50 protein-coding genes, 1 other RNA gene and 1 pseudogene (1 of these 52 running past the window's edge) are annotated in these 56,641 nt (G+C 63.9%); 32 read left to right on the top strand and 20 right to left on the bottom strand.

Annotated elements, in window-relative coordinates; all coding sequences use genetic code 11:
- Nucleotides 1-66: 66 nt before the first annotated feature.
- From JQ629_RS03610 to JQ629_RS03590, 5 genes are all read right to left on the bottom strand, one after another.
- Nucleotides 67-1,635, bottom strand: a complete 1,569-nt coding sequence (locus JQ629_RS03610; protein ID WP_212411241.1) for a DUF4403 family protein — start codon at nt 1,633-1,635, stop codon at nt 67-69.
- 574 nt (nt 1,636-2,209) lie between these two features.
- Nucleotides 2,210-2,575: a GYD domain-containing protein gene (locus JQ629_RS03605; protein ID WP_249134799.1), complete on the bottom strand. Its 366-nt coding sequence runs from the start codon at nt 2,573-2,575 to the stop codon at nt 2,210-2,212.
- A gap of 333 nt (nt 2,576-2,908) precedes the next feature.
- Nucleotides 2,909-3,886, bottom strand: coding sequence for a Bug family tripartite tricarboxylate transporter substrate binding protein (locus JQ629_RS03600; protein WP_212411239.1), 978 nt, complete (start codon nt 3,884-3,886; stop codon nt 2,909-2,911).
- A 246-nt stretch (nt 3,887-4,132) separates the two neighbouring features.
- Complete coding sequence (locus tag JQ629_RS03595) at nt 4,133-4,816, bottom strand: L,D-transpeptidase (protein WP_212266724.1); 684 nt, start codon at nt 4,814-4,816, stop codon at nt 4,133-4,135.
- Nucleotides 4,817-5,042: 226 nt separating this feature from the next.
- Entirely contained in the window at nt 5,043-6,443 is a 1,401-nt protein-coding gene (locus JQ629_RS03590) for a TAXI family TRAP transporter solute-binding subunit (RefSeq protein WP_212411237.1), read from the bottom strand.
- Between the two features lie 135 nt (nt 6,444-6,578).
- Between JQ629_RS03590 and JQ629_RS03585 the strand changes: the two genes are divergently transcribed.
- The 3 genes from JQ629_RS03585 (at nt 6,579) to JQ629_RS03575 (ending at nt 9,098) form a co-directional block, all read left to right on the top strand.
- Nucleotides 6,579-7,634, top strand: a complete 1,056-nt coding sequence (locus JQ629_RS03585; protein WP_212411235.1) for a glycosyltransferase family 4 protein — start codon at nt 6,579-6,581, stop codon at nt 7,632-7,634.
- A 38-nt stretch (nt 7,635-7,672) separates the two neighbouring features.
- Nucleotides 7,673-8,362, top strand: coding sequence for a class I SAM-dependent methyltransferase (locus JQ629_RS03580; protein ID WP_212411233.1), 690 nt, complete (start codon nt 7,673-7,675; stop codon nt 8,360-8,362).
- A 118-nt stretch (nt 8,363-8,480) separates the two neighbouring features.
- The gene (locus tag JQ629_RS03575) at nt 8,481-9,098 is read left to right on the top strand and encodes a hypothetical protein (RefSeq protein WP_212411231.1); all 618 of its coding nucleotides are present in this window, start codon (nt 8,481-8,483) and stop codon (nt 9,096-9,098) included.
- Between the two features lie 220 nt (nt 9,099-9,318).
- Here the strand turns inward: JQ629_RS03575 and JQ629_RS03570 are convergent, their stop codons facing one another.
- A complete protein-coding gene (locus JQ629_RS03570) occupies nt 9,319-10,983 on the bottom strand; it encodes an aminotransferase class III-fold pyridoxal phosphate-dependent enzyme (protein ID WP_212411229.1) in 1,665 nt (554 codons plus the stop codon).
- A gap of 34 nt (nt 10,984-11,017) precedes the next feature.
- Between JQ629_RS03570 and asd the strand changes: the two genes are divergently transcribed.
- Nucleotides 11,018-11,887, top strand: coding sequence for an archaetidylserine decarboxylase (asd, locus tag JQ629_RS03565; protein ID WP_212411228.1), 870 nt, complete (start codon nt 11,018-11,020; stop codon nt 11,885-11,887).
- A 117-nt stretch (nt 11,888-12,004) separates the two neighbouring features.
- Nucleotides 12,005-12,175, top strand: coding sequence for a hypothetical protein (locus JQ629_RS03560; RefSeq protein WP_212411227.1), 171 nt, complete (start codon nt 12,005-12,007; stop codon nt 12,173-12,175).
- Nucleotides 12,176-12,270: 95 nt separating this feature from the next.
- Here JQ629_RS03560 and JQ629_RS03555 read toward each other — a convergent pair whose 3' ends face one another.
- Nucleotides 12,271-12,702 (bottom strand): NUDIX hydrolase, encoded by a 432-nt coding sequence (locus tag JQ629_RS03555; RefSeq protein WP_212411226.1) that lies wholly within the window; start codon nt 12,700-12,702, stop codon nt 12,271-12,273.
- 94 nt (nt 12,703-12,796) lie between these two features.
- Between JQ629_RS03555 and JQ629_RS03550 the strand changes: the two genes are divergently transcribed.
- Nucleotides 12,797-13,333, top strand: a complete 537-nt coding sequence (locus JQ629_RS03550; protein ID WP_212411225.1) for an NUDIX hydrolase — start codon at nt 12,797-12,799, stop codon at nt 13,331-13,333.
- Nucleotides 13,334-13,496: 163 nt separating this feature from the next.
- Here the strand turns inward: JQ629_RS03550 and JQ629_RS03545 are convergent, their stop codons facing one another.
- Nucleotides 13,497-13,817, bottom strand: coding sequence for a hypothetical protein (locus JQ629_RS03545; protein WP_249134797.1), 321 nt, complete (start codon nt 13,815-13,817; stop codon nt 13,497-13,499).
- A gap of 268 nt (nt 13,818-14,085) precedes the next feature.
- Nucleotides 14,086-14,907, bottom strand: coding sequence for a DUF2147 domain-containing protein (locus JQ629_RS03540; RefSeq protein WP_212411224.1), 822 nt, complete (start codon nt 14,905-14,907; stop codon nt 14,086-14,088).
- A 168-nt stretch (nt 14,908-15,075) separates the two neighbouring features.
- Between JQ629_RS03540 and JQ629_RS03535 the strand changes: the two genes are divergently transcribed.
- The gene (locus JQ629_RS03535) at nt 15,076-15,951 is read left to right on the top strand and encodes a DUF2147 domain-containing protein (protein WP_212411222.1); all 876 of its coding nucleotides are present in this window, start codon (nt 15,076-15,078) and stop codon (nt 15,949-15,951) included.
- Between the two features lie 356 nt (nt 15,952-16,307).
- Entirely contained in the window at nt 16,308-17,525 is a 1,218-nt protein-coding gene (locus JQ629_RS03530; protein WP_212411220.1) for an extensin-like domain-containing protein, read from the top strand.
- 105 nt (nt 17,526-17,630) lie between these two features.
- Here the strand turns inward: JQ629_RS03530 and JQ629_RS03525 are convergent, their stop codons facing one another.
- The 6 genes from JQ629_RS03525 to JQ629_RS03500 form a co-directional block, all read right to left on the bottom strand.
- Nucleotides 17,631-18,539, bottom strand: coding sequence for an FAD binding domain-containing protein (locus tag JQ629_RS03525; protein WP_212411218.1), 909 nt, complete (start codon nt 18,537-18,539; stop codon nt 17,631-17,633).
- Nucleotides 18,536-21,226, bottom strand: a complete 2,691-nt coding sequence (locus JQ629_RS03520; protein ID WP_212411216.1) for a molybdopterin-dependent oxidoreductase — start codon at nt 21,224-21,226, stop codon at nt 18,536-18,538. The genes JQ629_RS03525 and JQ629_RS03520 overlap by 4 nt, the downstream gene beginning before the upstream one ends.
- On the bottom strand, nt 21,223-21,888 hold the full coding sequence (locus tag JQ629_RS03515) for a TetR/AcrR family transcriptional regulator (RefSeq protein ID WP_212411214.1): 666 nt from the start codon (nt 21,886-21,888) through the stop codon (nt 21,223-21,225). The genes JQ629_RS03520 and JQ629_RS03515 overlap by 4 nt, the downstream gene beginning before the upstream one ends.
- Nucleotides 21,889-22,006: 118 nt before the next feature.
- On the bottom strand, nt 22,007-22,495 hold the full coding sequence (locus JQ629_RS03510) for a peptidoglycan-binding domain-containing protein (RefSeq protein WP_212411212.1): 489 nt from the start codon (nt 22,493-22,495) through the stop codon (nt 22,007-22,009).
- A gap of 307 nt (nt 22,496-22,802) precedes the next feature.
- Entirely contained in the window at nt 22,803-23,057 is a 255-nt protein-coding gene (locus JQ629_RS03505) for a PilZ domain-containing protein (protein WP_212411210.1), read from the bottom strand.
- A gap of 285 nt (nt 23,058-23,342) precedes the next feature.
- Complete coding sequence (locus JQ629_RS03500; RefSeq protein WP_212411208.1) at nt 23,343-23,978, bottom strand: TetR/AcrR family transcriptional regulator; 636 nt, start codon at nt 23,976-23,978, stop codon at nt 23,343-23,345.
- A 188-nt stretch (nt 23,979-24,166) separates the two neighbouring features.
- Here JQ629_RS03500 and JQ629_RS03495 point away from each other — a divergent pair, with 188 nt between their 5' ends.
- From JQ629_RS03495 to JQ629_RS03475, 5 genes are all read left to right on the top strand, one after another.
- On the top strand, nt 24,167-25,501 hold the full coding sequence (locus JQ629_RS03495; protein WP_212411206.1) for an HlyD family secretion protein: 1,335 nt from the start codon (nt 24,167-24,169) through the stop codon (nt 25,499-25,501).
- Between the two features lie 44 nt (nt 25,502-25,545).
- Entirely contained in the window at nt 25,546-27,135 is a 1,590-nt protein-coding gene (locus tag JQ629_RS03490) for a DHA2 family efflux MFS transporter permease subunit (protein WP_212411205.1), read from the top strand.
- A gap of 97 nt (nt 27,136-27,232) precedes the next feature.
- Entirely contained in the window at nt 27,233-27,790 is a 558-nt protein-coding gene (locus tag JQ629_RS03485; protein WP_212411204.1) for an REP-associated tyrosine transposase, read from the top strand.
- 394 nt (nt 27,791-28,184) lie between these two features.
- Nucleotides 28,185-29,987 carry an ABC transporter ATP-binding protein gene (locus tag JQ629_RS03480; protein ID WP_212411203.1) on the top strand — a complete coding sequence of 601 codons (1,803 nt, stop codon included), beginning with the start codon at nt 28,185-28,187 and terminating at the stop codon, nt 29,985-29,987.
- Nucleotides 29,988-30,054: 67 nt separating this feature from the next.
- Entirely contained in the window at nt 30,055-31,416 is a 1,362-nt protein-coding gene (locus tag JQ629_RS03475; protein WP_212411202.1) for an MATE family efflux transporter, read from the top strand.
- A gap of 9 nt (nt 31,417-31,425) precedes the next feature.
- Here the strand turns inward: JQ629_RS03475 and JQ629_RS03470 are convergent, their stop codons facing one another.
- Both JQ629_RS03470 and JQ629_RS03465 read right to left on the bottom strand, forming a co-directional pair.
- Entirely contained in the window at nt 31,426-32,400 is a 975-nt protein-coding gene (locus JQ629_RS03470; RefSeq protein ID WP_212411201.1) for a DMT family transporter, read from the bottom strand.
- Between the two features lie 72 nt (nt 32,401-32,472).
- Entirely contained in the window at nt 32,473-33,216 is a 744-nt protein-coding gene (locus tag JQ629_RS03465; protein WP_212411200.1) for a sulfite exporter TauE/SafE family protein, read from the bottom strand.
- 169 nt (nt 33,217-33,385) lie between these two features.
- Between JQ629_RS03465 and JQ629_RS03460 the strand changes: the two genes are divergently transcribed.
- The 3 genes from JQ629_RS03460 (at nt 33,386) to JQ629_RS03450 (ending at nt 35,943) form a co-directional block, all read left to right on the top strand.
- Nucleotides 33,386-34,117: an alpha/beta fold hydrolase gene (locus tag JQ629_RS03460; RefSeq protein WP_212411198.1), complete on the top strand. Its 732-nt coding sequence runs from the start codon at nt 33,386-33,388 to the stop codon at nt 34,115-34,117.
- 18 nt (nt 34,118-34,135) lie between these two features.
- Complete coding sequence (locus JQ629_RS03455) at nt 34,136-35,101, top strand: helix-turn-helix transcriptional regulator (protein ID WP_212411196.1); 966 nt, start codon at nt 34,136-34,138, stop codon at nt 35,099-35,101.
- Nucleotides 35,102-35,214: 113 nt separating this feature from the next.
- A complete protein-coding gene (locus JQ629_RS03450) occupies nt 35,215-35,943 on the top strand; it encodes an alpha/beta fold hydrolase (RefSeq protein WP_212389773.1) in 729 nt (242 codons plus the stop codon).
- 78 nt (nt 35,944-36,021) lie between these two features.
- On the opposite strand, the gene rnpB is transcribed toward JQ629_RS03450, so the two are convergent.
- An RNA gene (rnpB, locus tag JQ629_RS03445) (RNase P RNA component class A) lies at nt 36,022-36,439 on the bottom strand.
- A gap of 137 nt (nt 36,440-36,576) precedes the next feature.
- Between rnpB and JQ629_RS03440 the strand changes: the two genes are divergently transcribed.
- Nucleotides 36,577-36,927, top strand: a complete 351-nt coding sequence (locus tag JQ629_RS03440; RefSeq protein ID WP_212411194.1) for a YciI family protein — start codon at nt 36,577-36,579, stop codon at nt 36,925-36,927.
- Nucleotides 36,928-37,024: 97 nt separating this feature from the next.
- Nucleotides 37,025-38,257 (top strand): RNA polymerase sigma factor, encoded by a 1,233-nt coding sequence (locus JQ629_RS03435; protein WP_212411192.1) that lies wholly within the window; start codon nt 37,025-37,027, stop codon nt 38,255-38,257.
- A gap of 110 nt (nt 38,258-38,367) precedes the next feature.
- On the opposite strand, the gene JQ629_RS03430 is transcribed toward JQ629_RS03435, so the two are convergent.
- Nucleotides 38,368-39,237: an N-acetylmuramoyl-L-alanine amidase gene (locus tag JQ629_RS03430; protein ID WP_212411191.1), complete on the bottom strand. Its 870-nt coding sequence runs from the start codon at nt 39,235-39,237 to the stop codon at nt 38,368-38,370.
- A 525-nt stretch (nt 39,238-39,762) separates the two neighbouring features.
- On the opposite strand from JQ629_RS03430, the gene rsmH reads away from it, so the two are divergent.
- The 7 genes from rsmH (at nt 39,763) to murD (ending at nt 48,570) form a co-directional block, all read left to right on the top strand.
- On the top strand, nt 39,763-40,758 hold the full coding sequence (gene rsmH, locus JQ629_RS03425) for a 16S rRNA (cytosine(1402)-N(4))-methyltransferase RsmH (RefSeq protein WP_212411190.1): 996 nt from the start codon (nt 39,763-39,765) through the stop codon (nt 40,756-40,758).
- Between the two features lie 2 nt (nt 40,759-40,760).
- Nucleotides 40,761-41,153: a cell division protein FtsL gene (ftsL, locus tag JQ629_RS03420; RefSeq protein WP_212411189.1), complete on the top strand. Its 393-nt coding sequence runs from the start codon at nt 40,761-40,763 to the stop codon at nt 41,151-41,153.
- Entirely contained in the window at nt 41,150-42,907 is a 1,758-nt protein-coding gene (locus tag JQ629_RS03415; protein ID WP_212411188.1) for a peptidoglycan D,D-transpeptidase FtsI family protein, read from the top strand. Before ftsL ends, JQ629_RS03415 begins: the two co-directional genes overlap by 4 nt.
- A gap of 47 nt (nt 42,908-42,954) precedes the next feature.
- Nucleotides 42,955-44,409 carry a UDP-N-acetylmuramoyl-L-alanyl-D-glutamate--2,6-diaminopimelate ligase gene (locus JQ629_RS03410; RefSeq protein ID WP_212411187.1) on the top strand — a complete coding sequence of 485 codons (1,455 nt, stop codon included), beginning with the start codon at nt 42,955-42,957 and terminating at the stop codon, nt 44,407-44,409.
- Nucleotides 44,406-45,788, top strand: coding sequence for a UDP-N-acetylmuramoyl-tripeptide--D-alanyl-D-alanine ligase (locus JQ629_RS03405; RefSeq protein WP_212411186.1), 1,383 nt, complete (start codon nt 44,406-44,408; stop codon nt 45,786-45,788). Before JQ629_RS03410 ends, JQ629_RS03405 begins: the two co-directional genes overlap by 4 nt.
- 162 nt (nt 45,789-45,950) lie before the next feature.
- On the top strand, nt 45,951-47,057 hold the full coding sequence (gene mraY / locus JQ629_RS03400; protein WP_192738075.1) for a phospho-N-acetylmuramoyl-pentapeptide-transferase: 1,107 nt from the start codon (nt 45,951-45,953) through the stop codon (nt 47,055-47,057).
- A gap of 112 nt (nt 47,058-47,169) precedes the next feature.
- Nucleotides 47,170-48,570, top strand: a complete 1,401-nt coding sequence (gene murD / locus JQ629_RS03395; RefSeq protein WP_212411185.1) for a UDP-N-acetylmuramoyl-L-alanine--D-glutamate ligase — start codon at nt 47,170-47,172, stop codon at nt 48,568-48,570.
- A gap of 130 nt (nt 48,571-48,700) precedes the next feature.
- Here murD and JQ629_RS03390 read toward each other — a convergent pair whose 3' ends face one another.
- Nucleotides 48,701-50,044, bottom strand: coding sequence for a GDSL-type esterase/lipase family protein (locus JQ629_RS03390; RefSeq protein ID WP_212411183.1), 1,344 nt, complete (start codon nt 50,042-50,044; stop codon nt 48,701-48,703).
- 140 nt (nt 50,045-50,184) lie between these two features.
- On the opposite strand from JQ629_RS03390, the gene ftsW reads away from it, so the two are divergent.
- The 7 genes and pseudogenes from ftsW to JQ629_RS03360 all read left to right on the top strand — a co-directional run.
- Entirely contained in the window at nt 50,185-51,336 is a 1,152-nt protein-coding gene (ftsW, locus tag JQ629_RS03385; protein WP_212269901.1) for a putative lipid II flippase FtsW, read from the top strand.
- Between the two features lie 126 nt (nt 51,337-51,462).
- On the top strand, nt 51,463-52,569 hold the full coding sequence (murG, locus tag JQ629_RS03380; RefSeq protein WP_212411181.1) for an undecaprenyldiphospho-muramoylpentapeptide beta-N-acetylglucosaminyltransferase: 1,107 nt from the start codon (nt 51,463-51,465) through the stop codon (nt 52,567-52,569).
- A gap of 129 nt (nt 52,570-52,698) precedes the next feature.
- Nucleotides 52,699-54,102, top strand: coding sequence for a UDP-N-acetylmuramate--L-alanine ligase (gene murC / locus JQ629_RS03375; RefSeq protein WP_212411180.1), 1,404 nt, complete (start codon nt 52,699-52,701; stop codon nt 54,100-54,102).
- A 44-nt stretch (nt 54,103-54,146) separates the two neighbouring features.
- On the top strand, nt 54,147-55,028 hold the full coding sequence (gene murB / locus JQ629_RS03370) for a UDP-N-acetylmuramate dehydrogenase (protein WP_502752337.1): 882 nt from the start codon (nt 54,147-54,149) through the stop codon (nt 55,026-55,028).
- 118 nt (nt 55,029-55,146) lie between these two features.
- Nucleotides 55,147-56,139 (top strand): D-alanine--D-alanine ligase family protein, encoded by a 993-nt coding sequence (locus JQ629_RS03365; RefSeq protein WP_212411178.1) that lies wholly within the window; start codon nt 55,147-55,149, stop codon nt 56,137-56,139.
- A gap of 77 nt (nt 56,140-56,216) precedes the next feature.
- Nucleotides 56,217-56,550 (top strand): annotated as a pseudogene (locus JQ629_RS36965) (D-alanine--D-alanine ligase); the annotation flags it as partial.
- Nucleotides 56,490-56,641, top strand: the 5' portion of a protein-coding gene (locus JQ629_RS03360) for a cell division protein FtsQ/DivIB (RefSeq protein WP_212411177.1). The gene runs 838 nt beyond the window's last position; only the first 152 of its 990 coding nucleotides appear in the window; the start codon lies at nt 56,490-56,492; its stop codon lies beyond the right edge, outside the window. The pseudogene JQ629_RS36965 and the gene JQ629_RS03360, both read left to right, overlap by 61 nt.

The raw sequence follows: 56,641 nt of genomic DNA, 5'->3' as shown, positions 1-56,641 counted from the left end.
TTGCTGGAAGTCAAGACGTGGATGCCCGGCACAAGGCCGGGCATGACGACGGATAAAGCTGTTCTCTCACAATCCCGGCAGCGTGGTCACAAACACATTGATGGCGCCTTCGGCTTCCGCGATCACGCGCAGCGTTTTCGAATCGAAGGCGATGTCGGCCAATCTCAGCTTGGTGATCTCGGCGGCGATGCGAATGCCGTCCTCGTTCTTCTGGAAGTCCGCGATCACGGCGGCGATCTTTTTCTGCGCATTGCTGGCGAACGGCTTGAGGTCGACGGTGGCCTTGTCCGCCAGCGCCTTCTGCAGATGTGGCATCGCCGCGCGCGCCGCGGCGCCGAGCAGGCCGAACGCCGCTTCCGACTCGACCGCGAGTTCGACATCGGTCAGCCGCAGGGTCTGCTGTGCCTGATCGAGCACCGGCTTGCCCCAGATATGAACGTTGGCCTCGCCGCCGAAGCCGAAGAAGCTCTTCTTCTCCTTGGCGTTCACCAACAGCGAAATCAGCAGGCGATTGCCGGATGCCGCCACCGTGGCGCGCTTCACGGTGACGTCGACTGAACCCGAACCGTCCTCGGGAAAGGTCTTTCCGGCGAACTGCGCCTCGACGATCTTGTTGATGTCGGTGAAGGGCATGTCGACGGGGACGCCGATCGCGACCCGGCCCGGTGTCGGCGGCACGATCGAGATGGTGGCGGGGAACGGGCAACTGGGTTTGGTTTCGACCGGGGTGATGCGGGTCTCCGCCTCGATGCCGAGCGTCAGTATCAGCGCCTGCGCGTCGACGCGCGGTTGGGCTGCGATCGCCCTTGTCGGCCGCAGCTCCAGCCACAGCGCCGGCAGCGATGAGCTGGCGCTGGTACCCTGCAGCGGGATCGAGCGGCAGGCCTTGGCCCATTGCACCTTCGCGTTGTTCTCAAACGCGGGATCGTTACGCATCCGCGCCTGCACCAGGTTGATCTGATCGGCGACCGTCTTGTCGATCAGCGGCTTGACCTGGGCCGGCACGTTGATGCGGGCACCGGCCATCGTAACGCTGGTGTCGCCCAGATTCACCTGCGCGGCGAGATTGGGCTCGATGCGCCAGGCGGCGGCGATCTTCGGCCGCGCGGTGATGACGACATTGCCCTTGATCTCGGCTGACGCGTTGAGGTTCTTGATGTTCACGCTGCCGATCTGTTTGGCGACGTTGCCGCCGAGCAGGCCGCCGAGCGCGTCGCCAACCGCCCCCGTTGCCTTTGCCGACAGCGAACCGGTGACGTTAAGCGTCCCGGTCAGCGGCGTCGTCAGCGTCAGCAGGTCCTGCCCGCCGGTCGCGGCGATCGGGCCGCGCGAGGCGGTCCAGCCGATATCGGCGTTCTGCAGGATCTGCGAGATGGGATTTTCCGCCTTGCCGTTGAAGGCGCGCGGCGAACCGCGATCGGCGGCGTCGCGGATCGCCGTCAGCGCCACCGCGATCGGCGCCATCACGGTGGAGCTGCGCGGGGCGGGAGCGAGCGGCGGCAATTCGACAAGCACCGGCGGCTTGACCGTGCCGCTCGGCGCCAGCCAATCCATAGCTTTGAGGCTGATCAGAAACGAGACCGCGATTACCGCGGCCCCGATCAGGATCGTTTTGGAATGCATCGGCAGACGCATCGTCCCCCCGGACCGATTGAACTACTTCTCTTACAGGGGCGGCGAGGGGGGCGCCAGAGTGGGCCGGAACTCATCACGTTAATCCGTTAATACCGGGCACGCCGTAGCGGCGTGCGGACAAGGCAACAAGGCTTGGCGAGATGGCGGATTAACGGCACGATGGCGGCAGACGCCATGCGATTTGCGGCGCTCACTAATAATTGCGATTGCTTGATCGGACCGGGCGAGGTTTGGCGGATTGCCTAGCCGAAGAAATCGAGGCGCCGAGAAAAAAGCGCCCACATGCAAATTGCGTGGGCAGCGACGGATGTGTAGATTCAATGAAGTCAGCGAGCCGACGTTGACGAAGGCCTCAGCAACGCTGAGGTTGATCCTGTCCGTGAGGCTGGATTGGGCGACGGCTCGCTGGCGTCCGGCTTCGCCAAGGCAACGCGAAGCCTCCGCGCGATCATCCTCATCAAAATCTCCGCACATCGATCTCGGACGACGATCGTTCGTCGTCGGCGCAGGATGGAGTTACGCGTGGCGCCCAACGGGCCGCGCTTTGCGCGCGCCCGTTGGGCTCTTCTGCGGACTAGCCGCCGGGCGGCGTGTATGAGCCACGAAGCTGGACCGCCTTCTGGCGAACCAGCGTGATTTCATCCTGCGTCCACAAACGAGTGAGGTGTACATTGTGGATGGCACCGGATGCCACCACCGTGCCCGAAATGGCCGGTGCTGCATTGGGGTCAGGTACATCGAAGATTACCAGAACGCCGGGACCATCTGCAGCGGTGCTATACATCGAGAGTAATTTGCCACCAGCTGCTTCGATCAGCTTCTTCGCCGCTTCATGGCGATTGGTCTTGGGATTTTCCATGATCTTGTTGAGAGCCTGAGGCGTATACTGTGCTGTCATACAAAAATGCATGATGTTCTCCTGTTGGGTGTGTTTGATCAACGAGGCGCACGCCTCCCTGCCGACTCCATTGAAAACGGATCGGCCCCCCAAAACGTGAGATGAACATTGCAAGCCCGCCGTGGGCAAAATACCGCTAGAACTCCAACGGGCCTTCGGCACTGCCCGCTTGCGGCTGCCGGTTAGCCTACATCAATCACGCGTCATGCGGAAGAGCGCTCGGCCTGAGAGCGTTCGGCTCAATCCTAAATCGAAGCCGACGATCCCTGCTCGCGTCGAAGGATCGGTCCGGCGCAGGAAGAAGCGCGCGATGAAAATCGCCAGCGCGCTGCAGCCGTATGGGCTTATGGAATCGTCGGCGAAGTGCCGACTGAGTCATTCCGCCTTGATGTTTGCGGTGCGGATCACCTTGCCCCACTTCTCGGTTTCATCGGCGATGAAGGTGCCGAAGTCGGCAGACGAGCCTGACAGCATCGTGCCGCCAAGATCGGTAAGCCGCGCCCTTGCCACAGGGCTGGCGAGGATCGCGTTGATTTCCTTGTTGAGCAGGGCAACAATTTCGGCTGGCGTGTCCTTTGGCGCGCCAACGCCGAAAAACGCACTCGCCTCAAAGCCCGGCACGCTGTCGGCTACCGTCGGGGTATCCGGCAAGCCATGCCAGCGTGTTGCGGTTGTGACCGCCAATGCCCGCAGTCTGCCAGCCCTGATGTGTTCGATCGAGTTGGAGACGTTATCGAAGGCGACCTGTATTCGGCCACTCAGCAGGTCGGTCAGCACGCCCGGCATGCCGCGATACGGCACATGAACCATGTCGACGCCGGTCATCTGCTTGAACAACTCGGCGCAGACATGGACGGAGGTTCCGATGCCGGCCGACCCGTAGCTGATGCTGCCGGGATTGGCCTTGGCATAGGCAATAAGCTCGGGAACCGTCTTGACCGGCAATGAAGGGGTCACCTCCATGACATTCGGCACACGCATGATGGCCGCGACCGGCGCGATGTCGCGGATGAAATTGAAATTGAGATTGTCGTAAAGCGCCGGGCTGATTGCGTTCCCGACGCTGATCAGGAGCAGCGTATGGCCATCGGCAGACGCGCGAACCACGGCTTCGGTGGCGATGTTGCTGCCGGCGCCGAGACGGTTCTCAACGATGAATTGTTGGCCGAGGCGCTCCGACAAGGCCTGGCCAATGATGCGCGCCAGGATGTCGACGATGCCGCCGGCAGCGAACCCGGCGATGATCCGAACCGGCCGCGACGGATAGGTCTGCGCCCGCGCCATCCGCGAAGCGGCCGGGAACGCGGCAGCACCCGCTGCCAGATTCAAAAATCGACGGCGCTGAAGCTTCATGAATCCTCCCTACAATCGACAGCGGCGTCATTCCGCCTTTTTTGACCGCTGAACACAGCCGGCTGTTCCTGGTGCTGCCAGCCGACGGCGTCGTTGCTTTTTATTGCCGAATTCTCAAGGAACATATCGCACTTCGGCCGTGCGCGAAGATGTTTTTGGAGGATTGGACTGGCGGTAGCGAACTCCGCAACGCAAAAACGGCCCCGGCGAACGCCGGAGCCGTTTTTGGATTTCGAAGATTGGGTCTTAGCGGATGGTGCGGCCGAGGTCGGCGCGGCGATCCGTCATTGGCAGCACGATCACCTTGGTGCCGACGCTGACCCGCGAATAGAGGTCGCTGACGTCTTCATTGGTGAGGCGCAGGCAACCGGAGGAAACGCGGGTGCCGATCGTCTCCGGAGCATTGGTGCCATGGATGCGATAGATGGTGCCGCCGAGATACATCGCGCGCGCGCCGAGCGGGTTACCCGGGCCACCGGTCATGTGGCGCGGCAGGTAGGGCTGGCGGGCGATCATTTCCGGGGGCGGCGTCCATGCCGGCCATTCCGCCTTCTTGGTGATCGTCTGGGTGCCGGACCAGGTGAACCCGTCGCGGCCGATGCCGATGCCGTAGCGCATCGCCTGGCCGTTGCCCATCACCAGATAAAGATAGGTGTTGGGGGTGTCGATGATGATGGTGCCCGGAGCTTCGCGGGTGTTGTAGTTCACGACCTGGCGGCGCAGGCGGGCGGGCAGTTCGAAGCGCTCTTCGTCCTGCGAGGGAGCAACCGCCACCGGCGGCGGAGCGGCTTCGACCGGGGGCGCCATGAAGAAGGGAAACAGCGGCAGCGGGGCTGCGGCGGCGGGTGCGGAAAATGCGGTAGCGCCAATCGCGATTGCGCCGAAAGCGGCGGCGGCGAGGCGGGTATTCAGTTTGAATGAGTTGAACATCGGTCGTCCCCTTCAGTTTGCGCCCTGTCGCGCCAGTTCCAGCGCGTCGTTGAGGCAAACCAGTACAGGCCAACCGTTTCAGGACATTTGCACAATGCCGCCAAAATGGTTTCGTCGCGTTAGGGAATTGTTTCAGGACGGCTTCGTCGCAAGCTTTGGGGACGGCAGCGGGGCGCAGTTCGTGCGCAAAGCATTAAAAAAATGGAGAAAAAGCCGCCGTTCTTGCTCAGCTCTGCAGCGCCCGCAGCCGCTGCATGTCGGGTTCGACCGTGCCGATCGTGGCGCGACGGTCCGCTACCGCATGGTGGAATTGTTCGAGCGCCAGCCCGATCGCGGCCAAATCCCCGTCCTCGATCGCACCGTCCTCGTGACAGTCGAGCGCCTCGCGCAACAGGGCATCCGCCGTGCCCTGCATCTCGGACAATTCTTCGGGCGTTTCAGCCATGCGCGCCTTCGAAATCAGGTCGAGCAGATTGTCGCGATGCTCGGAATATTGCTCGCGCTCTTCCCGCTTCCAGTAATGCTGCAGCCATGCCCATGCCGAGCCGATGCCCGAGAACACCATGATCGCGAACCAGAGATAGTCGGTATTTCTTTCGAGGAACGTGCGCTCGTTGCCGTCGATATAGGCGGCGGCGCCCTGATGCGCCGGCAAGGCGGCGTCCTTGTCGGTGTCGGGCTTCTCGATTTGCGCGGCGCTCGGCAATTCGCGTGCGAGCTGCTGGCGGTGGGTAAAGATCTGGCGGGCGAGTGCGCCGACCGCGGTGTCAGCCAGCGATTTCGGCGCGATGATCAAATGGTTGACACTGACCGTATCGATCTTGTCTTCAGGGCGTGCCGGCGATGATGCGAAGATGCTGCCGGGAATTTCCTCGGCTTCATAGACCGGGTGCTTCTTCGCAATCGTCTCCGACACCTCGATCGGGAGAAATTTTGGTTCGCCCCGGACCGCTACGGTGGCGTTGATCGCGTCGACGGTGATCTTGCTGTTGAGCGGGCCGACCGTCATGAACGCGTCGACGGCCTGGTCGCGCGCCATCTCGGCGAGCTGATTGACGCCGAACTGGGTGATCGTCACCTTGTCGAGCTTGATACCGGCCTCGGTCAGGATCGTGCGCAGCAGCTTGACGTTGGCCTCCGTTCGTCCGACGACGCCGACGCGATGTCCGGCGAGTTCGTCGAGGCTCTTGATCTTGGCCACCGGCGTTTTCTTCGAGCCTTTCGGCGCGAGACCTGACGGCGCCCACAGCACGACGACGTTCTTGCGCAGGATGGCGACCGACTCGGCATTGGCCGGCAGGTTCAGATCGCCGCGCGCCACCGCAAGGTCGGCCTTGCCGGTATTGAACAGCGCGATGCTCTCGGCCGCGCCCGGGGTCGAAACGAGCGACAGCCGAACCGAGCTGTGGTCGCGCGCGAAGGTCTGCGCCATCAGCTGGATCAGTTTCTGATCGTCGCTTCCGGGAGGGCCAACCGCGATCCGCAAGGTGGTCGGCTGCAACAGATAATAAAGTGTGGCGGCGGCGGCGCCGAAAACGAAAATTCCGGCGGCGAGGACCAGCAGCGCATAGTTCTTTCGCTTCCGGCGCGGGCGGGATGGAGCGGAATCTGCGTTCGGGTTTGACATCGTACTGTCACGTTACACGAAAAAGCGCCGGGGCGACGGGAAAAACATCCTTACAGATCGATGACGTCATACGCTTGAAATATCCATGAACCAACGTCGGGAAGTGAGAATCATGGATAACCCCGGGGTCCCGACATGCGGGTATTGATAGCAACCGACGCCTGGCATCCGCAGGTGAATGGTGTGGTCCGGACGTTAACCTCGCTGGCGCGCAGTGCGTCCAAGCTTGACGCCGAGATCAGCTTCCTGACCCCCGACGGATTTCCGTCCGTCGGCGTTCCCACCTATCCCGGCTTGCGCATCGCGCTGCCGAACCGCCGCGAGATCGCGCGCCGGATCGAGGCGGCGGCGCCGGAGGCTATCCATATCGCGACCGAAGGCCCGATCGGCTGGGCGGTGCGCGGCTATTGCCGCCGCCACAAGCTTGCGTTCACCACGTCCTACACCACGCGCTTCCCGGAATATGTCGCGGTCCGCACCATGATCCCGGCCAGCGTCGGCTACGCTTTGTTGCGGCATTTTCATGCGGCGGCGTCGACCACGATGGTCGCGACCGCTTCATTGCGGCAGGAGCTGAGCGAGCGCGGTTTTCGCAAGCTTGGTTTCTGGACGCGCGGCGTCGACACCGATTTGTTCTCGCCTGAAAGCCCGGCCACGATCGACCTGCCGCGGCCGATCTTCATGACCATGGGCCGCGTTGCGGTCGAGAAGAATCTCGAGGCGTTTCTCGCGCTCGATCTGCCGGGAACGAAAGTCGTTGTCGGCGACGGGCCGCAGCGGGCGCAGCTGGCGCAGAAATATCCGCACGCCGTCTTCCTCGGTGAGAAGAAGGGCGAGGATCTCAGGTCGCATCTCGCTGCCGCCGATGTCTTTGTGTTTCCGAGCCTCACCGACACGTTCGGCGTGGTGCAGCTGGAAGCGCTCGCCTGCGGCACGCCGGTTGCGGCGTTTCCGGTCACCGGGCCCTTGGACGTCATCGCCGATCATCCGGTCGGCGCGCTGGACTGGGATCTGCGCAGCGCCTGCCTGCGCGCGCTGACGATGTCGCGCGAGGCCTGCCGGAACTTTGCGCTCGGGCGTTCCTGGGAAAACAGCGCCCGTCAGTTCATCGGCAATCTGGCCGCGCTGCAGCCCAGCCGCGCCACGCTGCCGGCGCGCCGCATCCCCGGCACCAGCGCCGTACAGGGTTAGTTCAATCTACTTTTTGAAGAGAGACGAGAAGGCAGACCATGGCAGACATCATCAAGCTTGACGGCACCAGGGCGTTGGACTTCGACCGCGAGACGGTCGAGCAGGCCTACGACCGCTGGGCGCCGGTATACGACCTCGTGTTTGGCGGCGTGTTCAGCAAGGGCCGCAAGGCGGCCATTCAGGCCACCAACAAGATCGGTGGCCGCGTGCTGGAAGTCGGTGTCGGCACCGGCATCTCGCTGCCGCAATACGCATCCCATCTGCGCATCTTCGGCACCGACATTTCGGAAGCGATGCTGCAGAAGGCCAAGAAGCGCGTCGACGAGCTCAAGCTGAAGAACGTCGAGGGCCTGGCTGTCATGGACGCCGAGAAGCTCGAATTCCCCGACAACTCCTTCGACGTCGTGATGGCGCAGTACGTCGTCACGGCCGTGCCGAACCCGGAAGCGGCGCTCGACGAATTCGCCCGCGTGCTGCGGCCCGGCGGTGAACTCATCATCCTGACCCGCGTCAGTGCGGACGCCGGCGTGCGCCGCTTCATCGAGCAGCGCCTGCAGCCGGTGGTTCGCCCGCTCGGCTTCCGCACCGCCGAGTTCGCCTGGTCGCGCTACGCGCAATGGCTGGCCGGCGCGCGCGGCATGGAGCTGGCGGAGCGCCGCCTGGTGCCGCCGCTCGGTCACTTCTCGCTGGTGCGTTTCCGAAAAGTTGACGTCGCGAAGGCAGCGTAACCGCGTTATCGCGGTGGCTGCTGCGGCGCCGCGAAACTTCATATGACATTTAGATGATGTCATACGCCGGACATCGAATCCCGTTAATCCTTAACCCGAAAGAATTTTGGGGGAGATCATGATCAAGAACTTCATGCAGGAACTGCGAACCCAGCGTTGGGACGACCATCGCTACTATCACCACAGCCGCATCAACCAGTCGCTGCACTTCGTCAGCGCCGCGAGCTTTCTGTTCGCCTATGTCATGCTGTTCATCGATCCCGTGGTGTCGGCGCTGGTCGGCTGGCTGGTCTCGATGACGTCGCGCCAGGCCGGTCACTTCTTCTTCGAGCCGAAGGGCTATGACCACGTCAACCACGCCACCCACGAGCACAAGGAAGATATCAAGGTCGGCTACAATCTTCAGCGCAAGGTCGTGCTGATGGTGATCTGGGCGCTGTCGCCGCTGGTGCTGTATGTCGATCCGACCCTGCTCGGCATGTTCGCGCCGTGGGAGACGACGGCCGACTTCATGCGTCAGGTCGCCAAGATCTGGCTGGCGATCGGTATCGGCGGGCTTCTGTTCCGCACCATCCATTTGTTCTTCATCCGCGACGTCGAGACCGGCCTCGTCTGGATGACCAAGATCGTGACCGACCCGTTCAGCGACCTCAAGCTCTACTACAAGGCGCCGATCGCCCTGATGAAGGGCGAACTGATCGACCCGGGCCTCGAGAAGCACGTCAAGCACGCCTGATCGATTTTGACCTGTCCACGAAATGCGTCATGCCCGGGCTCGTCCCGGGCATCCACGTTCTTAAGCACCAATTGTGAGATCGTCATTGCGAGCGAAGCGAAGCAATCCATTCCTCCGCGCGGGGATAGATGGATTGCTTCGTCGCTTCGCTCCTCGCAATGACGAAAGAGGCAATGACGAAAGAGCTAGCCCGGCTGTGATGATCGTCGTAAGCGCGCTTTCAGCGCCCGAACCTCTTGGCAAACATCTCTTTCAAGATCTGCCGCTTGATGTTCCTGTTGGTGAGGCCAGCATCACGCCACCACCAGCCGTCGCGCTTCATCTTCTCGGTAGCGCTAACGAAACGGTCGGCCACCGCGGCAAAGTCGTCATCGGTATAGTTCAGGCTGAAGATCAGCCGGCCCGTGCCGACCCAGCTCAGCGCCAGCCCCTCGGCGCGCAGGTAGTATTGCAGCATCCAGTTGTAACGGGACGGCTCGGTATAATGCACCATCCAGATCGACGACAGATTGCTGACGCGCACCGGAAGATCCTGCGCGGCGAGCCGGTCGTTGAGCGTCTTGGCGCGCGCGTTCCAGGTCTCGTCGAGCCCGTGATAGACCGAGTTGAAATTCGGACTGGCGAGCCGGCCGAGGAATTCGTCCATCGCGGTCATGACGTAGGGATGCGAATTGAAGGTGCCGCGGGCAAAGCAGATGTCGGCCGGGCGATCGTCGCGAAAACGCCGCATCAGATCCTTAGCGCCGCAGACCACGCCGACCGGAAGTCCACCGGCCAGGCTCTTGCCATAGGTCACCATGTCGGCGCGGACGCCGAAATATTCCTGCGCGCCGCCGGCGGCGAGGCGGAAGCCGACAAAGACCTCGTCGAAGATCAGCACGATGCCGCGTTCGGTGCAGACCTCGCGCAGCTTCTTCAGCCATGCGGTATAGGCGGCGCGATCGAAATTGCCGGAACGCGAACTGTCGACCAGCGCGGAATCGCCGGGCGCGTTGGCGTTGGGGTGCAGCGCCTGCAGCGGATTGACCAGCACGCAGGCGATGTCGCGGCGCGTTCTCAAAACATGCAGCGTCCGCTCCGACATGTCGGCGAGCGTATAGGTCTCGTGCGGCGACACGGGGTTGCCGACGCCGGGCTGCACGTCACCCCACCAGCCGTGATAGGCGCCGGCAAAGCGAACCAGATGCGTGCGCTTGGTGTGGTAGCGCGCGAGCCGGACCGCCTGCATCACGGCTTCGGTGCCGGACATGTGGAACGAGACTTCGTCGAGGCCGGAAATCTCGCAGAGACGCTTGACGTTGTCGGTGATGACGGGGTGATAGGGGCCGAGCACCGGTCCGAGCGCGTGCGCGCGCTTTTCCGATTCGGTGATGCAGTCCTTGTAGAAATCGTTGCCGAAAATGTTGACGCCGTACGAGCCGGTCAGGTCGTAGGAAACATTGCCGTCGACATCGGTGACGGTGACGCCGGAAGAGGACTGCACGAAGGCGCTGGTGGAAAGATGCTCGCGCACCAGCCGGCTGTACTGGAACGGCACCCGGTAGGCTTCGGTGAATTGCAGGTCGGAAATGTGCTCGGCCGCCTCGGCGGTCATCTGCCGGCCCTTGGGATAACGGTCTTGATAGATGCCGGCGAGCCGGAAGAAGCCGTCCTGGCGCTGCGCCGCGACATCGGCCGGCGCGCCGTCGGAACAGAAGAAGGCGCCGATATCGAATTCGTAATGCGGCAACAGGCGGGCGACCATCTTGGACATCTTGGAATGTCCGGTCAGCGAGCGGTGCTTGGCCCGCGACAGCGCCAGCCGCGCCTGCAATTTGGGGAAGGTCACCGCGGCGCCGGCAATCGCAACGGCGGACAGCGACAGAATCGAAAGGGGCGAATCCATGCCACCAGCGCTAGCTAATCCTGCTAACAGATTCATGACAGTCAAAGGCCTGATTTCGGCCTTTACCCAGCAGGAAGACCTCAATTTCCTGCTGACCAACCGGATTCCCCGGGCGGCCATCACCCGTTTCATGGGCTGGTTCAGCAAAATCGAAAACCCGCTGGTGCGGGACGCCTCGATCGCCTGCTGGCGGCTGTTCTCCGATCTCGACCTGTCGGAGGCGAAGAAGACCGAGTTCAGGAGCCTGCACGATTGCTTCACCCGCGAGCTGCGTCCGGGCCTGCGCCCGGCCGATCCGGATCCTGCAATCGTGGCCAGCCCCTCCGACGGCATCATCGGCGCCTTCGGCCGGATCGAGGACACAAGACTGTTCCAGATCAAGGGCGCGCCGTATTCGCTGCTGGATCTGCTCGGCGATCCCGCTTTGGTGGAGCGTCACCGCAACGGCCGTTACCTCACGCTGCGGCTGACCTCGAGCATGTACCATCGTTTTCACGCGCCCTATGACGCCACGATCGAGCGGGTGAGGTTCATCCATGGCGACGTCTGGAACGTCAATCCGATTGCGTTGAAAAGGGTGGAGCGGCTGTTCTGCAAGAACGAGCGCGCGGTGCTGGAGACGCGGCTTGCGTCCGGCGAAGCGCTGACGCTGGTGCCGGTCGCCGCAATCCTGGTCGCCAGCATCCGCCTGCACTTCCTCGATGTGACTCTCAACGCGCAGAGCAGGGGGCCGGTGGATTTCCCGTGCGCCGCCAGCATGCGCAAGGGCGATGAGCTCGGCTGGTTCGAGCACGGCTCGACCATCATCGTGCTGGCGCCGGAAAATTTCGAGTTTGCCGACAATGTCACTGAGGGTGCGCGTGTTCGCGCCGGTGAGGCGTTGCTGCGGAAGCCAAAGGGATGATTATGTTGCCTGCAAGGCACTGCCGCGACTGTGAGCGGGATCACCGAGGCACCGCTACACATCGTGCGATTATCTGGCCTCCGCTAACACCTCCGCAGCAAACAAGGGAGCAGTGCCATGACGCAGACCAGCAAGTCGATCAATGGAAACCAGCGCGCATTGGACGAGCGAGTCTTGAAGGATGCCGAGCTAGAGGCCGTTTCCGGTGGCGCTATGTTCGGCAGCGCGTTTTCCGAAGCCCTGAAGTCAATCGGGGAAGGGCTTACAACAATGGCACGTAAGGGCTGACCGCGTTGTCAGCGTCGAAGCGACTCGGCGGCGATGCTCAATAAATCAAAATGAGAGAAGCCGCCGCGAGGCGGCTTTTTGCTGCGTGCCGGCCGTCAGGCGCGGGCGCCTCCTGCTATGCCGAGCTCGGCAAGGGAGGGATAGTCGGCATCCACGATGTTCGCGAGCCCGCGCATTTCGCCGATGCCGAACCATTTCAGCTCGGTATGTTCGTCGCAGATGTTGGCGGGCTCGCCGCCTTGCCAGGCGGTCACGGCGTAGATGTGATGCAGCGCATCGCCATAGCGTTCGGGCTGCCGTTCCCGGACCGTCGCGATCAGGCGGAATTGAGTGGGCGTTACGCCTGCTTCTTCCTGAACCTCGCGGACCAGAGCGTGATCGAGGCTCTCGCCGTCCTCGACATGTCCGCCGATTGTGTCCCAATGGCTTGGCCAAACCTTTTTCGAGGGCGCGCGCAAGCCAAGAAGGACTCTGCCATCTGGCCGGATTAACAGTGCACCGACGGTTCTGGCGGTTCTGTCTTGCATGCGGCGTCTCTGGCCTGAAGAACACAGACGGTAGCATCGCCGCGTGAAATTCTCTATGTGTGGTGGATTCCAACGACGATCGGAGAAGATGGCGATGGCGCGGACGCCTGTGCTGGCGGCGGGAGGCATTGTGTTGCGGCAGGCGGCGACGCCGCTGGTCGCGATCGTGCGCCTGCGCAAGCGCAACGAATGGGTCCTGCCGAAGGGCAAGCTCGATCGCGGCGAGACGCCGCGCGACGCGGCCGAGCGCGAAGTCAATGAAGAGACCGGGCACGATGTCGCCGTGCACGAGTTCCTCGGTACGCTGGTCTACGAATCCCGCGGCGGCTCCAAGGTCGTGCACTTCTGGCGGATGGAAGCGGGAGCCGAGCCGGTCCGTAAACTGATGCGCGACGTGAAGGCGGTGGAGTGGCTGCCGCTGGCGGATGCGGTCGAGCGGCTGTCGCGCGGCTATGAGCGGGCGTTTCTGGAAAATGTCGGGCCGATCGCGATGGCTGCGGGGAGGGTTATGCAGACAGGAACCGCAGTCGATCGTGCGCCCGAGCCTGTGCGTGTTGAAACGATCCCCGAAGTCAGGGATCGCCGCAGCCTCGTGCAGAAAATGCGGGACTGGTTTCGACGCGCGGCGTGATCTCTGCTGGTTCGTCATGCCCGGCCTTGTGCCGGGCATCCACGTCTTGCTTCCGCAAGTAAGACGTGGATGGCCGGGTCAAGCCCGGCCATGACGGAAACAGAAAAACGCCACGTCCGGTATCCCCGGGCATGGCGCTTTCTCATCTTACATAGAGTGTTGATCAGCCGCGCTTGTGCGGGGTCAGGTTCAGCGGCTTCGACGGCTTGGCCGACGGCGCGTAGCTGACGGGTGTCGTGGCCGGGGGCTCGTAACGGAACACGGCCTTGCAACCGTCGCTCAGCGACGCGCGCTGCCGGATCATGCAGGCGGTGACGCGATCGACATCGGGAATTTCCGCTCCGCACAGCCGCATCGCGTCGCCGGCGCACATCTGCTCCTGCTCTGGCGTATGGGCCTGCGAAACGGTCGTCAGCATCCCGAACGCAAGCGTGGCCGCGATCAGCAATTGGCAGTTACGGATGGTGGAGCGTGCGAAAGCCATGGTGTGTCCCTCTTGCAGGTTTGGTGAGTGGTGCGCCCGGGTTGCGCGCCGGGTGGCGCCTCGTTGGGCAAGAGAACTACGCGGGCTTGGTTTCGGGATTTCTTCGTCGCGGGACCAAAACGGTTTCGTCGCGCGGAGAATTGTTTCGTCGCGTACGTCCTTGGCGTGTCATTCCGGGGCGATGCAAAGCATCGAACCCGGAATCTCGAGATTCCGGGTTCGCACTTCGTGCGCCCCGGAATGACCGGGCGCTATTTAAAACGAAATATCAGCTCACGCGCTTCCAGGTCTGGCCGCCGCAGAACATGCCGCCGAAAGCGCAGCCCTGCACGCGGAGCGAGCCGTTGCTCTTCATCGACATCGTCGAGTCGTACTTGCGGCCGCTGTCGGGATCGTTGATCCGGCCGGCCCACTTCGAGCCCTGCGGTCTCATGTTGATCAGGATCTTTTCGCCGGTCTTGACGGCATAGCCGCAGAGATTGTCGCCGCACTGCTCGATGCGGACATTGCCCTTGTTCTCTTCGGTGGCCCAGACGCCGATCGGCGAGTTCGGATCGGACGCGGGGCCAGCGTCAACCGGAGCCGGAGCAGGCGCTGAGTACCTGGATGGGGCCGGCTCGGCAGCCGGCGCGGGTGCCGGTGGTGCGACGTCGGTTTGCGGAGGCGCGGCGGCGTAGGTGGTTGGAGCCGGGGCAGGGGCAGGGGCAGGTGCCGCCGCCTGGTCAGGAGCCGGGGCCGGAAGGCGGTCCTGCCTTTGAGGCGCTGCCGCGTAGTCATCGTCGTTGTAGCGCCTGGGCTGGTAGCCGTTGTAACGGGGCTTCCCGGCCGCCGGCGCGTAATCATCATTGTAGCGCTTGGAGTCGCTGTATTCAGGCCGAGCCGGCGCCGGCGCGACATCGTCATCATCGTCGTAGCGGTTGGACTTGAGGCCCTTGAAGCCGGGCGCCGTGATGTTGATGCAGGACAGCGAGGCACAGCCGCGCGGCGCTTCGATGCGGACGCGCTGGCCTTCGATCTGGAACGAGATGCCTCCGGCATGGGCCGAGGTGGTGGCCAACAGCAGGGCTGCGAGGATGTAGAGCTTCTTCATGAGAGCCTCCTGGGCGGCTTGAATTGGTTGGCGATGAACTTGCGCAGACCCTATGCCCGGCCGGGTTCGCCTTCTGTGATGTAGGTCACGGGGGACCCAGGTGACTCAAATCACATCCAGGGGAACCGGCCGCGGCCTAGCTTGTGCGCTCAACCCGGGGAGGGTCCGATGAAGCGCCTTTGTTTTCTGGCCGTGCTGATGCTGCTCAGTCCGTCCGCGTATGCGGGCGATTCGATTTCATTCGTGGTCGGCGGCCATCGCATCCAGATCGACGCGTCCAGATATTGCCGTTCGACCTCCTGCGCCTCGGTTTCGATTTCGGGTACCTCGCGTAACCGAAGTCGTTATGACGACCGAGGTCGCTATGACGACCGGGATCGTTACAACGACGATGATCGCTATCGCGATGATCGCAGGATCAGCGAGTCAACGAGGACATTGCCAACCGCACCGGCGGTAGCTCCGCCCCCGGTTCAATCCATTGCCGCTCCGCCGCCGGCCGTGTACAGGCCGGCCGCCGCCGCGACGCAAATCGTGCCTGCGCCGCAGTCGCCCGCTCCGCCGGCAACACTCGCTGTTCCGCCCGCGCCACCGCCGCCGCCACCGGTTGCGAAGCCGGCCGAGCCGGTGCGCCCGACGCCGGTGGCCGTGCCGCAGATTTCGCGTGTCTCGAATGATCTCGCCGACGATGCCGACACGCCGATCGGCGACTGGCAGACCGAAGGCAAGGGATTGGTTCGTATCGCCAAATGCGGCAACGCGCTGTGCGGCTACGTGCTCAATTCGTCCTCCAACGACAAGGGCGAGGCCGTCCTGATCAACATGAAGCCGAAGAGCGAGAAGCAGTGGACCGGCAGCGTCTACAGCCAGGCCAGCGGCGACACCTATTACGGCACCATGGACATGAAAGGCCAGAACACGCTGCGCGTCGAAGCCTGCGCGCTCGGCCGCTTCTACTGCTCGGGCAACAACTGGCGCCGGATCAACGCCACGGCGGAAAGCCTGATGTCATCGCGGCAGACTCTCGCGGAGCCGCGGTCGTAATCATCACGCATAAAAAATGCCCGGTGGAGCGACCACCGGGCGAACAGTTTTCGATTGGCTTCGAGCCTGGAAGGGGAAGCCTAGAACACGCCGATCACAATGGCGCCGACGAAGGCGAATGCGAGATACGCGGTTACAACGCTCAGTCTGCTGACCATGGTCATGGGAATACTCCCTTGGTTCACGTCGTGCCCGCTCATAACGCTTTAGGCTAACAAAGCGTTCCCGGCCCAAACAAGTCAGCGTTGCTGTCCATCCCCGCCTGTCCACAGCGGGCCGCTCCGGGCAACATGGTAAATAATTCATGAAATCAACGTGTTGAAGACTTCTTAAATAAATTCGCCGAACGTGCGCGGATGACGCGTGGAGTTCGTTTGTATCTCGTCGGCTCCTTCGTCCTTGTCTCCTTGGCGGGTTGCGGCCGCGGACTTTTTCAGTCCGCCGAGCGCGAACCGTGGCGGGCCGAGGCCGAGGTCGCATGCCTAAAATCCGGTGCGGTCAAGGAGACCCCCGAACTGGTCCGGATTGACCCGATTTCCGGTCCCGGCGCCTGTGGCGCGCAATTTCCGCTGAAAGTCGCAGCCCTCGGCGAGGGCAGCCCGAGTTTCGGTTTTGCCGACGAGTTGCGGCCACCCCGCGCTATCGGCAACCAGCCGCGCTGGCCGGTCCGGCCGGCGCCTGCCGCCGCACCGTCGCAGACCTATTCCGATACGGCACTGCGCCAGCCGAGCTATGGCGCGCCGTCCAACGGGCCGGTCTCGCTGACCGCGCCGGGCGTGGCCCAGCAGGACGACGAAATCGATCTGCCGACCGAAGGCGCGCCGCAATCGCGCGACCCGCGCGGCGGCGGCTCTTATGTGGCCGCGCCTTCTTATCCGCCGCGCGACCGCTACCCGTCATCCCCGAATTATTCGCCGGCACCCTATTCGCAGGCGCCAGCCGCCGCGCCGCCGCGGCTCGGACCGACGCTGGGCGATCCCGTCAACACGGTGGGGCCGGTCGCGATCAAACCGACCGCGACGCTGGCCTGTCCGATCGTCTCGGTGCTCGATCGGTGGCTCGCCGACTCGGTGCAGCCCGCAGCCCAGCGCTGGTTCGGCGTGCGCGTGGTCGAGATCAGGCAGATCTCCGCCTATTCCTGCCGCGGCATGAACGGCAATCCGAACTCGCATATTTCCGAACACGCTTTTGGCAATGCGCTCGACATCGCCTCCTTTACGCTGGCCGATGGCAGGCGCGTGACGGTGAAGGGCGGCTGGCGCGGCATGCCGGAAGAGCAGGGCTTTCTGCGCGACGTGCAGGCGAGCGCCTGCCAGCAGTTCAACACCGTGCTGGCGCCGGGCTCCAACCGCCATCACGAGGACCATATCCACGTCGATCTGATGCGCCGCTCCAGCGGGCGGGTGATCTGCCAGCCTTCAGCGGTGTCCGGCGATCAGGTCGCGGGTAGGGCCGGAGGGCGCAGTCCCTACGCTTCATCGCGCGAGCCCTACGTGACGGGTTCGCTCGGCGGCAGGCGGGCGCACCGGCACTCCAGCAAGGTCAACGAAGAAGACGAGTTCGACGGGCATTAGCCCCAGGTCTGTAGGGTGGGCAAAGCGAAGCGTACCCATCGATCGGCACGCGCGGTTGTAATGGTGGGCACGGCGCCTGCGCGCCTTTGCCCACCCTACGAAATCTTACGCAGCCAATTTCTCCAGCACATCGCGCACCACGCCTTCCAGCAGATCGAGCTTGTAGCCCGTCATCGGCAAGGGCTTTGCGCCTGAGGTCGCAAGCTTGGCGGCCACTTCAATGTTCAACGCATTGGCCGCTTTGCCCTGCACGGCGGCCTCCGCCGCCTTTAGCCGCAGCGGCACCGGCGCGATGCCGCCGGCGGTGAGGCGGATGAACTGGAACGCGCCGTCCTTGATAACCGCGCGGGCGCAGATTTCGACCAGCGGCCATTCCGCATAGGCGCGGCTGATCGCGCGCTTGTAGAACGCGCGCTCGCCTTGCAACGGCTTGGGCAGTTCAATGCCCCGGATCATCTCGCCCGGCTGCAGCAAATTGTCGACGGTGCCGTTGGAGCCGTCGCCGAGCACATCCGGGATCGACAGCCCGCTTCGCGTGTAGGTGATGATGGTCGCGTCATAAGCCAGCAGCGCGGCCGCCATCGTGGAAGGATGCGGCGCCACGCAGGGGCCGAGATCGAAGGCGACATGATAGAGGTGATTGCCGTTGCGGGCGGGACAATCGGTGCCGCCCTTCTTCAGGCAGGCGATATGCGGATTTCGATAATACCAGCAGCGTGAACGCTGCGCGATATTGCCGCCGAGCGTTGCGAGATGACGGATCTGCGGCGTCGCGAGGCCCTGCGCCGACGCCGCAATGCCGGGATAGGCGGCGGCGATGCTTCGATCGGCGGCGATCGCAGCGATCGTCGTGTAGGCGCCGATGCGCAGCGTGCCGTCGGCGCCCCAGTTCATACCCGAGATGTCAGACGCGGGCACGATGTCCATCAGCGGGCCCTTCGAGACGCCGCTGCGGCGGCGTTCGGAAAGGTCGGTGCCGGCGGCGCGGAATTCGGTCGTCATGGCTGATGTCATGCGGCGGCCCTCCCTTTCAGGGCTGAGATCAAACGGTCGGGGCGGATCGGCAACTCCATCGGCCGGATGCCGGTGGCGTTGTAGATCGCGTTGGCGACCGCAGGTGACGTCGGCACGGTGGCGACCTCGCCGATGCCGACGCTACCGCCGAGCACGTGATCGAAACCCGCTTCGTCGAAATGCACGTCGATCACGGGCGTGTCGGCGATCCCTGGAATCCGGTAATCCTCCAGCCCGCCGCTCAGCGTATCGCCGGTTCGCCCGTCGATCTCGCGGGCTTCGTAAAGCGCGTAGCCGATGCCTTGAATGACCGAGCCCGCCGCCTGGCTTCGCGCCAGCGCGGGCGCCGCGATCTTGCCGACCGCAATGCCGGTGTGGACGTTGAGGACGCGGACATGGCCGAGCCAGGTATCGACTTCGACCTCGATCACCTGCACTGAACTTGGCACGCCGGCGCCGATCACCATGTTGGACATCCAGCGCATCATCTTGCCGAATATCCAGCCCAGAATCCCCACCTGCTTCAGCGGCGACTCAACGCCCGGCGCCATCTGCCTGCTGTCCTCCGGCCGCACGCCTGATGCGGTGAGGTCGGGCGAGGCCGCCAGCAATTCGCGCCACGGCGCATTCGAGCCCGGCGCCGGCTTTCGTTTTGCATTTTTTTCGATCGTGGCCTTGAGCTTTTGAATCGCGAGCAATGTCGGCGGCACCACCGAGGCGGTGGTGCGGCTGCCACCCGAGCCCGGGCCTACCGGCAGCTTGGAATCGCCGATCTGAACCTCGACCTCGTGCGGCTCGAGTCCGAATTCGCGTGCCACCGTATTGGCGATCACGGTGCGGCTGCCGGTGCCGATATCCTGGATCGCCGTGCTCGCGATCAGGCGTCCGCCCTTGACCGACACTTCCACTTTCGAGCCGGGCTGCCAGAGATAAAGCCAGTAGCCGGTGGCGACGCCGACGCCGCGGCGATAGCGGCCGGTCTGCTCGGCCGGTGACTTCCGGTTGCGCCAGACGTCGAGCCCTTGCGCCCATTCATAAAGCCGCCGGCGGTTGGGATCGGTATCCCAGCGTTTGCGCAGCTCGATCGGATCGACCTTCATTCGCAGCGCGGCTTCGTCGATCGCCTGCTCCACCGCGAATGCCATCGGCGGTCCGCCGGGCCCGCGAAACGCCGCCCCGGGCGGCAAATTGCTGATGACGTCGAAATCGGCCAGTTCCTTGCCTTCCGCCGGATAGATCAGCCGTGCCAGGGTGGCGATGGTGGAATTGATCGCGGCGCCGGTGTCGGCGTAGGCCGTGAGCGACAGCGCCTTCAAGCCGCCCTGCTCGGACGGCAGCAGCGCGAGCTTGACCTCCGACGCCGGCCGATAGCCGGTCACCGAGAGCTCTTCGTGGCGGTCGAAGGCGACGCGGACCGGCGCCTTGGCGGCGCGCGCCAGATCGATCGCGATCGTCGTCTCCGCGCCGAGGCTGGCCTTGGAGCCGAAACCGCCGCCGACATGGTCGGCGATCACGCGCACCTTGTCGTGGTCGAGCTTGTAACGCTTGGCGATCAGCTCCATCAGATGGAACACGCTCTGCGTCGAGGCGTGCACCGTGAGGCGGTCGCCTTCGAAATGCGCGACTGACGCGTGCGGCTCCAGGCAGGTATGCGATTGCGTGCCGGTCCGGAACACGCCTTCGACCAGCAACGGATTTTTCTCCTGCCGCGCGCTTTCGACCCAGCTCCGCACTTGCTTCGGCTTGAGCGAGAACGCAGCTGACGGTCCGCGGATGTTTGCCTTCCACGGCGCCGGCGCACCGGCGCCTTCGGAGACGTTGCCGGCTTTCTTGCGGTCGGCCTTTTCGAACACCACAGGCGCATTGGGCTTGCGGGCTTCATCGAGCCCGATCACCGAGGGCAGCTTTTCGCTGGATATTTTGATCGTGGCAATCGCTGCCAGCGCGATCTTGCGATCCCTGGCCGCGACGGCGGCGATGGGCTGGCCGACAAAGCGGACGATACGGTCTTCAGCGAGCAGCGAGATCGCGGCGCCGACACCCGGCAGCGCCAGCGCGGGCGCGAGGTCGAGCTCTGCGATTTTGCCATGCGCGATCTCTGAGCGCAGGATGACGCCTTCGAGCTGGCCTTCATGCCTGACGTCGACGGTGTATTTCGCCGCACCCGTCACCTTGTCGCGCGCCTCGACGCGCGGCGAGACGATGTCGCCGCCGTCGAACTGGCCGCTGCAGGCCGCGGCCACCGCGCTGAAGATGCCGTCATAGGCGCCGCAGCGGCACAGATGCCCCGACAGGACAGCGCCGATTTCATCGCGCGAAGGTGTTGCCGTTCCTCGTGTCGCGCGCCAGTGGTCGTGAAACGCCGCGGCCTCGACGATGAAGCCCGGCGTGCAGAACCCGCATTGCAGCGCGTCGTGCACCATGAACGCCTTCTGAACCGGGTGCAGCTTTTCGGCGCCGATGCCCTCGACCGTGGTGACTGTCTTGCCGGCGGCGGCGCGGGCCGGCATCAGGCAACTCGCCACCGGCGCGCCATCCACCAGCACGGTGCAGGCGCCGCAAACGCCGGCGCCGCAGACGAGCTTGGTGCCGGTGAGGTCGAGATCGCTTCTAACCACATCGATCAGCATGGCGTCGAGGTCGTCGGGCAGGGGGGCGACACGGCCGTTGATCGTCATCGTACTCATCTGCGATCTCCTGATTTGCGGGCGGTTTTGCTTGCGACAGGTTTTCTTGCAGTTTTTCTTAACCGCGGCTTCGGCGACGGGCTCACGGCGCCGGCGACCAGCGTGCGCACCATGATGCCGAAATCCCGCAGGAAGGCGTCGGCCGGCTGCATCGCAGGATAGGCGGACTTGGTGCCGTTGAACGCCATTTCGACGCAGCGCGCGAAGTCGGGCGCGGTCATGCCCTTGATCGCGAGACGTTGCTTGCGGCAGACGCGTTCGATCGTGGACGTCAGCTGCGCGGCATAATGCGCGGCATATTTCTGGTAGATGTCGCGGGCCTGCAGCAGGTGCTCGGAGAACAGCTCTTCGATATGGGGCGAACCCTCGAGCGGCGCGATCAACTGCCCGATCCGCGCGGTGATCTCGGCGATCAGGATGTCGGCGAGACCGCCGCCGGCCTTTTCGGTGGCCTCGCCCGCCGCGATCTCGGCGGCCAGCGCGTTCTCATGCAGCCGCTCGATCACGGCGCGGAACAGTTCTTCCTTGGACTTGAAATGATGGTAGAGCGCCTGACGCGTCAGGCCGGCGGCCTCCGCCGCCTGCTCGATCGACGAGCGCCGAAACCCCTGCCGGCGGAACACCAGCATGGCGGCATCGAGGATGCGGTCGCGGGGCTTCATTTGACGAATTTGACAAAATGAGACGAAGTGTCAAATGACGGATTTGTGTTGGGGCGCGGCTAACTGCCCCACGTCTCGCTGCCGGTCGCGGCGGCCGAGTTCAAGGACCATTTACGGATCACCGGCGTCCGAAAATTCCGCCGACCACGCCGCCCACGACGCCGCCGATCACACCAACCGGACCGCCGCCGCCCCCGCCGCGACGTCGGGCCCGGCGGTCGTTGCCGGACTTGTTGTCGCGGATGCTGGCGTTCGCCGTCGAGACGGAATCGTTCAGGAGTGCCTGATGCTGCAACGTGTTGAGGAAACCGGTCTTGGGATAGTCTCGCGCGGCCTGCCAGCGTGTGATGACGGCGCGGGTCCGCGCGTCGAACTTTCCGTTCGCCCTGGTGTCGAAGCCGAGACGGGTCAGACGGCGCTGCAGGTCGCGGCGCTTGGGCTTGTCGAGGCCGATCCGATCCTCGGTTTCCTGCGTTGCTTCGTCGGTGAAGACCGCCTCATCGACGGATGCGGCCTGATCGCGCGTGGTGGTGCTTGGCCCGGCCTTGGCAGCATCCGAGCAGACAAGAATTCCCAGGATCGACAAGGCTAGGATCAAGACACGCATGGCCTATTGTTCCCCCGAGTCTCTCAAATGATTTCGCTTTGAGAGCCTGCGTCGGTGCAAATACGAACCCGGCTTTTGAATCAAAGGTCGATTTTGGTTTCGTCGCTGGCAACTGCTGGCGGGAACACTTGTTCCATAGCGGGCGTCGATTGTTGCACCGCATGACACTCAATGATGGCGGTCGCCGCAGCGGCAGCCCGCATGAGCGGGTCGCGCGAATGCGCGCCCGATGACAGGCTCCACGACATGCGGGATCAGGGGCCGGACACCCGGATGTCGCTCCGGGCTACATTGTTGCTTTGCCCAATTAAACGAACTTGATCCCGATCAGGTCGCCCTTCTTCCAGGCGACCTTGCAGGCCCTGCCCGGGGAGGCCCGGTCAAATTTCAGATGAAAATGCGGCTTGACGAATTGCGGGTCTTCCACCCGCAATCGCGCACCGCCTTCCGAAATGTCGATGACGGTGCATTGACGCGCGGCAAAACTGCCGTCGATGGTCATCCATGCGGGCTGGTTGGTTCGCCGGCGAGAGGGCCGGGTCCTTCGACCGAAAATTGTCATGGCACATACCTCCCGCCGATCAAACGCGCTGAGGGGACGCCTGGTTGCAGTTGCGGACAATTTGAACGAACGGGAAGGCGCGGGGCGGAGTTATTGCGTTTGGAGTTTTCCAAAACTCAATTCGGAAAAAACTGTCGTCCCGGCCTTGAGCCGGGACCCATAACCACCGAATCCTGATGTTGCACCAAGCTGGAGCTCCAATCACTTTCGCCACTGAAACGTGTGGTTATGGGTCCCGGCCTTCGCCGGGACGACGGATTGGAGCGAATGCCGGTTACCTGCGATCTACTTCGCCCGATACGCTGTCAGAAACACCCGCGTCGCGCTGTCGACGACGGTTGCGATCTGCTCCGGCGACGGTGAGGGCTTGGCCTGGAAGATGAAAGCCTGAAACAGCGTCGCCTGGCACATTTGCATGAACTGCCAGGCCGCCAGTTCGTAATCGTCGATCACGAGCTCGCCGAGCCGTCCCCGCGCCTCAAGATAGGCGGCGAAGCGATTGACGGTGCGGGCCAGCACATTGTCATAAAATCTGCGGCCGACTTCCGGCATCCGCTCCGCAATCGACATCACGGTGCGGATCGCCGAGCCGCCGCCGGGACGACAAAGCACCTGGATGTAGGCCCGGCCGAATTCCGGCAGCGTGATGTCTACGTCGCGGTCGGGATCGAAATTGAATGCGGTTTTGCCCTGTTCGATCGATTCTTCCTCGACGATGGCTTCGAACAGGCGGTGCTTGTCGGCGAAATAGACGTAGAGCGTTCCCTTGGAGACGCCGGCGGAGCGCGCGATCTCGCCCATGCTGGCGCCGTCGAAACCGAGATCCAGGAACACTTTCCGCGCGCCATCAAGGATCTGGCGGCGCTTCGAGGAATCCTCGTCGGCGATGACATCAAGCCTATGCGACGTGTCTGCAACCATTGGTTTATCTTCTCGGGAAAGATTTCAACCGGACATATGCACGGGAAGGTGCTTTCGATCTATGGTCCCTTCACGCAAATGTATCTTGACCGAACCGTTCGGTCAATGTTAATTCTGGAAATGACGATGCCTACACGGCCGGGGTTCGGCTGCGTCTGCACCGTGCATGAGTAATGGGGAGGCCGGGTATGGCCGCAGCGAGAGACCAGGCCGCGCGCGTCGTTCGGCAACAGCCGGAGGCGTCGGCTCGTCAGGAGCCGGAGGCGGCAACGGCCGAAGACGAAGCCGCGCGCGACCCCGCCCAGTTGGCGGACCAGCTTCGAGCTCACGTTGCGGAAGAAACCAGGCGCCAGCCGGCAGCTGCTCCAGGCGCGCCGGCAACCGACAGGCCGGCCGCACCGCCCGCCGATGCCGCACAACCCGCCGCGCCGAAATCCGGCAAGCGCAAATTCGTGATGATGGGCGTGTTCGCGTTGCTGGCACTCGCGGCCGTCAGCTACGGCGTCTACTACACATTCATCGGGCGCTTTTACATCTCGACCGACGACGCCTATGTGCGTGCCAACAATACCACGCTGGGTGCGCGGGTCGCGGGCCATATCGCGGCGATCATTCCCGTCGATAATACAATCGTTCGCGCCGGCGACGTGATCTACAAGATCGATGACGGCGATTACCGGATCGCCGTGGAGGCCGCGCGCACCAAGATCGCGACCCAGCAGGCCACCATCGACCGCATCGGCCGTCAGGTGGCGGCGATGGAAAGCGCGGTCGAGCAGGCCAAGGCGCAACTCGTCTCCGCGGAAGCGGCGCTGAAGCGCGCCGGTCTCGACTTCGACCGCCAGCAGGCGCTGAGCACCAAGGGCTTTGCCTCGCGCGCCACATTCGAGGTTTCCGAAGCCGGCCGCGATCAGGGTGTGGCGCAGGTAAAATCGGCGCAGGCCGCCCATGATGCCGCGCGCGACAATGTCGAGGTGACCAGGGCGCAGCAGAACGAGGCCCGCGCCCAGCTGGCGGAGTTGCAGACCACGTTGGCCAAGGCCGAGCGCGATCTCGCCTTCACCTCGGTGCGTGCGCCGGTCGACGGCACCTTCTCCAACCGCATCGTCAACACCGGCGATTTCATCCAGGCCGGCCAGCGCCTCGGCAATGTGGTGCCGCTCAACGACGTCTTCATCGACGCCAACTATAAAGAAACGCAGCTCAAGCGCATCCGTCCCGGCCAGCCCGTGACGATTTCCGTGGATGCTTACGGCCATCGCAAGTTCGCTGCCGTGGTCGACAGCATCTCGCCCGCGGCGGGCTCGGTGTTCACGCTGCTGCCGCCTGACAACGCCACCGGCAACTTCACCAAGATCGTGCAGCGGCTGCCGGTGCGGATCCGGGTGCCGAAGGATGTCGCGAAGCAAAACCTGCTGCGCGCGGGCATGTCGGTCTACACCACCGTCAACACCCGTGACGGCGCGGCCGATGCCGACAACGAGGCCGACCTCGACGCGTCGCCGATGCTTCATCCGAAGTAATTTTATAGCGCCGGGGTTAGCCCGGCGCGCGTCCTGAGCAGATCATGGCAGACGCCACCACCGCATCGCCGTCGATGATACCAGCCGCAAGCGTGCCGGACGAGCGCATCCCGCCGCGGCGGCTGTTTGCGTTCCTCATCATGGTGTTTGGGATGTTCATGTCGATCCTGGACATCCAGATCGTCTCGGCATCGCTGTCGGAGATCCAGGCCGGGCTTTCGGCAAGCTCGAGCGAAGTGTCGTGGGTGCAGACCTCGTATCTGATCGCCGAGGTGATCGCGATTCCGCTTTCCGGGTTCCTGTCGCGCGCGTTCGGCACCCGCCTGCTGTTTGCGATCTCCGCCTCCGGCTTCACCATCGCGAGTTTCTTCTGCGGTTTCGCCTCGACGATCGAGCAGATGATCGTATGGCGCGCGCTGCAGGGATTTCTCGGCGCCGGCATGATCCCGACCGTGTTCGCCTCCGCCTATACGGTGTTTCCGCGCTCGAAATTCTACATCGTCGGCCCGATCATCGGCCTCGTCGCGACGCTGGCGCCGACGATTGGTCCCACTGTCGGCGGCTACATCACCGACCTGATGTCGTGGCACTGGCTGTTCTTCATCAACATCATTCCCGGCATCGGCATCACCATCGGCGTGCTGATCCTGGTCGATTTCGACGAGCCAAACTTCAAGCTGCTCGAACATTTCGACTGGTGGGGCCTGCTGTTCATGGCGGGCTTCCTCGGCTCGCTCGAATATGTGCTCGAGGAAGGCCCGCAATATCAGTGGCTGCAGGATACGTCGGTCGCGATCTGCGCCGCCGTCTGTCTGGCGTCGGCGATCGCGTTTTTCTGGCGCGTGCTGACAGCGCATGAGCCGATCGTCGACATCAGGACGTTCGGCGACCGCAATTTTGCCATCGGCTGCCTGATTTCGTTCTGCGTCGGCATCGGGCTGTACGGCCTGACCTACGTTTATCCGCGTTATCTCGCCGAAGTGCGCGGTTACAGCGCGCTGATGATCGGCGAGACCATGTTCGTCTCCGGGATCGCCATGTTCCTCACCGCGCCGATCGTCGGACGGCTGATGACCAAGGTCGACATGCGTTACCTCATCGCCTTCGGGCTTTGCAGCTTCGCGCTCGGCTCCTATTTGATGACCTGGATCACCCGCGAATATGATTTCTATGAACTGCTGGTCCCGCAAATCCTGCGCGGCGTCGGCATGATGTTCGCGATGGTGCCGACCAACACCATCGCGCTCGGCACGCTGGCGCCGGAGCGGGTCAAGAACGCCTCCGGCCTGTTCAACCTGACGCGCAATCTCGGCGGCGCGGTGGGGCTCGCGCTGATCAACCAGGTGCTGAACGAGCGCACCGATCTGCACATCTCGCGGCTGCACGAACGCGTCAATTGGGGCAACGCCACCGCGGTGGAGACGCTCAACATGTTTACCCAGCGCATGCAGGGCATGGGCGACGCCGCGCGGATGGCGATGAAGCAATTATCGCAGATCGTCCACCGCCAGGCGGTGGTGATGGGGTTCGGCGACGCCTTCTTCATGCTGGCCGTGTTCTATGTCGGCCTCAGCCTTCTGGTCGTGCTGCTGAACAAGCCGCCGGCGTGGCAGGCGGGCGGCCCGGGGCATTGACACAAATGGCTCAGAAGGCGGTCTCGTAGCCCGCATGAGCGCAGCGACATGCGGGATTTCGACGGCAAGCTGTCGAAAAGTATGATTTGATCCTGTTATGGTCGGATACCGGCGAAATTTCATTCCGGGCGGAATGTACTTCTTCACGGTCACTCTCGCTGACCGGCGCTCGAGATTGCTTATCGACCAGATTAATCACCTGCGTAGCGCGTTGCGTACCGCTCGCCGCGAGCGGCCGTTCACGATAGACGCCGCCGTGATACTGCCCGACCATTTGCATGCAATCTTCACGTTGCCGCCAGACGATTTCGATTATTCGGGCCGCTGGCGCCGCATCAAAGGGCATTTCAGCAGCGCGTTGATTGATGCATCGATTGAATTGAACCGTCGGCCCAATGGTGAACTCGCGCTTTGGCAAAGACGATTCTGGGAGCATACTATCCGCGACGAAAGCGATTTCTCGTGGCACGTTGATTACATCCATTTCAACCCGGTCAAACACGGTTATGTGCGGCGCGTGCGCGATTGGCCGCATTCGTCGTTCCATCGCTATGTCAGGGACGGGACGTTGCCGGCTGATTGGGCTGGCGATGCAGGGCAAGATGGAGTGGAATTTGGGGAGCGGCCAGAAATGATCGGACGAGCCGGAGGCTGATCAAAGAGTTGTCCCGGATATCGCTGCGCTCATCCGGGCTACGATCGTTGGAATCCTCCAGGCTCACGCGGTTGTCATATTGCAAATCACCCGTGATGCATTTATAAGCGTGCGCATTGTCGCTCGAACGGGGGAGGATTTGCATGATTTCGTCTTATTCGCAGACCGCCCGCTCGCGTTCGATGCCTATGCTGGGCGCCGTACCGGGCCTTTGAGGCCCAATTTCGCCAGCGCTGACCGGGCCTGACGTCCCGATCATCCCAAGCTTCCCCGATCTTCAAAACTTCTCAACGAGTTACCGATTTTTTCAACGACGCTTGCGTTCGGTCCTGTGCCGTCCCTTGCGTCCTTTAAATGGAGCCGGCGTGCGCAGAACGCGGTGCCGGATGAGGCCATGACCGTTCAAACCAGCAAGCGTCCCGCGGCGATACGCGTGGTGATCCCGTTCGTGTTCCGGCACTGGCTCGAACAGCCCGCCCGCGCCAGCGTTGTTGCCGGCGGTTTGCTGGGCGCGACCGCAGCCGACCTGTTCATGCCGCTGTTCTCCGGCCATCTGGTCGATGCGCTGACCCAAGGCGCGTCTGATCCCGCTGCGCGCCGCGCGGCGATGATCGCCTTTGGCGGCATCGTGGCGCTGGGCGCGCTGTCGATGGTGCTGCGGCTGATCGGCCTGCAGGCGATCGTGCCGTTCACACTGAAGATCATGTCCGACGTGTCGCGCGACGCCTTCATGCGGGTGCAGCGCTTCTCGACCGACTGGCACGCCAACTCATTTGCCGGCTCGACCGTGCGCAAGATCACCCGCGGCATGTGGGCGCTCGACCTGCTCAACGACACCATCCTGATGGCGCTAGCGCCGTCGCTGACGGTGCTGTTGGGCTCGATGATCCTGCTCGGGCTGCACTGGCCCTCGCTCGGGGCGGTCATTGCGGTCGGCACGGTGATCTATGTCGCGATGACGATTGCGTTTTCGATGAATTACATCGCCCCTGCCGCGCGCGTCTCCAACGCCTGGGACACCAAGGTCGGCGGCACGCTGGCGGATGCCCTGACCTGCAACGCGGTGGTGAAATCCTTTGGCGCGGAAGCGCGCGAGGACGGGCGGCTGGCCGGCGTCATCGGCCGCTGGCGCACGCGCGTGCGGCGGACCTGGATACGCTACAACTACACCTCGACGGCGCAGCTCGCGGTGCTGCTGTGCTTTCGCACGTCCGTGATCGGCGGCGCGATCCTGCTGTGGATCGCGGGCCGCGCCACGCCGGGCGACGTCACCTATGTCTTGACCAGCTACTACATCATCCATGCCTACCTGCGCGATGTCGGCATGCACATCAACAATCTGCAGCGTTCGGTGAACGACATGGAGGAGCTGGTCGCGATCCACGCCGAGCCGATCGGCATCGCGGATGCGCCCGACGCCAGGCCGATCGACATCCAGGGCGGCCGCATCGTGTTCGACGGCGTGACGTTCCATTACGGCGGACATCGCGATCCCTTGTATGACGGCCTGTCGGTGGACATCCGCGCCGGCGAGCGTGTCGGCCTGGTCGGTCGCTCCGGCTCGGGCAAGACGACATTTGTAAAGCTGGTGCAGCGGCTCCACGACATCGGCGGCGGCAGGATCCTGATCGACGGTCAGGACATCGCCAAGGCGACGCAGCATTCGCTGCGCAGCCAGATCGCGATCGTGCAGCAGGAGCCGATCCTGTTTCACCGATCCTTGGCCGAGAACATCGCCTATGGCAGGCCCGGCGCCAGCATGGCCGCGGTCGAGCAGGCGGCGCGGCTGGCGAATGCGCACGACTTCATCCTGCGGTTGCCGAAGGGGTACGGCACGCTGGTCGGTGAACGCGGCGTCAAGCTGTCGGGCGGCGAGCGGCAGCGCGTCGCGCTGGCGCGGGCGTTCCTGGCCGATGCGCCGGTGCTGATCCTGGACGAGGCGACTTCCAGCCTCGACTCGGAGTCCGAAGGCCTGATCCAGCAGGCGATGGAGCGGCTGATGAAAGGCCGCACCTCGATTGTGATCGCGCACCGGCTGTCGACGGTGCGCAGCCTCGACCGGATCCTGGTGTTCGATCGCGGCAAGATCGTCGAGCAGGGCACCCACGCGATGCTGACGGCGCGCGCCGGGGGCATCTATCGCGGGTTGTTCGAACGGCAGGCGACGGAGTTCGGCCGCATTACGGCGGCGGAGTAAATGACATTGCGGCGCGCGGCCTTCCGAGGCCGCGTGTCAGAGACGGATTTGAAGCGGCGGATTTGAAATGAAAGACCTGACCCAGGGCTCCATCGTGAGCCACATCCTGAACATGGCGCCGCCGATTTTGGCCGGCATGGTCACGATCATGATCTGCCAGCTCGTCGATCTGTATTTCGTCGCGGGGCTTGGCGAAGCAGCCATCGCCGGTGTGGCGGCGGCCGGCAATCTCGGCTTTCTTCTCAATGGCGGGTTGCAGGTGCTGGGCGTCGGAACCGTCTCGCTGATCAGCCATGCGGTGGGCCGCAAGGATCGACCGGACGCCAATCTGGTGTTCAACCAGGCGCTCGGCCTGGCGGCCGTGTCCGGGTTGCTGACCTGGGTTGTCGGGTCCGCATTCGCCGGCGGTTACATGCGGATGGTGGCGGCTGACGAAGCCACCGTCGCGGCGGGCACGACCTATCTGCTTTGGTTCATGCCCGCGCTGGCGTTGCAATTCGCTTCGCGGGTGATGGGCGCCGCGCTGAGCGGTACCGGCATCGTGCGACCCAGTATGATCGTGCAGACGCTCGCGGTAATGATCAATATCGCGCTGGCGCCGGTCCTGATTTCGGGCTGGGGTACCGGCCTTGCGCTCGGCGTCGCGGGAGCCGGCCTTGCGAGTTCGCTCGCAGTCGTGATGGGCGTCCTGATGATGTGGATCTATTTCCGCAGGCTTGAGCGCTATGTCGGCTTCGATTTCGCGCAAATTCGTCCGCAGCTCCGGCAATGGAAGCGCATTCTCAATGTCGGCCTGCCGGCCGGCGGCGAGTTCGCGATTATCTTCCTCTGGATGGGCGTGATCTTCTACGCTTTGCGCGACTTCGGCGCGGCGGCCCAGGCCGGCTTCGGCATTGGGACGCGTGTGCTCGGCCTGATCCAGATGCCGGCGCTGGCGATCGCTATCGCCGCCGGACCGATCGCGGGGCAGAATTTCGGCGCCGGCAACGCCGCGCGCGTGCGGGAAACCTTCACCAAGGCCGCCGTGGTTGCCACGTTGGTGATGGTGACTTTCACGATCCTGGCGCAGTGGCAGCCCGGGCTGCTGCTCGGCGGCTTCGCGAACGATCCGGAAACGATTGCCGTTGCCATTCTGTTTTTGCAGATGGTCTCGCTGAACCTCGTGGCGCAGGGATTTACCTTTGTGAGCAACAGTATGTTTCAGGGGCTGGGCAACACCAAACCGATTCTGCTGAGCTCCGGCGCACGTTTGATCACCTACGCCTTACCGGTTCTCTGGCTCTCCGCCAGACCCGGGTTTCGCATCGAATATGCATGGTACATCTCGAACGCCACGACGACGCTGCAAGCCGCATTGAGTTTGTGGTTGCTGCACCTGGAGTTCAGGAAACGGCTGGCGCCGCTCAAGTCCGCGTTGCCGGCGGAGTGACGCTCAACGTCATTCCGGGGCGCGCGTGAGCGCGAACCCGGAATCTCGAGATTCCGGGTTCGCGTCTTCGACGCGCCCCGGAATGACAAGGGCATCGGGCGCTTTGCGCCCGCGCGTACGCGTCGAGATCGCGACGGTTGCGACCACGCCGGCGGCGAACAGCACGATCTGCGGCGTGATGGTCTCGTCGTTGAATACGGCTGCGAGCGCAAAGACCACGAAGGGCTGCAGCAATTGCACCTGCGACACCCGCGCGATGCCGCCCATCGCCATGCCGGCGTTCCAGGCAAAGAAGCCGATCCATTGCGAGAACAGCGCGACGTAGAGCAGCCCCAGCCACGGTTTTAAGGGGATGTGGGTGATGTCAGCCGGCATCGTCAGCGCGGCGGCCGGGATCGAGAGCGGCAGTGCGATGACCAGCACCCAGCTGATGACTTCCCAGCCCGGCATCTGCGCGGTGAGCCGGCCGGAGAAGGCGTAGCCGATGCCGGAGACGACGACCGCCGCAAGCAGGAATAAGTCGCCGGCCGACAGTTCACCGCCGCCTTGCCGCAGCGCAAAGGCAATCACCAATGCTGCGCCCGCGAACGAGGCGATCCAGAACAGCGGCCGCGGCCGCTCATGGGTGATCATGACCGCGACCAGGGCGGTCGCGATCGGCATGATCCCGAACACCACGCCGCCATGCGAGGCGTCGACGGTCTGCACCCCCACCGACATCAGGAACGGAAACAGGATGGCGACGCAGATCATCGTGATGACGAGTTGCGGCCACAGCGCGCGCGGCGGTAGCGGGCGGCGCAGCACGACCAGCAGGATCAGCGAGCACAGGCCGGCGATCAGGGTGCGCAGCGAGGTCAGAGCAATCGGATCAATTGCCGACACCGCGATCCGCGTCGCCGGCAGCGTGCCGCCGAAGATCAGCACGCCGATAAAACCCAGCAACAGACCGAGACGTGTGCGTGAAAAAGTTGGAGGGGTCATGATGCGACTGAATAACTGTTTTACAGATCAGCGTACAGCAATCTACTCGGAGCACATGGCCGCCATGCGCTGCTAACTCGGAGCAATGCTGCTCCACACCAGTGCGAGTCCGGACACAAACAGCAGGCCGAGCACGATGTCGTAGAAATTGCGATCGCTGAGCGCCTGATAAACGCGCGCGCCGATCCGTGCGCCGATCAAAGTGCCTGGCAGCGCCAGCAGCGCGAGCCAGAACACTTCCGTCTTGACGAAGCCATTGGCGATCTGCAGCAGCAAGGCGGCGCCGAGCACGGTGCCGTTGAAGATCTGGAATACGCCGCGGCGCTCATCCTTGGTCCAGCCGCGCACGCTGGCCCACAGGGTCGGCAGCGGGCCGGACAGCCCGGCGAGGCCGCCCAGGATGCCCCCGGCAAATCCAACGGCCGCGTCCGCCGGCTTGCCGCCGAAGGCGAACGCCATCGGCTTGCGAACGAGAAACAGCGCGGCCGGAAACACCAGCAGCATCACGCCCACGCTCAATTTGAATATTTGCGGCTCGGCCTGCGCCACTAAAAGCGCACCGATCGGCATGCCGGCGAGCCCGCCGATGACGAACGGCGCGGCCAGTTTGAAGTCGAGAACCTTCCACATTGTCGGCAGCGTCGAGATCTGCGAGCTGACCGAACAGATCAGCACCAAGGGTACGGCCAGCGACGGCGGCAGCACATAAAGCCAGATCCCCAGCGCCATCAGCGCCGTTCCGAAACCGGCAAGGCCGGACACGAAGCCGCCGGCAAGCGCGCCAAAAAGCAACAGCGCGTAGGTGGACGTTTCCAACTGTTTTTTCCTTCGTCATTCCGGGGCGATGCGCAGCATCGAACCCGGAATCTCGAGATTCCGGGTCTGGTCCTTCGGACCATCCCGGAATGACGTCGTTGAGTTGAGCGCGACATTTACACGCCCACGCCACCGGGTACTATTGCAATCGAAGCCTTCAACAACAATCATGGAAACGCCCCCGATGAGCTCAACCTCTGCAAAGACCTTCCTTGTCTGTCACGGCGCGTGGTCGGCGGGCTGGGCGTGGAAGAAGATGCACCCGCTGATGCGCGCCGCCGGGCATCGGCTGGTGACGCCGAGCTATACCGGGCTTGGCGAACGCGCGCATCTCGCAAACCCCTCGGTCGATCTCGAAACCCATATCGAGGACATGCTCAACGTCATCAAATATGAGGATCTGCGCGACATCGTTCTGGTCGGCCACAGCTACGGCGGCATGGTCGCGACCGGCGTGGCCGATCGTGCCAGGGATCGCGTTACGCAGCTAATCTACGTCGACGCCTTTGTGCCGGAGGATGGCCAGTCGCTGTTCGACATCAACGAACCGGGCCGGCAGCCAATGCTGGATGGCGCGAAGAAGGGGGATGGCTGGCGCATTCCGCCGATGACGTCGCCGCCGGACACCGCGGCTGAAGACGTCGAATGGCTGGCCGCGCGCCGCGTTCCAATGCCGGTCAAATGCTTCGAGACCAGGCTCAAGCTGCAAGGCGGCACACTGACGCTGCCACGCAGTTACATCTACGCCACCCGCTTCCCGCCGGCCGACACATTCGGTCCGTTTGCGAGGCGAACCAGGAACGAGGCGGGCTGGCGCTATTTCGAGATCGATGCCAGCCACGCGCCGAACGTCACCGCGCCGGAAGCGCTGATGGCGCTGCTGGAGAAGATCGTGGTGTGAAATAGCGGGAGGTAGGCCATGGCAGCCAGGACGACGGCAGTCATCGAGAAGTGGTCGACCAGCGTGGTCGAACCGGAGCGGCGGCTGGACTACTGGATCGGCGCCGTCTGCGAATGCTTTCTCGAGATGGACGTCACGACGCCGGTCAGGTCGGGCTTCGACTGCTCGGTTCAGCGCGGGCAACTCGACACCATCGGCGTCAATCGCGTCGAGGGCTCGGCGCAGCACGTCTACCGCAGGAAAGCCAGCCTCGCGCGCAGCGCGTCGAACTACTACTACCTTCTCTGCAAGACCGACAACGACTGGACGGTCATGCAAAATGGCCATCGGTCGATCTTGCAGCCGTACGATCTCGTGCTGCTGGACTCCCGGCGCTGCTATGAATTCAACTTTCCGGTGACTTCCAATACGCTGTCGCTGGAACTGCCGATCCCCTGGGTTGAATCGTGGCTCGTCGATCCCGAACGGCGGGCCGGGCAGCGCATCGACGGGCGCACCGGCTGGGGCGCCGTGCTCAGCGCCTTTGCATGCCAGCTGTCGCCGCATCTGGCGGTCAGTCTGCCGCTGCCCGCGCAGGTTCTCACCGACCAGCTCGGCGGGCTGCTGGCGCTGGCGGCGGGCAGCGAGATTCCAGCCACGCCGTCGGAGCGGCGCGAGGCGGGCAACCTGCTGGATCGGATCGGCCGCGCCATTCGGTTGCTCTACGCCGAACCAGGGTTGACGGCCGCTTCCGTCGCGGAGCATCTGCGGGTTTCGGAGCGGACGGTGCATCGCTGCCTCAACAAGTCAGGCCTGACGTTCAGCGGCATGCTGAACGACTGCAGGATGGCGGTCGCGCGCAGGATGCTGAGTGAAGCGCGGTTCGATCACATCGGTGTCGGCGGGATAGGATTGCGCGTCGGCCTGTCCGATCCGTCCCATTTCATTCGCCAATGCCGCAGATATTTCGGCATGACACCGGCCGCATTCAGGCGACAGCGCTGACCCGTTCCGGCAAAGTCCCTGGCGTAAATCGGCGATGATGGTGGCTTAGTCCGGCCATCCGGCATAATCTGCCCGGCCTATCAAATCCACTTCCATAAACGGGGGAGACGGAAATGGCAGGCCTTTACGTTCTTGTGCACGGCGCGTGGCACACTGGTGCCGAGATGGATGCCGTCGCCGGACACTTGCGCAAATACGGCCATGCCGTGCATTGCCCGACGGTTGCCGGCAACAACGCGGGCGACGATCGCGACAAGATCGGGCTGGAACAGGCGATCGCGTCGGTTGCCGCCTACATCGAAAAGAACGATCTGCGGGATATCTGGCTGGTGGGCCACAGCTATGGGGGAATGCTGATTTCAGGCGTTGCCGACCGGCTGACGGATCGCATCAAGCGTCTCGTCTATGTCAATGCCTTCGTCCCGCTGGACGGGCAGTGTCTCAACGACATGGTGCCGCCGCATTATGTCGGGCTGTTCGATGCGGTGGCCGCCGCCAACAAGAACGCCGTCATGCTGCCGTTTGAAATCTGGCGCGATGCCTTCATCAACGACGCCGACCTCGATCTGGCAAAGTCTGCGTTCGCCAAACTCAACCCGCATCCCTACAAGACATTCACCGACAAGATCGCGCTGAAGCGTCCGCTGGCGGAGCTGCCGGTCGGCAAATCCTACGTCAACTGCCGCCAGGATATCGCCTTGCCGCACAGCCTGCCGTGGCATCCACGGTTGTCGGAGCGCCTCGGCCTGTTTCGCCTCGTCGAGTGCGACGGCAGCCATGAGATGTTCTTCAGCAATCCGGCGCGGCTCGCGCAGGCGATCGAGGAGGCGGCGCGCGACTGAACTTCCCGAGCACGCGCGCGCATCGGTGCGAAAAATGGCGAGGGGTCCGGCGCGTTACGCCGAACCCCTCATTTTAGAAACATCAGCCGGCCTGTAAGCCGGGTTTTGTAGGGCACCACTCACTTTCGCGAGTGATACGTGACGGCCATTCCTCTGGGACCATGTTTGCACATGGCCTCGAGCAACCTACCCGGACGGCGAGCCTGACATTGCCCTGCGGCGTTTTCGCTTTCGCGAACTGCCCGCGTTGCCGTCCCTATTCGGTTTTGCTCCCGGTGTGGTTTGCCATGCCGGTTCCGTTGCCGGACCCGCGGTGCGCTCTTACCGCACCTTTTCACCCTTGCCCTCTCCCAAGGAGAGGGCGGTTCGTTCTCTGTGGCACTTTCCCTGGGGTCGCCCCCGCCGGACGTTATCCGGCACCGTATGTCGATGGAGCCCGGACTTTCCTCTCCCGCAGCCTTTCGACCGTAGCGGGAGCGGCCGTCCGGCCGACTGACCCCTTACGCATGGCGGCTGGGCGGCGTGGCGTCAAGCCACGAAACGGAGCAAAATAAACTATCCTGAAGATGTCGTTTCGCGTCCGGCCCGTTCGACTGGGTGTCGGCGATCCAGCCGATCAAGAGGAGTAGAGCGATGCAGTATCTGTTGTTGATCTATCGGAGCGAGGCCGAGCTTGGCAAAATGGACGCCGCGGGGCGCCAGCAAATGATGACGGACTACGGCGCGTTCACCCAGTCCATCGTTCAGAGCGGCCATTTCAAGGCCGGCGACGGCCTGCAGCCGTCAACGACGGCAACCACCGTGCGCGTTCGCGACGGCAAGACCCTGACGACCGACGGTCCGTTCGCGGAAACGCGCGAGCAGCTCGGCGGCTATTATCTGGTCGAGGCCAAGGATCTCGACACCGCGCTGGCCATCGCCGCGCGCATTCCCGGCGCCAAGACCGGCTCGATCGAGGTGCGGCCGGTGATGGTCTATGATTGAGTGTCGTTCCGGGGCGACGCGAAGCGTCGAACCCGGAACCTCGAGATTCCGGGCTCGTCCTTCGGACGCCCCGGAATGACGGCTAATAGCAGGGCACATGACCTCCACCGAGACCGAAAAAATCTTCCGCGACGAGGCGGGCAGGGCGCTGGCGACCCTCATCCGCCTCGTCGGCGATTTTGATCTCGCCGAGGATGCCCTGCAGGACGCGTTCGCGGTGGCGCTGGAGCGCTGGTCCACCGCCAATCTGCCATCCAATCCGCGCGCATGGCTGGTCAATGTCGGGCGCAACAAGGCGATCGATCGGATTCGCCGCAGCGTCGCGTTTCGCGGCAAGCAGCAGGAGCTGACGCGCGAAATCCTGCTCAATGCGTCGGCGCCTGACGAGGCTGCCGGCAACGTGCTCGACGACGACATGCTGCGGCTGATCTTCACCTGCTGCCATCCGTCCTTTGCGGCGGAAGTGCAGGTGGCGCTGACGCTGCGCACCGTTTGCGGACTCTCGACAGCGCAGGTCGCGCGGGCGTTCCTCGCGAGCGAAGACGCGATGGCGCAGCGGCTGGTGCGCGCCAAGCAGAAAATCCGCCTCGCCGGCATCGCCTACGAAGTGCCGGAACGCGAAGCACTGGAGCCGCGCCTGCGCGGCGTGCTCGCGGTGATCTATCTGGTCTTCACCGAAGGCTATGCCGCGACCTCGGGCGACGATCTGATGCGACCTGATCTGGCGCGCGAAGCGATCCGGCTGGCGCGGCTGCTCGACGCGCTGATGCCCGGCCGCGGCGAGATCAAGGGATTGCTGGCGCTGATGTTGCTGCATGATTCCCGCCGCGCCGGCCGCGAGACCGCCGGCGGCGACATCGTGCTGCTGGAAGAGCAGGACCGGTCGCTGTGGGATCAGGCCCAGATAGCGGAGGGCTTGAAGCTGGTCGAAGAGGCGTTGCGGGTGCCGGGGCGGCCGCAATCCTATGCGGTGCAGGCCGCGATCGCAGCGCTGCACGCGCGTGCGCCGAACTATAACGACACCGACTGGCCGCAGATCGCCGGCCTCTACGAGGTGCTGCTGCGGATCAGCCCATCGCCGGTGATCGAACTCAATCACGCCGCCGCGCTGTCGATGGTCGACGGACCGGCGCGGGCTCTCGACCTGATCGATGCGCTGGAGGCGCGTGGCGGGTTGAAAGGATATGAACTGCTGCCGGCCGTCCGCGCCGATCTCTTGCGCCGCCTCGGCCGGCGTGATGCGGCGCGCGAAGCCTATCAGGCAGCCACATCTGCGACGCAACTGGAGCCGTTGCGGCGGCTTTACGCACGGCGGATGGCGGAGCTGTAACGGGGCCGACCAACTCTCATTCGTCATTGCGAGCGAAGCGAAGCAATCCATCGTCGTGCTCGTTGAGACGTGGATTGCTTCGCTGCGCTCGCAATGACGGCGGTTGAGATCTACTGCGCCGCGACCTGCGTCGGCGTCGCATCGGCCGGCAAAGTGGCCAGCAGCGCGTGCAGCGTGCTCATGGTCGAATGATCGGCGATGCCGTCGACGCGGGCCGGGCGGAAGTGGCGCTGGAACGCGGTGACCACTTCCATGGTCGGGCCGTCGTACTTGCCGTGGTTCGGCACGTTGTAACCGTACCGCGCCAGCGCGGTCTGGAGCCTCGCGACATCGTCGCTGATGCTGCCGAGCTTGAGCGATTCGCCGCGCACGAGCGGCGCCGGCTGCACCCAATGGCCGACGCCGGAATTGGCCAGCGAATGCCACGGGAATTTCTCGCCGGGATCCTTCTTGCGCGCAGGCGCGACGTCGGAATGCGCGAGCACGCGATGCGGCGGCACGTTGCGGCGGAGCATGATGCCGCGGCACAGCGCGATCACGGCGGCGACCTGGCGCAGCGGAAAATCCGGATAGCCCCAGTCGTGGCCGCGATTGATGATCTCGACCCCGATCGAGCAGGAGTTGATGTCTTCTTCGCCGGCCCAGAACGACACGCCGGCATGCCAGGCGCGCTTGCTCTCGGGCACGGATTGCACGATGCGGCCGTCTTCCAGCACGATGTAATGTGCCGAGACGTCGGTTCCGGCCGTGCAGAGCTGGGCGATCGCGCCTTCCACATCCGGCATGCCGGTGTAGTGCAGCAGGATCATGTCGGGCAGGCGGCCCTTGTTGCGGTCGCCATAGTTCGCCGACGGAATCACGTCGGAGGCAATCGAGGAATCCGGGGTAAAAGTCTTCATGTCCGCGTTAGCCCTGGGAACGGGAAGGGCGCGTTGACGCTTCGAATCAATACCAGCGGACGTGAACGAACCAGCAGCCATTATATGAGCTCAAACCGGGCAGGAGAACGACAACCCGCAAATTTTACAAAATATCGATCTTTACTATTCCTTTACCAAGTCATCCGCGCAATCCGGCAGCCGCGCCCGGTTTCGTATTTTGACCGAGTGTGTGCGGCGGGCATCACTGGCTTCGCCAAGTGAGCCGGGCATCACTGGCGTCGCCAAGTGAGCCGGGACATCACCGGCCTGCAGTAGTAAAAAAGCGCGTAAAAGCCGCGGCCGATCATCAACGCTTTCTTAACGCTAAGTGCCGTTACTAAGTGATGAAGAGCCGAACCGGTTTTGGGGACGGCCGAGGCCCTCTTTCACGCTCGAAAAGCCATGGCAGCCCAGCAAATTCCGTCCGGAAAACAGGGGTTGCGGGCTGGGGTTGATGACAGCAGTCGCGCCTCGCAGCGGGTTTTTGGCCGGAACAGCCCGGCAAAGCGCAGGGATTTGAGGCGCAATGGGCCGGTTGGCGTCCAGTTTCAGTTGTGCACGTTGGAATACGCTGAAGGCCGGCGAATGACCCCGGCTGCCTCCCGCCATATCTCCGTTCTCGGCCGCGAGGCGGTCGAGATGCTTGGCCCCCGCGACGGCGGCATCTATGTCGATGCCACCTTCGGCGCCGGCGGCTACAGCCGCATGATCCTGGAAACCGCTGGAACCCGGGTGATCGGTATCGACCGCGACCGGTCGGCGATTACTGGCGGGTTCGATCTGGTCGACCAGGCCGATGGCGCCCTGACGCTAGTCGAGGACCGGTTTTCCAATCTCGCCGAGGTCTGTACCGCGCAGGGTGTTGATGCCGTCGATGGCGTCGTGATGGACGTCGGGGTCTCCTCGATGCAGCTCGACCAGGCCGAGCGCGGCTTCTCGTTCCGGCTCGGTGGCCCGCTCGACATGCGGATGGGCCATGACGGCCCGACCGCGGCGGACGTGGTCGCGAAAGCCTCCGAAGCCGATCTCGCCAACATCATCTACATCTTCGGCGAGGAGCGTCACTCCCGCGGCGTCGCGCGCGCCATCGTCGCCGCTCGCAAGGAAGCGCCGATCACGACCACGAAGGCGCTCGCCGACATCGTCGGCAAGGTGGTCCGCTCCAAGCCGAACGAAATTCATCCGGCGACGCGGACGTTCCAGGGCTTGCGGATTTTCGTCAACGCGGAACTGGACGAGCTGCATCTGGCGCTGTCGGCGGCGGAACGCGTGCTGAAGCCGGGCGGCCGGCTGGTCGTGGTGTCGTTTCATTCGCTGGAAGACCGCATCGTCAAGGATTTCCTCAACCAGCGCGGCAAGTCCGGCGGCGGATCGCGGCATCTGCCTGAACTCGCGCAGGCCGTTCCGAGTTTCCAGATTCTGACCAAGCGTCCGGTCACGCCCAATGAGGCGGAGATATCGGCCAATCCGCGCGCGCGGTCCGCCAAACTGCGCGCCGCCGAGCGGACCGCGGCGCCGGCGCATGCGGCAGACGCACTGCCGGCATGGCCGACCATCGACAGCGTCATGAGGGGAGGCTGATCATGCGGATCATCCACCTCCTCGTGATCGGCATGCTGGTGTTCGCCGCCTCCTATGTCTACCGGATCAAGATGGAATCGACATCGCGCACCGAGCGCGTGCTGCGGCTCAACGCGGAAATCCGCGAGCAGCGCGACGCCATTGCTGGGCTCCGCGCCGAATGGGCCAAGCTTGACGCGCCGCTGCGGCTGCAGGGCCTTGCCGACCGCCACCTTCCGCTGAAGTCGCTGGTCGCCACGCAATATGACCAGCTGAAGAACCTGCCGGAACGGCCGCCCAGCTTTGCCAGGCCAGGCGCGCCCGATCCGATCGGCGCGATGATCAATACCATCGAGGCTGCCACCGATGCGCCGACCGTGACCGGCTCGGTGCCCGCGCCGGGAGCTCAGCAATGACCGATCAGGCGCTTGCCACCACCCGACCTGCAAAGCCTGCCGAGCCCTGGCGGCAGCGGCTGATCCGCAGCCTGCTCTACGGGCGCAACGTCGATCGCGCGGCGAAGGCGCGCGCGCGCGTCGGATTTGCGGTGCTGGCGTTCGCATTGGTGTACGCCATCATTGCCGGACGCCTCGTCATGTTTGCGATCGGCGCCGACAGCCACAATGCGGCCCGCACCGGCTCGCGGGACGCGATCGCGACCGCGCGGCCCGACATCGTCGACCGCAACGGCGAGGTGCTGGCGACCGACGTCAAGTCGCCGAGCCTGTTCGGCGAACCGCGCCGCATCATCGACAAGGACGAGGCGATCGAGCTTCTGACCGCGACATTGCCAGATCTTGACACGACCGAGGTGCGCGAGCGTTTGTCGTCGCGCAAGGGCTTCGTGTGGCTGAAGCGCGAGATCACCTCGAAGCAGCAGCAGGCCATTCATCGCCTCGGCATTCCCGGCATCGGCTTCCTGCGCGAGAACAAGCGCGTCTATCCGACCGGTGCGTCGGTCGCCCATCTGATCGGTCTGGTCAATATCGACAACCAGGGCATCGCCGGGATGGAGAAGTGGCTCGACAATAACGGGTTGGCCGATCTGCATCGCGCCGGCTTTGCCACCGATCGGCTGCAGCGGCCGGTGGAGCTGTCGATCGATCTGCGCGTCGAGCACGCGCTGCGCGACGAATTGTTGAAGGCGAAAGAGAAGTACAAGGCCAAGGCCGCCTCCGGCCTCGTCTCCAACGTCAGGACCGGCGAGATCGTCGCGCTGGTGTCGTTGCCGGATTTCGACCCGAACAACCCGAAAGAGGCGCACGACCCCGACCGCATCAACCGCCTGACCACCGGCGTGTTCGAGATGGGCTCGACCTTCAAGGCGTTGACGCTGGCGATGGCGCTGGATTCCGGCAAGGCCAACCTCAACACGCTGTACGACGGGCGCGGTGCGATGAAGTACGGCAAATTCACCATCCACGATACGCATCCCGTCGGCCGCTCGATCACGCTGTCGGAAGTATTCACGTTTTCCTCGAACGTCGGCGCGGCCAAGATCGCGCTGGGGCAGGGCGTCGAGGCGCACAAGGCCTTCCTGAAAAAGCTCGGCCAGTTGGACCGGCTGCGCACCGAACTGCCGGAAAGCACGTCGCCGATCGTGCCGAAGCGCTGGGGTGAACTCAACACCATCACCATTGCCTTCGGCCACGGCATGGCGGTGGCGCCGCTGCAGGCCGTGATGGGCATCAACGCGGTCGTCAACGGCGGCTATCTGATCCCGCCGACCTTCCTCAAGCGCTCGGAGGAAGAAGCCAGGGCGATCGGCAAGAAGGTGCTCAAGACCGAAACGTCGGACAAGATGCGCTATCTGATGCGGCTCAACGCCGAGATCGGAACCGCCAAGAAGGCCGACGTGAAGGGCTATTACATCGGCGGCAAGACCGGCACCTCGGAAAAGGTGGTCAATGGCCGCTATTCCAAGAAGCAGGTGCTCAATTCCTTCACCGCAATCTTCCCGGCCGACAACCCGCAATATCAGCTGCTGATCATGCTGGACGAGCCCAAGGCGCTGCCGGAAACCCATGGTTTCATCACCTCGGGCTGGAACACGGTGCCGACCGGCGGCAAGGTGATCGCTCGAATCGGACCGCTTTTGGGCGTCGAACCGCGCTTCGATCTGCCGACGGCAGATCGCCTCATTCTTGCGACATCGAGGACAACCCAGTAAGGCGTAGGACGACGCGCCAAGCTGCGCCCGGGCCGGACTGGACGACCATGAAACTTCGCGACCTCTTCAGCAATGATGCCGCGATCGAGCCGCAGGCCGAATCTGTCGACGTGAAGGGCTTGGCGCTGGACAGCCGCGCCGTGAAGCCGGGCGATCTGTTCTTCGCGCTCGCCGGCAGCAAGACCGACGGTTCGCGTTTCGTTGATTCAGCTATCGCCGCAGGTGCGGTCGCGATCGCGGGCGATCACGCCACAAGCGATCGCGTGCCGTTCGTCACGACGCCAAATCCGCGCCGCGCGCTGGCGCTGGCGGCGGCAAGATTTTATCCGAAGCAGCCTCAGACGATCGCGGCCGTTACCGGCACGAGTGGAAAAACCTCGGTCGCGGCGTTCACGCGCCAGATCTGGCAACGGCTCGGCCATGCCTCCGCCAGTATCGGCACCATCGGTCTCGTTTCGCCGAAGCGCACCGTCTACGGCTCGCTGACGACGCCGGACCCGATCGCGCTGCATCGCCAGCTCGACGAGATCGCCGGCGACGGCGTCACCCATCTCGCCTTCGAAGCCTCCTCGCACGGGCTCGACCAATACAGGCTCGACGGCGTGCGCATCGCCGCCGGCGGTTTTACCAATTTGACGCGCGACCACATGGATTATCATCCCGACGTCGCGCATTACCTTAACGCCAAGCTGCGGTTATTCCGCGATCTCGTCGTGGCCGATGGGGCTGCCGTGATCTCGGCCGATCATGATTGCTCGCAACAGGTGATCGACGCCGCGCGGCAACGAAGCCTGCGGATCATTGCCATCGGCCGCAACGCTGATGGTGCGGGCGAGGGCATCCGTCTGGTCGATGCAACCGTCGATGGCTTTGCGCAGAAGCTGACGCTCGAGCATCGCGGGCGCAGGCACATGATCAAGCTGCCGCTGGTCGGCGAATTCCAGATCGAGAATGCGCTGGTCGCAGCGGGGCTGGCGATCGGTACCGGCAGCGAGGCCGCGGCGGTGCTCGCCGGCCTCGAACATCTCGAAGGCGCCAAGGGCCGGCTGGAACAGGTCGGCGAACATAATGGCGCGCCTATATTCGTCGACTATGCGCACAAGCCGGACGCGCTGGCGAAAGCACTGCAGGCGCTGCGGCCTTATGCGAAACGAAAACTGGTCGTGGTATTCGGCTGCGGCGGCGACCGCGACGCCGGCAAGCGTCCGCTGATGGGCGCGATCGCGGCCGAGAACGCCGACGGCGTCATCGTCACCGACGACAATCCGCGCAGCGAGAATCCCCAAAAAATCCGCGCCGCCATTCTGGACGCTGCCAAGGACGCCGCTGATATCGGCGACCGGGCAGAAGCCATCAAGGCCGGGATTGCGGTGTTGCAGCCGGGCGACGCGCTATTGATCGCGGGCAAGGGTCACGAGACCGGCCAGATCGTCGGCGACAAGACGCTACCATTCAGTGATCACGACGCGGTGGCAGCCGCGCTGGCGGAGAGGACTACATGAGCGCTGCGCCATTGTGGACGATTGCCGAAGTCGCGAAAGCGCTGGGACTGGCCGGAACATTTCCGGATACGGCGATCGATTTCGTCACGCAAGACAGCCGGCTGGTAAAACCCGGATGCCTGTTCGTGGCGCTCAGCGGCACGCCGAGCGGCGGCTTCATTTCAAGTTTCGCCAGCGCGCGCGACGGCTGGGAATTCGCCGACAAGGCCGAAGCCGCGGGCGCCGTGGCGATGATCGTGCCACACAAGATCGAAGGCGTCAGCGTTCCCCAGTTGATCGTCAAGGACACGCTGATCGACGGTCTCTGGGGTTTGGCGCGCGCGGCGCGGGCGCGGTTCAAGGGCCCGGTGATCGGGCTCACCGGCAGCGCCGGCAAGACCAGCACCAAGGAATATCTCGCCGCCTATCCGAACGCCTATGCCAGCCCGAGCAGTTTCAATAATTTCTGGGGCGTGCCGCTGACGCTGTGCAATGCCAGCCCGAGCGCCTCGCTGTGGGTGGTTGAAATGGGCATGAACCAGACCGGCGAAATCGCGCGGCTCAGCGAGCTGACGCGGCCGACCGTGGCGCTGGTGGTCAACGTCCAGCCGGTGCATCTGGAAAAGCTCGGCAGCCTGGAGGCGATCCGGCGCGAGAAGGTGAGCATCGCGCAAGGCCTGCCAAAAGATGGCGTGCTGGTGCTGCCGACCGACGTCGAAGCGCCGGAATGGAACGGCAAGCTTGTCCGCTTCGGCAATGGCTCGGAAGTGCACGAGTTGAAACACAGCCCGCATGGCGAAAGCTGGGACGTGTCAGTGCAAGTGGGCGGCAAACAGGTCGCATTCGAACTGACGCCGGGCGCGCCGCATCGCCTGCAGAACGCGCTGGCCGCACTGGCGTCAGTCCATGCCGCCAGCCTCGATGAAGCGGCGCTGGCCAAAGAGCTCGGCAAGGTCGGCATCATGACCGGGCGCGGGGTGGAGCAGACCGCCGCCGGCGTCACCGTGATCGACGACAGTTTCAACGGCAATCCGGCCAGCATGGTCGCGGCGCTCGACAGCCTGAAGGCGCGGCCGGTCAACTCAGGCCGGCGTATCGCCATCATGGGCGACATGCTGGAACTCGGCCCTGACGCACCCGCCTATCATGTCAAGCTGGCCAGGGATCTGCCCGGCATCGACGGCGTCTATTGTGTCGGCCCGCTGATGCGCCATCTCTACGACCTGCTGCCGGCCAACAGCGCCCTCGGCTGGCACGACGACCCCGCCACGCTCGAGCCGCAGAAAATCGCCGCATTGTTGCAAAGCGGTGACGTTGTGGTGGTCAAGGGCAGCAAAAAGATGTTCTGGGTCAACAAGTTTGTGCCCAAGCTGCTGGCTGCCTTACAGGCAAAAGCGTAAACTGGCCGGGCTGACCCACCCGTGATTTCCGTGGTGATTCGCGCAACCGCCGCCGCGATCGTGACCAGGATTTGCTTGGTTTGAGGATGAAAACGATTGTCAACGCGCTTCCAATGCGCTTACCCGGCAAGACGGCGCAAGCCGCGCAATAGGGCATATTGAATGTTTTACTGGCTGATCGAGCTTTCCAACACCGTCCCCGCTTTCTCTTTTTTGCGCGGCCTCCTCAACGTCTTCCGCTACATCACCTTCCGTACCGGCGGGGCGATGGTGACGGGCGCGCTGTTCGTGTTCCTGTTCGGTCCCTGGATCATCGATCATCTGCGGTTGCGGCAGGGCAAGGGCCAGCCGATCCGCACCGATGGTCCGGCCTCGCACATCATCGCCAAGAAGGGCACGCCCACGATGGGCGGGCTGATGATCCTGTCCGGCCTTGTCGTCTCGACGCTGCTGTGGGCCAACCCGCTCAATCCCTATGTCTGGATCGTGCTGGCGGTGACGCTCGGCTTCGGCTTCGTCGGCTTCTATGACGATTATCTGAAAGTAACGAAACAGACCCATAGCGGTTTTGCCGGCAAGTTTCGTCTCGCCATCGAAGGCGTGATCGCGCTGATCGCCTGTTACGCGCTGGTGCGCCTCGGGCGCGACGTGACCTCGACCTCGCTGGCGATTCCTTTCCTGAAGGACATGGTGTTCAATTTCGGCTGGTTCTTCGTGATCTTCGGCGCCTTCGTCATCGTCGGCGCCGGCAACGCGGTCAACCTGACCGATGGTCTCGACGGTCTTGCGATCGTCCCCGTGATGATCGCCGCCGCCAGTTTCGGCATGATCGCCTATCTGACCGGCAACGCGGTGTTCTCCGACTATCTGCAGATCAGATATGTCGCCGGCACCGGCGAGCTTGCGGTGCTGTGCGGCGCGGTGCTCGGCGCCGGATTGGGCTTCCTGTGGTTCAACGCGCCGCCGGCCTCGATCTTCATGGGCGACACCGGCTCGCTCGCGCTCGGCGGCATGCTGGGCGCGACCGCCGTTGCGGTCAAACACGAGATCGTGCTGGCCGTGATCGGCGGCCTGTTCGTGCTGGAAGCGGTTTCCGTGATCGTGCAGGTGGTGTCGTTCAAGCTGACCGGCAAACGCGTATTCCGCATGGCGCCGCTGCATCATCATTTCGAGCAGAAGGGCTGGACCGAACCGCAGATCGTGATCCGGTTCTGGATTATCTCGGTGATGCTGGCGCTGGCCGGCCTCTCCACGCTGAAGCTGCGGTGATGTCGTTGGGGCGTCGTTCCATCAATTGTCATTCCGGGGGCCGCGTAGCGGCAACCCGGAATCTCGAGATTCCGGGTTCGCGCTTTGCGCGCCCCGGAATGACGGTCCAACCATGATCCCCGTCACTTCCTTCGCGGGCAAGACGGTCGCCGTATTCGGGCTCGGTGGCTCGGGCCTCGCGAGTTGCCACGCGCTCAAGGCCGGCGGCGCGGAGGTGATTGCCGGTGACGACAGCGCCGACAATGTCGCCAAGGCGGCGCAGGACGGCTTCATCACCGCTGACTTGCGCAAGGTCCCCTGGGATAATTTCGCCGCGCTGATATTGACCCCCGGCGCGCCGCTGACCCATCCGGCGCCACACTGGTCCGTGCTGATGGCCCGGCAGGCCGGCGTCGAGGTGATCGGCGACATCGAATTGTTTTGCAGGGAGCGCCGCCGTCATGCGCCCGATGCGCCGTTCGTCGCCATCACCGGGACCAACGGCAAATCCACCACCACGGCGCTGATCGCGCATCTGATGAAGGTCGCCGGTTACGACACCCAGATGGGCGGCAATATCGGCACCGCGATCCTGTCGCTGGAGCCGCCGCGGATGGGGCGGGTACACGTGATCGAGATGTCGTCCTACCAGATCGATCTGGCGCCCTCGCTCGATCCGTCCGTCGGCATCTTGCTCAATGTCAGCGAAGACCACATCGATCGCCACGGCACGCTGGAGCATTACGCCGCGGTGAAGGCGCGGCTGGTCGCGGGCGTGCAGCCGCAGGGCACCTCCATCGTCGGCGTCGACGACGGCTGGTGCCGCAACATTGCCGACCGGCTCGATCAGGCCGGCAAGCGCGTGGTGCGCATCTCCGTGAAAAACCCGCTGCCCGACGGCCTCTATGTCGAGCGCGAAACCATCGTCCGTGCCTCCGGCGGCGCGCGGAGCGAAATCGCAAAACTCGGCGGCATCGGCTCATTGCGCGGCCTGCACAACGCGCAGAATGCGGCGTGCGCGGCGGCCTGCGCGCTGGCGATGGGGATTTCGACCGACATCCTGCAGAACGGCCTGCGCAGTTTTCCGGGTCTCGCGCACCGTATGGAGCAGGTCGGCCGCCGCGGCAATGTGCTGTTCGTCAACGATTCCAAGGGCACCAATGCGGACGCGGCGGCGCATGCGCTATCGTCCTTTGGCGACATCTTCTGGATCGCCGGCGGCAAGCCGAAACTCGGCGGCATTACCAGCCTCACCGAATATTTCCCGCGCATCCGCAAAGCCTATTTGATCGGCGAAGCTGCGCAGGAGTTTTCCGGCACGCTCGGCTCCCGCGTGCCGCACGAGATTTCGCAGACGCTCGATGTTGCCGTCGCCAGCGCCGCGCGCGACGCCGAAGCCTCAGGCCTCACTGACCCCGTAGTCCTGCTGTCGCCGGCCTGCGCCTCGTTCGACCAGTACCGCAACTTCGAAATCCGCGGCGCGAAGTTTCGCGATCTCGTCACGGCGATGCCGGGTGTGAAGCCGGTGGTGTGAGCGGCACAGCGTAGGATGGGTAGAGCCAACGGGTCGCGCGAATGCGCGCCCGATGACAGGCTCCGCGAAACCCATCATCTTCGCAAAACGGAAATTGATGGGTATCGCTATCGCTCCATCCATCCTACGCCTATTGCTTCTTCGCACTTCGACCAGCGCGCACCGGTTTGAACAAATCCAGGTCGATCGCCTGGCCCATCGCCAGATAACCCGTGCGATTGGGATGCAGCTTGTCGCCGGCGGCTCCGGTCGTGCTGTCGGGGACGAACTCCGGCTTGAGGCCGCCCGATTGCGGATCGAGCGTCGCCTTGTCGAAATCGATCACGCCGTCGAATGTGCCTGATGTGCGGATGAAGTCGTTCAGCGCCTTCCGCTTGGTGTCCTGTTCGGCGAAACCATGCGCCGCGCTGGAACTTCCCAATGCCGTGGTCACGGTGGCGCCGATCACGCGGACATTCGGCCATTTCGCGCGCAGCCGGGCGACGCCTTCCTTCATGGCGGCGATCACCTTGTCGCTTTCGGCGTTGCCGTTCTTGCTGAAGTCGTTGATGCCTTCCAGCCAGATCAGGCTGGAGATGCCGGAGAGCGTCAGCACGTCGCGGTCGAGCCGCTGGCCCGAGGCGGGTCCGCCGGCGAATGGTTTGCTTGCGCCGTACTCGGCAGGTCCGGCGATCTGGTTGCCGCCGATGCCGCCGTTCACCACCGCGACCTTGTTGCCATGGATTGCCTTGAGGCGGCGCGAGAGCACGTTGGGCCAGCGGTCGTCGCCGTTCATGGTGGACGCGGTGCCGTCGGTAATGGAATCGCCGAACGCCATGATGGCGAAAGCATCCGTGGGCGCGGTCATCTCGATCGCATCGAGGAAAAACCAGGATGCGGTCGTATAGGGGAAGGCCGCCTCGTCCTCCAAGGTGCCTTTGGATCCGGCGCCGGGCGCGGTGACGTAAGAGGTCGTCAGCGCCTTGGCGTGCCAGGTCATCGGACCGCTCTCACCGGCGATGTGAAAGCTCACCGCGAGCTTGCGGCCGGCGAGGTTGTCGGGCTGCCCTGCGAACGGCAGCGTGACCGCGTCGCTCCAGACCGAGGTGCCGGGTGGGACGGTAACGGACATCTTGCCGCCAAACGTCACCAGGCGATTGGAGCCGCGGAGCAGCGCCGCACTGCCCAATTGCAGGCCGGCACAAACGCCGTCGAACGTCACGGGCTTGGTGCCGAAGGCGTTGCTGAAACGGAGGCGCGCCTGGCGGCCCCACAAATCGGGCCGCACGATCAGGCGAAAGGTCTGGTCCCGCGCGCCGGCCGCAGGATCGGGGAAGGCGAATTTCTGGTCGGGCTGGGCGGAGGGGTTACCGACGGGATAGGGGCCCTGGACCGAACCCGTCCATGAAATCACCCAGTTCTCGTCCTTGGCGGATGCGCCCTGAAGCGATGCGACGAGCAGCGATGCTGCGACGAGACAGGTGAGCGACTGCATGGTTTCCCCCTTTGATTTTGGGGCCCACCCTAAAGCCGCGGGCGCAAATCCTGAAACCGAAAATTTGACGGACCCTATTAACCCCTTGGAAACCATCCTCCGCCACCAATGGACGTTACCTCTGCCATTTGGGGACGCCCATGCTCGCCCGTGACCAACGCACCCCGTTCTCGGAATGGTGGTGGACCGTGGATAGACTGCTGCTCGCGGCGATTATCGCGCTGGTCGTGGGCGGCGTCATCCTGTCGCTGGCGGCGAGCCCGCCGGTGGCGACAAGGATCGGGCTCGATCCCTTCCACTTCTTCAACCGGCACGTGATGTTCCTGCTGCCGTCCTTCATCGTGCTGATCGGGGTATCCTTTATGTCCCCGAAACACATCCGTCGCGGGGCGCTCTTGGTATTTGCGGTCTCGATCGTGCTGATCGTGGCGACGCTGGTGTTCGGCGCCGAGGTCAAGGGTTCGCGGCGCTGGATCACGCTGCTCGGCGTCAACATCCAGGCCTCCGAATCCGCCAAGCCCGCTTTCGTCGTGATCGCGGCATGGCTGTTTGCGGAATCGACCAAGCGTCCGGAGATGCCGGCGACCTCGATGGCGATGGTGCTGTTGTTGATGCTGGTGTCGCTCTTGGTGATGGAGCCGGATTTCGGCCAGACCATGCTGATCCTGATGGTGTGGGGCGCGCTGTTCTTCATCGCGGGCATGCGGATGATCTGGGTGGCCGGTCTTGCCGGCGCCGCCGCAGCCGGATTGTTCGGCGCGTATCTCCTGGTGCCGCACGTCGCGCACCGCATCAAACGCTTCATGAATCCCGGCTCGGGCGATACGTTCCAGCTCGACATGGCGATGGATGCATTCTGGAACGGCGGCTGGTTCGGGCTCGGGCCCGGCGAAGGCATCGCCAAGCGCAGCCTGCCGGACAGCCACACCGACTTCGTGTTCGCGGTGGCGGCGGAAGAGTTCGGCATCATCCTGTGCCTGGCGCTGGTGGCATTGTTCGCCTTTGTCGTGATCCGCACATTGCTGCGCGCCTATGCCAGCGAGGACATGTTCTCCCGGTTTGCCGCTTCCGGCCTCGCCATCCTGTTCGGCGTGCAGGCCGCCATCAACATGGCGGTCAATTTGCAGCTGATCCCCGCCAAGGGCATGACGCTGCCGTTCATCTCCTATGGCGGCTCCTCGTTCCTCTCGCTGGCTTACGGCGTCGGCATGATGCTGGCGCTGACGCGGCAGCGGCCGCGCACCGAGATCGAGTCGCAGAACAATGCCAATTCGGTGCGGAGTTACGCGTAGGCGCTGAAGCTTCCTCCTCGTCATTGCGAGGAGAAGCGACGAAGCAATCCACCCATCCGTTATGCAGCGCTATGGATTGCTTCGCTGCGCTCGCAATGACGGCTGATTGGCTATAGAAGAATTCCCATGAATACTTCACCTCTGATCCTACTTGCGGCCGGCGGCACCGGCGGCCATTTATTTCCGGCCGAAGCGCTCGGCGTCGAGCTGATCAAACGCGGTTTTCGCGTCCGGCTCGCGACCGACGCCCGCGCGTTGCGCTACAGCGGCTTGTTCTCCAGGGCCAATGACAATATCGACGTGGTGCCGAGCGAGACTGTGCGCAGCCGCAACCCGATCTCGCTGGCGCGCACCGCTGTCATGCTCGGCTATGGCGGCCTCATAGCGCTGAACCTGGTGCGGCGGCTGAAGCCATCAGCCGTGATCGGCTTCGGCGGCTATCCGACGCTGCCGCCGCTGATGGCGGCCAGATGGCTCGGCGTGCCCAGCCTCATTCACGACGCCAACGCGGTGCTCGGCCGCGCCAACCGGTTTCTCTCAAGCCGCGTCAACGCGATCGCGACCTCGCTGCCGGGCGTGCTCGATCGCGATCCGGCGCTGGCAAGCAAGGCAACGACGGTGGGCACGCCGATGCGTCCGGCGATCCTGGCCGCCGCCGCCATACCCTTTGCTTCGCCGGAGGCGAACGGACCGCTTCGCCTGCTGGTGGTCGGCGGCAGCCAGGGCGCGCGCGTGATGAGCGACATCGTGCCACCGGCGATCGAACGGCTGGAGCCGGTGCTGTGGAGCCGGCTGATCCTGACGCAACAGGTGCGGGAAGAAGACATGGCGCGGGTGCGCGCGATCTATGACCGGCTCAAGATCAACGCCGAGCTCGCGCCGTTCTTCACGGATTTGCCGGCGCGGCTGGCTTCCAGCCATCTGGTGGTCTCGCGCTCCGGCGCCGGCACGGTGGCCGAACTCGCCGCGATCGGCCGGCCCTCGATCCTGGTGCCGCTGCCCGGCGCGATCGATCAGGACCAGTTCGCCAATGCCGGCGTGCTGGCCAAGGTCGGCGGCGCGCTGCGCATCGCGCAGGCGGAGTTCACGCCGGACCGCCTGGCTTCCGAAATTTCCGCATTCGCCGCCGAGCCGGCGAAGCTGACCGAGATGGCCGCCGCCTCCCGCACCGTGGGCAGGCTGGACGCTGCCGAGCGGCTGGCCGATCTGGTGCAGAAAGTTGCCGGAATCTAGGCGGAAAAAGCCCTTGTCATGCCCCGCGAAAGCGGGGCATCCAGTACGCTGCGCCGCTGATTGGACACACTGGCGGCGCGGAGTACTGGATCGCCCGCTTTTGCGGGCGATGACGCCGAGGAACGAACCATGAGACTGCCGCGCGAGATCGGACCCATCCACTTCGTCGGGATCGGCGGCATCGGCATGAGCGGCATCGCCGAGGTTTTGTGCAATCTCGGCTATACCGTGCAGGGCTCGGACGCCTCTGAAAGCGGCAACGTCACGCGGCTGCGCGACAAGGGCATATCAGTCTCGGTCGGCCACAAGGCCGAGAATGTCGACGGCGCCGACGTGGTGGTGGTCTCGACCGCGATCAAGCGCGACAATCCCGAACTGATGGCGGCGCGGGCCCAGCGGATTCCCGTGGTGCGCCGCGCCGAAATGCTGGCCGAGCTGATGCGGCTGAAAAGCTGCGTCGCGATCGCCGGCACCCATGGCAAGACCACCACCACCACGATGGTGGCTACGCTGCTCGACGCCGGCGACCTCGATCCGACCGTGATCAATGGCGGCATCATCAATGCCTATGGCTCCAACGCGCGATTGGGCGCGGGCGACTGGATGGTGGTGGAGGCCGACGAGAGCGACGGCACGTTCCTGAAGCTGCCGTCCGATGTCGTGATCGTCACCAACATCGATCCCGAGCATCTCGATCACTTCAACACTTTCGAGGCGATCCAGGATGCATTCCGCAATTTCGTCGAGAACGTGCCGTTCTACGGCTTTGCCGTGATGTGCACCGATCATCCTGTGGTGCAGACCCTCGTCGGCAAGATCGAGGATCGCCGCATCATCACCTATGGCGAGAACCCGCAGGCCGATGTGCGGCTGGTTGACCTCACGCCGATGGGCGGCGGCTCGAAATTCAAGGTCGTGTTCCGCAACCGCAAGACCGGCGCGACGCATGAGATACCCGACATCATGCTGCCGATGCCGGGACGCCACAACGCATCGAATGCGACGGCGGCGATCGCGGTGGCGCATGAACTCGGCATTTCCGACGAGGTGATCCGCAAGGCGATGGCGGGTTTTGGCGGCGTCAAGCGGCGCTTCACCAAGACCGGCGAATGGAACGGCGTCACCATCATCGACGATTACGGCCATCACCCGGTCGAGATCGCAGCGGTGCTGAAGGCGGCGCGCGAATCCACCAACGGCAAGATCGTCGCCGTGGTGCAGCCGCATCGCTTTACCCGGCTGCAATCGCTGTTCGAGGAATTTTGTACCTGCTTCAACGACGCCGATGCGGTCGTCGTCGCCGAAGTCTATCCGGCGGGCGAGGCGCCGATCGAGGGAATCGATCGCGACCATTTCGTGCTCGGCCTGCGCGCGCACGGCCATCGCGAGGTGATTCCGCTGCAAAATTCTTCCGAACTGGCCAAGGTGGTCAGCGGCATCGCTGATAATGGCGACTACGTGGTCTGCCTCGGCGCCGGCAACATCACGCAATGGGCCTACGCGCTGCCCGGCGAATTGAAGGCGCTGGGTTAGACGTGGCAACATTCCCCGACATCACCCCCGATCTCAAGGCCGCGATGCCCGACCTGCGCGGGCGGCTGCTGGCGAACCAGTCGCTGGCGGAGCTGACCTGGTTTCGCGTCGGTGGTCCGGCGCAGGTGTTGTTCACGCCGTCGGATGAAGATGATCTCGCGTACTTCCTGAAAAAACTGCCGAACGAATTGCCGGTCTATGTCGTCGGCGTCGGCTCCAACCTGATCGTGCGCGATGGCGGCATTCCCGGCGTCGTGATCCGCCTGTCGCCGCGCGCGTTCGGCGAGACCCGGGCCGATGGCGACGTCGTGGTCGCAGGCACCGCCGCGCTCGACAAGCGGGTGGCGGAAACCGCGGCATCCGCCACTATCGGCGGCATGGAATTCTTGTTCGGCATTCCCGGCACGATCGGCGGCGCGCTGCGCATGAATGCCGGCGCCAATGGCAGCGAGACCAAGGACGTCCTGATCGAGGCCACCGGCATCGGCCGTGACGGCACGAAACATGCCTTCAGCAATACCGACATGAAGTTCGTCTATCGCAACAGCGGCGTTGATCCTTCCATCATCTTCACCTCCGCACGTTTCCGCGGCGCCATTGCCGCGCCCGAAGCCATCCGGGCGCGGATGGAGGAAGTGCAGACCCATCGCGAGACCGCGCAGCCGATCCGCGAAAAGACGGGGGGATCGACCTTCAAGAACCCGCCCGGCAACAGCGCCTGGAAGCTGATCGACGCCGCCGGGTGCCGCGGCCTGCGCGTCGGCGGCGCCCAGGTGTCGGAAATGCACTGCAACTTCCTCATCAATAACGGCAACGCGACCGGGCATGACATTGAAACGCTGGGCGAAACCGTGCGTGCGCGGGTTAAGGAAAACTCCGGAATCGAGTTACACTGGGAAATCAAGCGGATCGGAATTCCAACATAGTCGTCATTCCGGGGCGCGCGAAGCGCGAACCCGGAATCTCGAAATGATATAGGCAAGAGAGATTCCGGGTCTGCTCCTTCGGAGCATCCCGGAATGACGAAAGAGCAGGGCAAGGCTGATGCGGATTACCATTCTCTTCGGCGGCACCAATAAGGAGCGGCTGGTCTCGGTGGCGAGCGCACAGGCGCTGCATCGTGCCTTGCCGGAGGCGGATCTGTGGTTCTGGCACGTCGCCGACACCGTGCACGACGTGAAGTCGGAAACCCTGCTCAATCACCAGCGTCCGTTCGAGGACGAGTTCGACCCCGGCAATCGCGGCATCGCATTCGAAGCGGCGCTCGATAAAGCGAAAGCCGAAGATCGTGTGCTGGTGCTCGGCCTGCACGGCGGCCGGGCGGAGAACGGCGAACTGCAGGCGATGTGCGAGCTGCGCGGCATTCCCTTCACCGGGTCCGGCTCGGCGTCCTCAAATCTGGCCTTCGACAAGACCGCGGCCAAGCGCTTTGCGGCGATTGCGGGCGTGGAGACGCCGGTAGGCATCGCGCTTGATGATATCGACGCCGCGTTCGCCGAATACGGCAAGCTGATTGCGAAACCGGCGCGGGACGGATCGAGCTACGGCCTGATCTTCGTCAACGCCAGGCAGGACCTCGTCGCGGTCCGCAACGCCGCCAAGACAGAGGACTATCTGATCGAGGCATTCGTTTCCGGCACCGAAGCCACCTGTGGCGTGCTGGAGCGATCCGACGGCACCATCATGGCGCTGCCGCCGGTCGAAATCATTCCGGGTGAGGGCGCGTTCGACTACACGGCAAAATACCTGCTCAAATCGACCCAGGAGATCTGCCCGGGCCGGTTTTCGCCCGAGATCACCGCTGCCCTGATGGATCAGGCGCACCGGGCGCACCGGGCACTGTCATGCAGCGGCTATTCGCGGAGCGATTTCATCGTCTCGGCCAAGGGGCTGGTCTATCTCGAGACCAACACCTTGCCGGGGCTGACCGCCGCCTCGCTCTATCCGAAGGCGCTGAAGGCCCAGGGAATCGATTTTTCCGATTTCCTGCGCGACCAGATCGTACTGGCCGAAAAGCGTGTCGACAGGCGGGGGTGATTCGCCGAGTTAATGCGTCAGGTGAGGGAACCCACCCGGCCCGGATGAAATATTACTAAAATCCTAACCAATGCCCGGCAAACTACTCACAAGGCTGCTCAAAACACGCCGCTGACCGGTCAGATTTACCCTTTGTTTACCAGGAAGTCCGAAGGTTAACGCTGGCGGCGCATGTGGCGCTTGGCTGCCGGGGCGTAAGCTGTTGCGGATTTCCGCTTCGCCGATCGCATCGAGGGAAAAATGGCCTCCTCACAACCGAGGTCTTAACCCATCCCGGCATCACCGAGACATCACGTGCGCCAGAGCCCGCAAGCCTTTTTGCGGGAACAACTTTTTGACGAGCTCGTGCAATGGATGGTGCAGGACGCCTCGCTCGATCGCTGCGATCGCTGGGGCCCCAAGCTGACCTGAAAGCCGCCGCTATCGGAGCGGTCGTGCTGTTGCGCGAGCGGCTGGGCCTGCGCGCCCGCGTGCGGGCGAAGCGGGTAATCGACCGCGAGCC

Source organism: Bradyrhizobium sp. AUGA SZCCT0222 (genome assembly GCF_018130205.1).
GTDB lineage: Bacteria > Pseudomonadota > Alphaproteobacteria > Rhizobiales > Xanthobacteraceae > Bradyrhizobium.
Note: the sequence above shows the minus strand (reverse complement) of the source record. Positions and strands in the feature narration are given on the sequence as shown.

Excerpts from the sequence above, each read along its gene's own strand:
- JQ629_RS03450 (WP_212389773.1), top strand. The coding sequence starts at position 35,215 with ATGGCAGGCCTTTACGTTCTTGTGCACGGCGCGTGGCACACTGGTGCC.
- JQ629_RS03505 (WP_212411210.1), bottom strand. The coding sequence starts at position 23,057 with ATGACAATTTTCGGTCGAAGGACCCGGCCCTCTCGCCGGCGAACCAAC.
- murB (WP_502752337.1), top strand. The coding sequence starts at position 54,147 with ATGCCCGACCTGCGCGGGCGGCTGCTGGCGAACCAGTCGCTGGCGGAG.
- JQ629_RS03600 (WP_212411239.1), bottom strand. The coding sequence starts at position 3,886 with ATGAAGCTTCAGCGCCGTCGATTTTTGAATCTGGCAGCGGGTGCTGCC.
- ftsL (WP_212411189.1), top strand. The coding sequence starts at position 40,761 with ATGCGGATCATCCACCTCCTCGTGATCGGCATGCTGGTGTTCGCCGCC.
- JQ629_RS03515 (WP_212411214.1), bottom strand. The coding sequence starts at position 21,888 with ATGAAGCCCCGCGACCGCATCCTCGATGCCGCCATGCTGGTGTTCCGC.
- asd (WP_212411228.1), top strand. The coding sequence starts at position 11,018 with ATGACAGTCAAAGGCCTGATTTCGGCCTTTACCCAGCAGGAAGACCTC.
- JQ629_RS03455 (WP_212411196.1), top strand. The coding sequence starts at position 34,136 with ATGGCAGCCAGGACGACGGCAGTCATCGAGAAGTGGTCGACCAGCGTG.
- murD (WP_212411185.1), top strand. The coding sequence starts at position 47,170 with ATGATCCCCGTCACTTCCTTCGCGGGCAAGACGGTCGCCGTATTCGGG.
- murC (WP_212411180.1), top strand. The coding sequence starts at position 52,699 with ATGAGACTGCCGCGCGAGATCGGACCCATCCACTTCGTCGGGATCGGC.
- murG (WP_212411181.1), top strand. The coding sequence starts at position 51,463 with ATGAATACTTCACCTCTGATCCTACTTGCGGCCGGCGGCACCGGCGGC.
- JQ629_RS03365 (WP_212411178.1), top strand. The coding sequence starts at position 55,147 with ATGCGGATTACCATTCTCTTCGGCGGCACCAATAAGGAGCGGCTGGTC.
- JQ629_RS03495 (WP_212411206.1), top strand. The coding sequence starts at position 24,167 with ATGGCCGCAGCGAGAGACCAGGCCGCGCGCGTCGTTCGGCAACAGCCG.
- JQ629_RS03435 (WP_212411192.1), top strand. The coding sequence starts at position 37,025 with ATGACCTCCACCGAGACCGAAAAAATCTTCCGCGACGAGGCGGGCAGG.
- JQ629_RS03555 (WP_212411226.1), bottom strand. The coding sequence starts at position 12,702 with ATGCAAGACAGAACCGCCAGAACCGTCGGTGCACTGTTAATCCGGCCA.
- JQ629_RS03535 (WP_212411222.1), top strand. The coding sequence starts at position 15,076 with ATGAAGCGCCTTTGTTTTCTGGCCGTGCTGATGCTGCTCAGTCCGTCC.
- JQ629_RS03610 (WP_212411241.1), bottom strand. The coding sequence starts at position 1,635 with ATGCGTCTGCCGATGCATTCCAAAACGATCCTGATCGGGGCCGCGGTA.
- JQ629_RS03475 (WP_212411202.1), top strand. The coding sequence starts at position 30,055 with ATGAAAGACCTGACCCAGGGCTCCATCGTGAGCCACATCCTGAACATG.
- rsmH (WP_212411190.1), top strand. The coding sequence starts at position 39,763 with ATGACCCCGGCTGCCTCCCGCCATATCTCCGTTCTCGGCCGCGAGGCG.
- JQ629_RS03415 (WP_212411188.1), top strand. The coding sequence starts at position 41,150 with ATGACCGATCAGGCGCTTGCCACCACCCGACCTGCAAAGCCTGCCGAG.
- JQ629_RS03410 (WP_212411187.1), top strand. The coding sequence starts at position 42,955 with ATGAAACTTCGCGACCTCTTCAGCAATGATGCCGCGATCGAGCCGCAG.
- JQ629_RS03560 (WP_212411227.1), top strand. The coding sequence starts at position 12,005 with ATGACGCAGACCAGCAAGTCGATCAATGGAAACCAGCGCGCATTGGAC.
- JQ629_RS03490 (WP_212411205.1), top strand. The coding sequence starts at position 25,546 with ATGGCAGACGCCACCACCGCATCGCCGTCGATGATACCAGCCGCAAGC.
- JQ629_RS03500 (WP_212411208.1), bottom strand. The coding sequence starts at position 23,978 with ATGGTTGCAGACACGTCGCATAGGCTTGATGTCATCGCCGACGAGGAT.
- JQ629_RS03575 (WP_212411231.1), top strand. The coding sequence starts at position 8,481 with ATGATCAAGAACTTCATGCAGGAACTGCGAACCCAGCGTTGGGACGAC.
- JQ629_RS03585 (WP_212411235.1), top strand. The coding sequence starts at position 6,579 with ATGCGGGTATTGATAGCAACCGACGCCTGGCATCCGCAGGTGAATGGT.
- ftsW (WP_212269901.1), top strand. The coding sequence starts at position 50,185 with ATGCTCGCCCGTGACCAACGCACCCCGTTCTCGGAATGGTGGTGGACC.
- JQ629_RS03430 (WP_212411191.1), bottom strand. The coding sequence starts at position 39,237 with ATGGCTGCTGGTTCGTTCACGTCCGCTGGTATTGATTCGAAGCGTCAA.
- JQ629_RS03460 (WP_212411198.1), top strand. The coding sequence starts at position 33,386 with ATGGAAACGCCCCCGATGAGCTCAACCTCTGCAAAGACCTTCCTTGTC.
- JQ629_RS03390 (WP_212411183.1), bottom strand. The coding sequence starts at position 50,044 with ATGCAGTCGCTCACCTGTCTCGTCGCAGCATCGCTGCTCGTCGCATCG.
- JQ629_RS03570 (WP_212411229.1), bottom strand. The coding sequence starts at position 10,983 with ATGGATTCGCCCCTTTCGATTCTGTCGCTGTCCGCCGTTGCGATTGCC.
- JQ629_RS03480 (WP_212411203.1), top strand. The coding sequence starts at position 28,185 with ATGACCGTTCAAACCAGCAAGCGTCCCGCGGCGATACGCGTGGTGATC.
- JQ629_RS03580 (WP_212411233.1), top strand. The coding sequence starts at position 7,673 with ATGGCAGACATCATCAAGCTTGACGGCACCAGGGCGTTGGACTTCGAC.
- JQ629_RS03530 (WP_212411220.1), top strand. The coding sequence starts at position 16,308 with ATGACGCGTGGAGTTCGTTTGTATCTCGTCGGCTCCTTCGTCCTTGTC.
- JQ629_RS03525 (WP_212411218.1), bottom strand. The coding sequence starts at position 18,539 with ATGACATCAGCCATGACGACCGAATTCCGCGCCGCCGGCACCGACCTT.
- JQ629_RS03540 (WP_212411224.1), bottom strand. The coding sequence starts at position 14,907 with ATGAAGAAGCTCTACATCCTCGCAGCCCTGCTGTTGGCCACCACCTCG.
- JQ629_RS03440 (WP_212411194.1), top strand. The coding sequence starts at position 36,577 with ATGCAGTATCTGTTGTTGATCTATCGGAGCGAGGCCGAGCTTGGCAAA.
- JQ629_RS03510 (WP_212411212.1), bottom strand. The coding sequence starts at position 22,495 with ATGCGTGTCTTGATCCTAGCCTTGTCGATCCTGGGAATTCTTGTCTGC.
- mraY (WP_192738075.1), top strand. The coding sequence starts at position 45,951 with ATGTTTTACTGGCTGATCGAGCTTTCCAACACCGTCCCCGCTTTCTCT.
- JQ629_RS03545 (WP_249134797.1), bottom strand. The coding sequence starts at position 13,817 with ATGGCTTTCGCACGCTCCACCATCCGTAACTGCCAATTGCTGATCGCG.
- JQ629_RS03405 (WP_212411186.1), top strand. The coding sequence starts at position 44,406 with ATGAGCGCTGCGCCATTGTGGACGATTGCCGAAGTCGCGAAAGCGCTG.
- JQ629_RS03550 (WP_212411225.1), top strand. The coding sequence starts at position 12,797 with ATGGCGCGGACGCCTGTGCTGGCGGCGGGAGGCATTGTGTTGCGGCAG.
- JQ629_RS03595 (WP_212266724.1), bottom strand. The coding sequence starts at position 4,816 with ATGTTCAACTCATTCAAACTGAATACCCGCCTCGCCGCCGCCGCTTTC.
- JQ629_RS03520 (WP_212411216.1), bottom strand. The coding sequence starts at position 21,226 with ATGAGTACGATGACGATCAACGGCCGTGTCGCCCCCCTGCCCGACGAC.
- JQ629_RS03470 (WP_212411201.1), bottom strand. The coding sequence starts at position 32,400 with ATGACCCCTCCAACTTTTTCACGCACACGTCTCGGTCTGTTGCTGGGT.
- JQ629_RS03590 (WP_212411237.1), bottom strand. The coding sequence starts at position 6,443 with ATGTCAAACCCGAACGCAGATTCCGCTCCATCCCGCCCGCGCCGGAAG.
- JQ629_RS03485 (WP_212411204.1), top strand. The coding sequence starts at position 27,233 with ATGGTCGGATACCGGCGAAATTTCATTCCGGGCGGAATGTACTTCTTC.